Annotated in this window: 55 protein-coding genes (1 of these 55 cut by a window edge); 20 read left to right on the top strand and 35 right to left on the bottom strand. The window is 70.2% G+C overall.

Translation table 11 applies throughout. From position 1 onward, the window contains the following. The 3 genes in view from ACIPWY_RS37110 to ACIPWY_RS37100 are tightly spaced (at most 31 nt apart) and all read right to left on the bottom strand, a layout consistent with a single transcriptional unit that may run on beyond the window. Nucleotides 1-7: the start of a UbiX family flavin prenyltransferase gene (locus tag ACIPWY_RS37110; RefSeq protein ID WP_362908569.1), read on the bottom strand. The gene continues 674 nt to the left of window position 1, outside the view; only the first 7 of its 681 coding nucleotides appear in the window; the start codon lies at nt 5-7; its stop codon lies beyond the left edge, outside the window. 31 nt (nt 8-38) lie between these two features. Further along, a complete protein-coding gene (gene mqnP, locus ACIPWY_RS37105) occupies nt 39-941 on the bottom strand; it encodes a menaquinone biosynthesis prenyltransferase MqnP (RefSeq protein WP_362908568.1) in 903 nt (300 codons plus the stop codon). After that, entirely contained in the window at nt 938-2,389 is a 1,452-nt protein-coding gene (locus tag ACIPWY_RS37100; protein WP_401536758.1) for a menaquinone biosynthesis decarboxylase, read from the bottom strand. The genes mqnP and ACIPWY_RS37100 overlap by 4 nt, the downstream gene beginning before the upstream one ends. A gap of 89 nt (nt 2,390-2,478) precedes the next feature. Here ACIPWY_RS37100 and ACIPWY_RS37095 point away from each other — a divergent pair, with 89 nt between their 5' ends. The 3 genes from ACIPWY_RS37095 to ACIPWY_RS37085 all read left to right on the top strand — a co-directional run bounded on the left by ACIPWY_RS37095 (nt 2,479) and on the right by ACIPWY_RS37085 (nt 4,415). Then, nucleotides 2,479-2,889 carry a PLD nuclease N-terminal domain-containing protein gene (locus tag ACIPWY_RS37095; protein WP_401536756.1) on the top strand — a complete coding sequence of 137 codons (411 nt, stop codon included), beginning with the start codon at nt 2,479-2,481 and terminating at the stop codon, nt 2,887-2,889. Next, nucleotides 2,886-3,344: a nucleoside deaminase gene (locus ACIPWY_RS37090; RefSeq protein ID WP_362908565.1), complete on the top strand. Its 459-nt coding sequence runs from the start codon at nt 2,886-2,888 to the stop codon at nt 3,342-3,344. Before ACIPWY_RS37095 ends, ACIPWY_RS37090 begins: the two co-directional genes overlap by 4 nt. Nucleotides 3,345-3,431: 87 nt before the next feature. Continuing rightward, nucleotides 3,432-4,415 (top strand): isopenicillin N synthase family dioxygenase, encoded by a 984-nt coding sequence (locus ACIPWY_RS37085; protein WP_401536754.1) that lies wholly within the window; start codon nt 3,432-3,434, stop codon nt 4,413-4,415. Nucleotides 4,416-4,508: 93 nt separating this feature from the next. On the opposite strand, the gene ACIPWY_RS37080 is transcribed toward ACIPWY_RS37085, so the two are convergent. From ACIPWY_RS37080 to hemL, 10 genes are all read right to left on the bottom strand, one after another. Next, nucleotides 4,509-5,057, bottom strand: coding sequence for an SRPBCC domain-containing protein (locus tag ACIPWY_RS37080; protein ID WP_362908563.1), 549 nt, complete (start codon nt 5,055-5,057; stop codon nt 4,509-4,511). Between the two features lie 98 nt (nt 5,058-5,155). After that, a complete protein-coding gene (locus ACIPWY_RS37075) occupies nt 5,156-6,085 on the bottom strand; it encodes a CU044_5270 family protein (protein ID WP_362908562.1) in 930 nt (309 codons plus the stop codon). Further along, on the bottom strand, nt 6,082-6,663 hold the full coding sequence (locus ACIPWY_RS37070; protein ID WP_362908561.1) for an RNA polymerase sigma factor: 582 nt from the start codon (nt 6,661-6,663) through the stop codon (nt 6,082-6,084). Before ACIPWY_RS37070 ends, ACIPWY_RS37075 begins: the two co-directional genes overlap by 4 nt. 125 nt (nt 6,664-6,788) lie before the next feature. Beyond that, a complete protein-coding gene (ccsB, locus tag ACIPWY_RS37065; protein WP_362908560.1) occupies nt 6,789-7,880 on the bottom strand; it encodes a c-type cytochrome biogenesis protein CcsB in 1,092 nt (363 codons plus the stop codon). After that, entirely contained in the window at nt 7,877-9,577 is a 1,701-nt protein-coding gene (locus ACIPWY_RS37060; RefSeq protein WP_362908559.1) for a cytochrome c biogenesis protein ResB, read from the bottom strand. The genes ccsB and ACIPWY_RS37060 overlap by 4 nt, the downstream gene beginning before the upstream one ends. 3 nt (nt 9,578-9,580) lie before the next feature. Then, nucleotides 9,581-10,357, bottom strand: coding sequence for a cytochrome c biogenesis protein CcdA (locus ACIPWY_RS37055; RefSeq protein ID WP_362908558.1), 777 nt, complete (start codon nt 10,355-10,357; stop codon nt 9,581-9,583). A 6-nt stretch (nt 10,358-10,363) separates the two neighbouring features. Further along, entirely contained in the window at nt 10,364-10,984 is a 621-nt protein-coding gene (locus ACIPWY_RS37050) for a TlpA disulfide reductase family protein (RefSeq protein WP_362908557.1), read from the bottom strand. Between the two features lie 99 nt (nt 10,985-11,083). Further along, nucleotides 11,084-12,328 (bottom strand): hypothetical protein, encoded by a 1,245-nt coding sequence (locus ACIPWY_RS37045; RefSeq protein WP_401536750.1) that lies wholly within the window; start codon nt 12,326-12,328, stop codon nt 11,084-11,086. Nucleotides 12,329-12,541: 213 nt separating this feature from the next. Next, a complete protein-coding gene (locus ACIPWY_RS37040) occupies nt 12,542-13,237 on the bottom strand; it encodes a histidine phosphatase family protein (RefSeq protein ID WP_362908555.1) in 696 nt (231 codons plus the stop codon). Then, nucleotides 13,234-14,598, bottom strand: coding sequence for a glutamate-1-semialdehyde 2,1-aminomutase (gene hemL, locus ACIPWY_RS37035; protein WP_401536748.1), 1,365 nt, complete (start codon nt 14,596-14,598; stop codon nt 13,234-13,236). Before hemL ends, ACIPWY_RS37040 begins: the two co-directional genes overlap by 4 nt. 283 nt (nt 14,599-14,881) lie before the next feature. On the opposite strand from hemL, the gene ACIPWY_RS37030 reads away from it, so the two are divergent. After that, nucleotides 14,882-15,487 carry a hypothetical protein gene (locus ACIPWY_RS37030; RefSeq protein ID WP_362908553.1) on the top strand — a complete coding sequence of 202 codons (606 nt, stop codon included), beginning with the start codon at nt 14,882-14,884 and terminating at the stop codon, nt 15,485-15,487. 90 nt (nt 15,488-15,577) lie between these two features. Here ACIPWY_RS37030 and ACIPWY_RS37025 read toward each other — a convergent pair whose 3' ends face one another. Beyond that, a complete protein-coding gene (locus ACIPWY_RS37025; RefSeq protein ID WP_362908552.1) occupies nt 15,578-17,047 on the bottom strand; it encodes a HAMP domain-containing sensor histidine kinase in 1,470 nt (489 codons plus the stop codon). A 2-nt stretch (nt 17,048-17,049) separates the two neighbouring features. Then, nucleotides 17,050-17,748 carry a response regulator transcription factor gene (locus ACIPWY_RS37020; RefSeq protein WP_362908619.1) on the bottom strand — a complete coding sequence of 233 codons (699 nt, stop codon included), beginning with the start codon at nt 17,746-17,748 and terminating at the stop codon, nt 17,050-17,052. A gap of 210 nt (nt 17,749-17,958) precedes the next feature. Here ACIPWY_RS37020 and ACIPWY_RS37015 point away from each other — a divergent pair, with 210 nt between their 5' ends. Both ACIPWY_RS37015 and ACIPWY_RS37010 read left to right on the top strand, forming a co-directional pair. Next, nucleotides 17,959-19,221 (top strand): glycosyltransferase family 4 protein, encoded by a 1,263-nt coding sequence (locus tag ACIPWY_RS37015; protein ID WP_401536745.1) that lies wholly within the window; start codon nt 17,959-17,961, stop codon nt 19,219-19,221. Nucleotides 19,222-19,760: 539 nt separating this feature from the next. Then, the gene (locus tag ACIPWY_RS37010) at nt 19,761-21,230 is read left to right on the top strand and encodes a hypothetical protein (RefSeq protein ID WP_393705478.1); all 1,470 of its coding nucleotides are present in this window, start codon (nt 19,761-19,763) and stop codon (nt 21,228-21,230) included. A 22-nt stretch (nt 21,231-21,252) separates the two neighbouring features. Here the strand turns inward: ACIPWY_RS37010 and ACIPWY_RS37005 are convergent, their stop codons facing one another. Continuing rightward, on the bottom strand, nt 21,253-21,879 hold the full coding sequence (locus tag ACIPWY_RS37005) for an FMN reductase (protein WP_362908549.1): 627 nt from the start codon (nt 21,877-21,879) through the stop codon (nt 21,253-21,255). Next, the gene (locus ACIPWY_RS37000; protein ID WP_393705506.1) at nt 21,876-22,994 is read right to left on the bottom strand and encodes an LLM class flavin-dependent oxidoreductase; all 1,119 of its coding nucleotides are present in this window, start codon (nt 22,992-22,994) and stop codon (nt 21,876-21,878) included. Before ACIPWY_RS37000 ends, ACIPWY_RS37005 begins: the two co-directional genes overlap by 4 nt. A gap of 142 nt (nt 22,995-23,136) precedes the next feature. On the opposite strand from ACIPWY_RS37000, the gene ACIPWY_RS36995 reads away from it, so the two are divergent. The 6 genes from ACIPWY_RS36995 to ACIPWY_RS36970 all read left to right on the top strand — a co-directional run bounded on the left by ACIPWY_RS36995 (nt 23,137) and on the right by ACIPWY_RS36970 (nt 26,741). Beyond that, nucleotides 23,137-24,003 (top strand): DUF6597 domain-containing transcriptional factor, encoded by an 867-nt coding sequence (locus ACIPWY_RS36995; protein WP_401536742.1) that lies wholly within the window; start codon nt 23,137-23,139, stop codon nt 24,001-24,003. A gap of 169 nt (nt 24,004-24,172) precedes the next feature. Next, entirely contained in the window at nt 24,173-24,712 is a 540-nt protein-coding gene (locus tag ACIPWY_RS36990) for a GNAT family N-acetyltransferase (protein ID WP_401536781.1), read from the top strand. An 81-nt stretch (nt 24,713-24,793) separates the two neighbouring features. Then, complete coding sequence (locus ACIPWY_RS36985; RefSeq protein WP_401536740.1) at nt 24,794-25,066, top strand: hypothetical protein; 273 nt, start codon at nt 24,794-24,796, stop codon at nt 25,064-25,066. Nucleotides 25,067-25,390: 324 nt separating this feature from the next. Continuing rightward, nucleotides 25,391-25,729 carry a YnfA family protein gene (locus ACIPWY_RS36980; protein ID WP_393705475.1) on the top strand — a complete coding sequence of 113 codons (339 nt, stop codon included), beginning with the start codon at nt 25,391-25,393 and terminating at the stop codon, nt 25,727-25,729. Between the two features lie 62 nt (nt 25,730-25,791). After that, a complete protein-coding gene (locus ACIPWY_RS36975) occupies nt 25,792-26,568 on the top strand; it encodes an SDR family NAD(P)-dependent oxidoreductase (RefSeq protein ID WP_362908545.1) in 777 nt (258 codons plus the stop codon). After that, a complete protein-coding gene (locus ACIPWY_RS36970) occupies nt 26,568-26,741 on the top strand; it encodes a hypothetical protein (protein WP_362908544.1) in 174 nt (57 codons plus the stop codon). The genes ACIPWY_RS36975 and ACIPWY_RS36970 overlap by 1 nt, the downstream gene beginning before the upstream one ends. Nucleotides 26,742-26,826: 85 nt before the next feature. On the opposite strand, the gene ACIPWY_RS36965 is transcribed toward ACIPWY_RS36970, so the two are convergent. After that, on the bottom strand, nt 26,827-28,020 hold the full coding sequence (locus tag ACIPWY_RS36965; RefSeq protein WP_362908543.1) for an RtcB family protein: 1,194 nt from the start codon (nt 28,018-28,020) through the stop codon (nt 26,827-26,829). Between the two features lie 213 nt (nt 28,021-28,233). Here ACIPWY_RS36965 and ACIPWY_RS36960 point away from each other — a divergent pair, with 213 nt between their 5' ends. From ACIPWY_RS36960 to ACIPWY_RS36950, 3 genes are all read left to right on the top strand, one after another. Beyond that, on the top strand, nt 28,234-29,172 hold the full coding sequence (locus ACIPWY_RS36960) for a DUF3558 domain-containing protein (protein WP_401536737.1): 939 nt from the start codon (nt 28,234-28,236) through the stop codon (nt 29,170-29,172). 130 nt (nt 29,173-29,302) lie between these two features. Then, complete coding sequence (locus tag ACIPWY_RS36955) at nt 29,303-30,190, top strand: DUF3558 domain-containing protein (RefSeq protein WP_401536735.1); 888 nt, start codon at nt 29,303-29,305, stop codon at nt 30,188-30,190. A 210-nt stretch (nt 30,191-30,400) separates the two neighbouring features. Next, nucleotides 30,401-31,675, top strand: a complete 1,275-nt coding sequence (locus tag ACIPWY_RS36950; RefSeq protein ID WP_401536733.1) for a DUF2637 domain-containing protein — start codon at nt 30,401-30,403, stop codon at nt 31,673-31,675. Nucleotides 31,676-31,758: 83 nt separating this feature from the next. Here the strand turns inward: ACIPWY_RS36950 and lysS are convergent, their stop codons facing one another. Continuing rightward, nucleotides 31,759-33,510 carry a lysine--tRNA ligase gene (lysS, locus tag ACIPWY_RS36945; protein ID WP_362908539.1) on the bottom strand — a complete coding sequence of 584 codons (1,752 nt, stop codon included), beginning with the start codon at nt 33,508-33,510 and terminating at the stop codon, nt 31,759-31,761. 158 nt (nt 33,511-33,668) lie between these two features. Between lysS and argS the strand changes: the two genes are divergently transcribed. Beyond that, entirely contained in the window at nt 33,669-35,444 is a 1,776-nt protein-coding gene (argS, locus tag ACIPWY_RS36940; RefSeq protein ID WP_401536731.1) for an arginine--tRNA ligase, read from the top strand. A gap of 118 nt (nt 35,445-35,562) precedes the next feature. On the opposite strand, the gene ACIPWY_RS36935 is transcribed toward argS, so the two are convergent. Further along, nucleotides 35,563-36,897 (bottom strand): helix-turn-helix domain-containing protein, encoded by a 1,335-nt coding sequence (locus tag ACIPWY_RS36935; protein WP_401536729.1) that lies wholly within the window; start codon nt 36,895-36,897, stop codon nt 35,563-35,565. Between the two features lie 174 nt (nt 36,898-37,071). On the opposite strand from ACIPWY_RS36935, the gene ACIPWY_RS36930 reads away from it, so the two are divergent. Beyond that, nucleotides 37,072-37,821: a DUF4232 domain-containing protein gene (locus tag ACIPWY_RS36930; RefSeq protein WP_401536727.1), complete on the top strand. Its 750-nt coding sequence runs from the start codon at nt 37,072-37,074 to the stop codon at nt 37,819-37,821. A 75-nt stretch (nt 37,822-37,896) separates the two neighbouring features. Here the strand turns inward: ACIPWY_RS36930 and hemB are convergent, their stop codons facing one another. From hemB to ACIPWY_RS36900, 6 genes are all read right to left on the bottom strand, one after another. Next, a complete protein-coding gene (gene hemB / locus ACIPWY_RS36925; RefSeq protein WP_362908535.1) occupies nt 37,897-38,886 on the bottom strand; it encodes a porphobilinogen synthase in 990 nt (329 codons plus the stop codon). 69 nt (nt 38,887-38,955) lie between these two features. Beyond that, nucleotides 38,956-40,641 carry a uroporphyrinogen-III synthase gene (locus tag ACIPWY_RS36920; protein WP_362908534.1) on the bottom strand — a complete coding sequence of 562 codons (1,686 nt, stop codon included), beginning with the start codon at nt 40,639-40,641 and terminating at the stop codon, nt 38,956-38,958. Beyond that, the gene (gene hemC, locus ACIPWY_RS36915; protein WP_362908533.1) at nt 40,638-41,597 is read right to left on the bottom strand and encodes a hydroxymethylbilane synthase; all 960 of its coding nucleotides are present in this window, start codon (nt 41,595-41,597) and stop codon (nt 40,638-40,640) included. The genes ACIPWY_RS36920 and hemC overlap by 4 nt, the downstream gene beginning before the upstream one ends. Next, nucleotides 41,594-42,961: a glutamyl-tRNA reductase gene (locus ACIPWY_RS36910; RefSeq protein WP_401536724.1), complete on the bottom strand. Its 1,368-nt coding sequence runs from the start codon at nt 42,959-42,961 to the stop codon at nt 41,594-41,596. Before ACIPWY_RS36910 ends, hemC begins: the two co-directional genes overlap by 4 nt. Continuing rightward, nucleotides 42,958-43,728 carry a redox-sensing transcriptional repressor Rex gene (locus ACIPWY_RS36905; RefSeq protein ID WP_362908531.1) on the bottom strand — a complete coding sequence of 257 codons (771 nt, stop codon included), beginning with the start codon at nt 43,726-43,728 and terminating at the stop codon, nt 42,958-42,960. Before ACIPWY_RS36905 ends, ACIPWY_RS36910 begins: the two co-directional genes overlap by 4 nt. A gap of 338 nt (nt 43,729-44,066) precedes the next feature. After that, nucleotides 44,067-44,354, bottom strand: coding sequence for a glutaredoxin family protein (locus ACIPWY_RS36900; RefSeq protein ID WP_116511371.1), 288 nt, complete (start codon nt 44,352-44,354; stop codon nt 44,067-44,069). Between the two features lie 126 nt (nt 44,355-44,480). On the opposite strand from ACIPWY_RS36900, the gene ACIPWY_RS36895 reads away from it, so the two are divergent. The 3 genes from ACIPWY_RS36895 to ACIPWY_RS36885 all read left to right on the top strand — a co-directional run bounded on the left by ACIPWY_RS36895 (nt 44,481) and on the right by ACIPWY_RS36885 (nt 48,039). Further along, on the top strand, nt 44,481-45,458 hold the full coding sequence (locus ACIPWY_RS36895; protein ID WP_362908530.1) for an HAD-IB family hydrolase: 978 nt from the start codon (nt 44,481-44,483) through the stop codon (nt 45,456-45,458). 326 nt (nt 45,459-45,784) lie between these two features. Then, nucleotides 45,785-46,576 (top strand): ECF subfamily RNA polymerase sigma factor, BldN family, encoded by a 792-nt coding sequence (locus ACIPWY_RS36890; protein WP_362908529.1) that lies wholly within the window; start codon nt 45,785-45,787, stop codon nt 46,574-46,576. Between the two features lie 257 nt (nt 46,577-46,833). Further along, on the top strand, nt 46,834-48,039 hold the full coding sequence (locus ACIPWY_RS36885) for a DUF5667 domain-containing protein (protein WP_393705469.1): 1,206 nt from the start codon (nt 46,834-46,836) through the stop codon (nt 48,037-48,039). A gap of 92 nt (nt 48,040-48,131) precedes the next feature. On the opposite strand, the gene ACIPWY_RS36880 is transcribed toward ACIPWY_RS36885, so the two are convergent. The 9 genes from ACIPWY_RS36880 to ACIPWY_RS36840 all read right to left on the bottom strand — a co-directional run bounded on the left by ACIPWY_RS36880 (nt 48,132) and on the right by ACIPWY_RS36840 (nt 56,033). Next, a complete protein-coding gene (locus tag ACIPWY_RS36880; RefSeq protein ID WP_362908527.1) occupies nt 48,132-49,202 on the bottom strand; it encodes a lysophospholipid acyltransferase family protein in 1,071 nt (356 codons plus the stop codon). Nucleotides 49,203-49,216: 14 nt separating this feature from the next. After that, on the bottom strand, nt 49,217-50,278 hold the full coding sequence (locus ACIPWY_RS36875) for an NAD-dependent epimerase/dehydratase family protein (RefSeq protein ID WP_362908526.1): 1,062 nt from the start codon (nt 50,276-50,278) through the stop codon (nt 49,217-49,219). A 279-nt stretch (nt 50,279-50,557) separates the two neighbouring features. Further along, a complete protein-coding gene (locus ACIPWY_RS36870; protein WP_003948845.1) occupies nt 50,558-50,656 on the bottom strand; it encodes a 30S ribosomal protein bS22 in 99 nt (32 codons plus the stop codon). A gap of 119 nt (nt 50,657-50,775) precedes the next feature. Further along, nucleotides 50,776-50,988, bottom strand: a complete 213-nt coding sequence (locus ACIPWY_RS36865; RefSeq protein WP_159032723.1) for a helix-turn-helix domain-containing protein — start codon at nt 50,986-50,988, stop codon at nt 50,776-50,778. A gap of 129 nt (nt 50,989-51,117) precedes the next feature. Beyond that, on the bottom strand, nt 51,118-51,933 hold the full coding sequence (locus ACIPWY_RS36860) for a phosphatase (RefSeq protein ID WP_393706209.1): 816 nt from the start codon (nt 51,931-51,933) through the stop codon (nt 51,118-51,120). Between the two features lie 107 nt (nt 51,934-52,040). Further along, entirely contained in the window at nt 52,041-53,216 is a 1,176-nt protein-coding gene (locus ACIPWY_RS36855; protein ID WP_393706210.1) for an acetoin utilization protein AcuC, read from the bottom strand. Then, nucleotides 53,167-54,396, bottom strand: coding sequence for an MFS transporter (locus tag ACIPWY_RS36850; protein ID WP_393706211.1), 1,230 nt, complete (start codon nt 54,394-54,396; stop codon nt 53,167-53,169). The genes ACIPWY_RS36855 and ACIPWY_RS36850 overlap by 50 nt, the downstream gene beginning before the upstream one ends. Before the next feature lie 127 nt (nt 54,397-54,523). Then, the gene (locus ACIPWY_RS36845; RefSeq protein WP_393706212.1) at nt 54,524-55,252 is read right to left on the bottom strand and encodes a VC0807 family protein; all 729 of its coding nucleotides are present in this window, start codon (nt 55,250-55,252) and stop codon (nt 54,524-54,526) included. 136 nt (nt 55,253-55,388) lie between these two features. Then, the gene (locus ACIPWY_RS36840) at nt 55,389-56,033 is read right to left on the bottom strand and encodes an HAD family hydrolase (RefSeq protein ID WP_401536719.1); all 645 of its coding nucleotides are present in this window, start codon (nt 56,031-56,033) and stop codon (nt 55,389-55,391) included. Nucleotides 56,034-56,140: the final 107 nt, after the last annotated feature.

Here is a 56,140-nt window from a genome sequence, read left to right as displayed (position 1 = left end):
CGGTCATGCCGCCGAGCCTATCCGGCACCCGGCCGCGGTCAGACAGTCAGGCCGCGCACGAGGAGGTCGAGCAGCGCACACGCGAACAGGGCGATCCCGATGAAGCCGTTGACCTGGAAGAAGGCCCGGTTGAGCCGGGACAGGTCGCGCGGCCGCACGATCGTGTGCTCGTAGAGGAAGGCGCCCGCGACGATGACGAGGCCGAGCCAGAAGAAGGCGCCCGCGTCCGTGGCGAGCGCGTACCAGACGAACAGCGCCGTGGTGAGCGCGTGGCAGCCGCGCGCTCCCCAGATCGCCGCCGGGATCCCGAAGCGGGCCGGCACCGACATCACGCCGACCTCGCGGTCCGTCTCGACGTCCTGACAGGCGTAGATGAGGTCGAAGCCGCCGATCCAGATGCCGACCGCGAGCCCGAGGATCACCGCGTCCCACGACCACTCGCCGGTGATCGCCAGCCAGCCGCCGACCGGCCCCATCGCCTGGGCGAGACCCAGGATGGCCTGCGGGAAGTTCGTGAACCGCTTGCCGTAGGGATAGACGACCATCGGGATCACCGCGATGGGCGCGAGCGCCAGGCACAGCGGGTTGAGCAGGGCGGCCGCGCCGAGGAAGACGACGAGCGCGATGAGCGCGCCGGTCCAGGCGGACTTCACGGACATCGCGCCCGTGACGAGTTCGCGGTGCGCGGTCCTCGGGTTACGGGCGTCGATCTCACGGTCGATGATCCGGTTCACGGCCATCGCGAACGTGCGCAGGCCGACCATGGCGACCGTCACGAGCAGCAGCCGCCCCCAGTGGATGTTCCGGTCCATCTGGAACATCGCGGTGAGCGCCGCGATGTACGCGAACGGCAGCGCGAACACCGAGTGCTCGATCATGACGAGCCGCAGGAACGCCTTGGTGCGGCCCGGCTGCGGGATCGCGGCGGAAGCGCTGGTCACAGGCCGTACTCCTTCCAGCGGCGGTCGACCGTCGCCGCCGTCTGCGGGTCGGACAGCACCATCTCGGGCCAGCCGCCGTCTCGCGTGTAGCCCTCCTCGGGCCACTTCCTCGTCGCGTCGATGCCCGCCTTGCCGCCCCAGAACTGCTGGTACGACGCGTGGTCGAGGTGGTCGACGGGCCCCTCGGCGACCGTCAGGTCACGGGCGTAGTCCGTGTTCCCGAGCGCCCGCCACGCGACCTCGTGCAGATCGTGCACGTCGCAGTCCGAGTCGACGACCACGATCAGCTTGGTCAGCGACATCATGTGGGCGCCCCACACGGCGTGCATCACCTTCTGCGCGTGTTTGGGGTACTTCTTGTCGATCGAGACGATCGCGCAGTTGTGGAAGCCGCCCGACTCGGGCAGGTGGTAGTCCACGATGTCCGGCACGATGATCTTGAGCAGCGGCAGGAAGAAGCGCTCCGTGGCACGGCCGAGGGGGCCGTCCTCCGTCGGCGGGCGCCCCACCACGATCGACTGGAGCAGCGGGCGCTTGCGCATCGTCACGCAGTCGATCGTCAGCGCGGGGAAGGGTTCCTGCGGCGTGTAGAAACCGGTGTGATCGCCGAACGGGCCCTCGGGAAGCATCTCCCCGGGCTCCAGCCACCCCTCCAGGACGACCTCGGCGTTCGCCGGCACCTGGAGCGGCACCGTCTTGCAGTCGACCATCTCGATCCGCTTGCCCTGGATGAACCCGGCGAAGAGGTACTCGTCGATGTCCCCGGGCAGCGGCGCCGTCGACGCGTACGTCACAGCCGGCGGGCAGCCGAACGCGATCGCGACCGGCAGCTTCTCGCCCTTCCTGGCGGCCACCTGGTAGTGGTTGCGGCTGTCCTTGTGGATCTGCCAGTGCATGCCGATGGTGCGCCGGTCGTGGCGCTGGAGCCGGTAGAGCCCGAGGTTGCGGATGCCGCTCTCGGGGTCCTTGGTGTGGGTCAGGCCGAGGTTGAAGAAGGAACCGCCGTCCTCGGGCCAGGTGAACAGGGCCGGGAGCTGGTCCAGGTCCACGTCGTCGCCCCGCAGGACGACCTCCTGCACCGGCGCGTCCTTCACCTTCTTCGGCGGCACGTGCACCATCGAGCCGAGCTTGCCGAATGCCTCGCGCACGCCCACGAAGCCGTGCGGCAGCTCGGGGCGCAGCAGGCCGCCGATCTTGTCGCTGATCTCCTGGTAGGACTTCAGGCCGAGCGCCTTCAGCAGGCGCCGGTCGGTCCCGTACACATTCATCGCGAGCGGCATCGAGGAGCCGCGCACGTTCTCGAAGAGGAGAGCGGGGCCGCCGGACTTCTGCACCCGGTCGACGATCTCACCGACCTCCAGATAGGGGTCGACCTCGGCCTTGATGCGCTTGAGGTCGCCCTCGCGCTCCAGCGCCCGCAGGAGGGAGCGAAGATCGTCGTAAGCCATGCGTCCCAGTATCGAGCACCCGCTACCCTGACCCGGTCACCGGGGGGCCTGCGTCGCTCCCATGCCGCTCCTTGGGGGATCGCGACACCATGCTCCGCTACTTGCCGTTCCTGCTGGTCCTGGCGTTGTGGATCTACGCCTTCATCGACTGCCTGAACACTCCGGAGGAGGAGGTCAGGGGCCTGCCGAAGGTCGTGTGGGTCATCATCATCCTGCTCTTCGGCGAAGTGCTCGTCGGCCCGATCGCCTGGCTCGTCGCGGGCAGGAACCGGCACGCGCCCGCGAACGGCTCGACACCGTCCCAGTGGCACCGCAACCACCGCACCACGTTCGTCGCGCCCGACGACAACCCCGAGTTCCTGCACTCCCTGCGCGAGGAGGCTACGTCTTCCGAAGAAGTGAAGGACGAGTCGCTCCTCAAGGACTGGGAGGCCGATCTGCGCCGCCGCGAGGAGGACCTCAAGAAGCGCGAGCGCGAGCAGGGCGGGGAGCCGGCATGAGCGCCTTCGACCCCGAACTCGCCCGGACCTGGCTGGCCACGGCCGTCGAGGAGGCGCGGGCGGGGCTCGCCGAGGGCGGCATCCCGATCGGCGCGGCCCTCTACTCGGCGGACGGAAAGGTCCTCGGGCGCGGGCACAACCGCCGTGTGCAGGACGGGGATCCGTCCGTGCACGGCGAGACCGACGCCTTCCGCAACGCCGGCCGGCAGCGCTCGTACCAGGGCACGACGATGGTGACGACGCTCTCGCCGTGCTGGTACTGCTCCGGCCTGGTGCGGCAGTTCGGGATCTCGCGGGTCGTCGTCGGCGAGGCGCAGACGTTCCACGGAGGGCACGACTGGCTCGCCGAACACGGCGTGGAGATCGTGGTGCTCGACGACCCCGAGTGCGTCGCCATGATGGAGGAGTTCATCGCGGCCCGCCCCGAGCTGTGGAACGAGGACATCGGCGAATAGCGCGGACATCGCGAACAGCACGAACAGCACTGATCCGGCCGGTCGGGCGTCGTTGCCCAGGTACCGCGCCGCGGCCACAGTGAGGTCATGACGGAACCCGCTGTGCGACAGCCCCGTATCCCCACCATCGATCTGCGGCCCTGGCTCTCCGGCGGCCCCGCCGCGCGCGCCGAGATCGCCCGTACCGTCGACGAGGCGCTACGGACCGCCGGATTCCTGCTGGTCACCGGGCACGGCGTGGACCCGGGCCTGCGCACCCGGATCCGGGAGGCGGCGCGCGCCTTCTTCCGGCTGCCGCCCGCGGTGAAGGAGCCGTACGCAGTGAAGGTGGGCGGGCGGGGCTGGCTGGGCCCCGGCGCCGAGGCGAACGGCTACGCGGAGGGCACCGAGACCCCGCCCGACCTCAAGGAGTCCCTGTCGTACGCCTCCGAACTGCCCACCGGGGACGCGGAGATCGACGCGGAGTGGTTCCTGCCCAACACCTGGCCCGCCGAGGCGCCCGAACTGCGCGCGCCCGTCGAGACGTACCTCGGACAGATGCGGGAACTGTCCGACCTGCTGCTCGAACTCCTCGCGGTCGCGCTCGACGAGGAGCCGGACTTCTTCACCCGGCACACCACGCACCCCACTTGGGGCTTCAACATCAACTGGTACCCGGGCACGGAGGTCGTGGGCGAGCCCGAGGCCGGCCAGTTCCGCATCGGCCCGCACACCGACTTCGGGACGGTCACGGTCCTGGACCGGCAGGCCGGCAAGGGCGGACTCCAGGTCTACACCGAAGAAGGCGGCTGGGAGGACGCGCCGTTCGACCCGGACGCGTTCACCATCAACATCGGTGACCTGATGGCGCGTTGGACCGGAGACCGCTGGCGCTCCGGCCGCCACCGCGTACTGCCGCCCCCGGCCGACCTGCCCGCCGAGGAGCTGATGTCGCTCGTCTACTTCTACGAGTGCGACCCGCGCACGAGCATCGAGTCCGTGCCCGCGCCGAAGGGCCGGGTCGCGTACGAGCCGGTCGACTCGCACACGTATCTGCGGGCGAAGCTGGACGCGATCACGGTGGAGCCTTGATCGCTGAAGGGCTCCTGCGATTCCTGCGGTTCTTGCGGGTTCCTGTGGTTCCTGCGGTTCCTGCGGTTCCTGCGGGTTTCTGCGGGTTCCTGCTCACTGCGGAGCCTTGAGGTAGCCGTCCCGGAGCTGCTGCCAGCGGGCCGGGGTCCAGGCCGCCCAGCCCTCGTCGTCCGTCGGGCGCCCGTCGAGCGCGGCGGCCAGGTGCTCGAAGTGGTCGTGCCAGGCGGCCAGGTGGTCCAGGCGCGCCGCGTCGTCGCCGTCGAACTCGCCGGTGAACCGCAGGGTCGTCGCGTCGGGGGCCGTCGGCTCCAGGTGGAAACGCATGCGGCCGGGCGGGCCTTCGAGCGTGTACTCGGCGACGCGCTCGCCGTCCCACGCGGTGACGTGGCCCTGGTGGGCGCGCCCGTCGTTGAGCCACCGCAGCGTGACCGCGCCGCCGAGCCGTGGTTCGAGCACATCGGCGGCGGCCAGCCACCCCGGCAGCCCCACCGGGGTGGCCACCGCCGCCCACACCTCTTCCACCGGGTGGGGAAGAGGGATCGTGAAGTGCAGGGTGTGGGTGTGACCCTCGGTCCGGCTCGTGCCGGGCGCGACGGGCGTGGCGGATGCCACGGGCTCGGTGGGGTGGCTGGATTCGGTCATACCTCCAGGCTGGCGCGCCCGCACGTTTCGCGCACCTGTACGGACGGGGACCCGCTGCCCCTGTGCCCCGCGGCCAGGCATGATCCAGCCGAAAGGCCCTAGGGCCGCCGCCCCGGCTTGTCCACGACGGCCCGGTTCACGACCGCCGTGTTACTCGTGACCTGGCCCTTCTTCACCCCGCCCGACCAGGCTTCGGTGGCGACCGTGCGCTCGCCCAGGAACTCGTGCGTCTTCACATCGAAGATCCACTCGTCGCGGCTCGGGTTGTCCGGGTCCTTGCGGGCCACGGCGATCCCGGGCCGGCCCGAGGCGTCCTTCACTCCCTTCACCACGGTCACGCCGGGGATCCTGGCGGCGGCCCGGTAGAGCGCGGCGCCGACCTCCGGCGGCATGAGCGCGTCCCTGATCAGATCGCCGACCAGCACGAACATGGCCTGGTCGGTCTGCTGGCCGCTCTGCCCCGGGGCCGTCCTGCGCAGCCAGCGCAGCATCGCGTCGGGGTCGGTGGGCAAGGTGGACAGGTGCCGGTAGCTGGTGGACGTGTCGTATCCGGGCTTGCCCGGGTCCGGCTCGACCTCGGTCGGCCACTGGCCGCGCCCCTTCTCGCGTACGAGTCCCTTGCGGGATCCGTCCACTGACTGCCAGGTCTCCTGCCGGTGCAGCGGCGGGATCTTCGTCTTCATGCCCTCGCCACTCTGTGAGTACGACACGAGGCTGTCGACGTAGACGAACTGGTCGTCGCGGATGCGGCCGGGCGTATCGGAGTGCTCGGCGGCCAGCGCGACGTCCTCCAGAAGCGCCACGGCCTCCTTCGTGGGCGGCGGGGCGTCCGCGCCGTCCGACGGCAGGGCGACGAAGGTGACGGCAGCCGCGGTCGCCACGGCGACGGCGGCGAACGTGGGGCGCAGCCACTTCCGGCGCGGCGGTGCCTGGGCGGGTGCTTCGGTCTCCCGGATCTCGGTCATCAGATGCTCCTTGAGGAGTCGGTGCCGGCCCGGCGGAAGGTCCTTCTCAGGAAGCGTGTTCATCGGTTCCCCTCCTGTATGGGCCCGGCCACGGGAGCGTGGCCGCCTTTCATCTGTCCGTCGGGGTGCGGGAGTTCCATGGCGCGGGCGAGTTTCCTGCGGGCTCTGAAGAGCCGGGAACGGACCGTGCCGACGGGGACGCCGAGCGCCCTGGCGGCGGACGGGTAGTCGAGGCCCGACCAGACGCACAGGGCGAGTACCTCGCGTTCGGGGCGCCGCAGCGTGGCCAGCGCGGTGTGGACGAGGGCTATGCGGGCCTGGTCGTCGATGCGGCCCGCGACATCGTCGGCGAAGTCGGCCTCGGCCTCCGCGCGCGGCAGGCGGGAGACGGCGGCGGCGTGTCTGCGGGTGGCGCGGCGCAGGTTGCGCGTGACGTTCGTGGCGACGCCGAGCAGCCAGGGCCGCAGCGAGCCGCCCTCGGGCTCGACCCTGTCGCGCAGCCGCCACGCTTCGAGGAAGGTCAGCGAGACGACTTCCTCGGCGGTCGACCAGTCGCCGGTCAGGCTGTAAGCGTGGTTGTAGACGGACCGGGCGTAGGCGTCGAAGAGTTCGCCGAACGCGTCGGCGTCACCGTCCCTCACCCGGGTTCTGCGTGCTTGATGTGCCCCCTGATTCTTCTTCACGACCCCCCATCTGTCCGTACGACGACGGCCGGTTCCCGTGACTCACGTCACATGGGAACCGGCCGTTGTCGGCTGTCGCGGTGTCAGACGCCGGCGTAGGAGTGCTTGCCGGTGACGAAGATATTGACGCCGTAGTAGTTGAACAGCCAGCAGGCGAAGGCGATGAGGGCCAGGTAGGCGGCCTTGCGGCCCTTCCATCCGGCGGTCGCGCGGGCGTGCAGGTAGCAGGCGTACGCGACCCAGGTGATGAACGACCAGGTCTCCTTGGGGTCCCAGCCCCAGTAGCGGCCCCACGCGTCGCCGGCCCAGATCGCGCCCGCGATGATCGTGAACGTCCACAGCGGGAAGACGGCCGCGTTCACGCGGTAGGAGAACTTGTCGAGCGAGGCCGCGGCGGGCAGGCGCTCCATGACGGAGGTCGCGAACTTTCCGGGCTTGCCGCCGTTCGCCAGCTTGTTCTCGTACGAGTCGCGGAACAGGTAGAGCAGCGTGCTGACCGCGCCCACGTAGAACACCGCACCGCAGAAGATCGCCGTGGAGACGTGGATGTACAGCCAGTACGAGTGGAGGGCGGGAACCAACTGGTCGCTGGCGGTGTACAAGACAGTGACAGCGAGGCCGAGATCGAGGAGGACCGTGGTGACCAGCGGGAGGCCGAGCCAGCCGATGTTCTTCTTCGCCACCAGCAGGCCGAGGTACACGGCGACGGCGACGGTGGAGAAGGTGATGTTGAACTCGTACATGTTGCCCCACGGCGCGCGCTGCACGGAGAGCGCGCGGGTGAGAACACCACTCGCCTCGACGAGGAACGCGAGCACGGTGAGGGACACCGCGATACGGCCGTAGAGGTCGCCCTGCTCGTCGCCGCCGGAGGCGCCGGGGCCGTCCGGCACATCACGGGTGCCGGAGACGGCGCGGGTCACGACGCTGGGCCGCTCCAGGACGGCGGTGCCGCCGTTCTTCTCCTTGACCTGCACCTTCACGGAGCCGGCCGCGGCCTGCGCGGGGGCCTTCTGCGTCAGCGCGGCGGCGGTGCGGCCGACCTTGCTGCGGCTGCCGAAGACCCACTCGGCCATGTGCGCGAAGAAGGCCAGGAGGTACACGGCCATCGACGAGTAGATCAGCACATTGCTGATGTGCGCGAGATTCTCGTTGGTTGCGGCGGCGAGATTCACTTCTCAGCCCCTTCGGCAGGAACAGCAGGTTGGGGATCGGCGGCGCTGGGCGCCTGTTCGTGGAGGTGTGCGGCCAGGTCGCCGAGTTCTTCGGCCACCTTCGTGGACTCGCTGCGCCCGAGGCCGCCCATCTCGACGACGGTCACTCCGTCGGCTCCGGGGGTCGCCCGCACCCACACGCGGCGGCGCTGGATGAACAGGGAGCCGGCGAGGCCCGCGATGGCGGCGAGCGCTCCGGCGAGGGCCCAGCCGTCGCCGGGCTGGTGGGTGATCTGGAAGCTCGCCCACTGCTTGATGTCCTTGTCGAACGTGATCGACCCGGCACCGTTCGGAAGCTTCATGGTCTCGCCGGGCCGCAGCCGCGTCTTGAGCAGCTCACCCTTCGAATCCGTGAACTTCTTCATCTTGGAGGTGTCCAGTTGGTACACGTTCTGCGGGATACCCGAGTCCACACCCAGGCTTCCGTGGTACGCGGACAGCGCGAGGACGGGGTAGTCGAGCGCGGGGAACTGGGAGAACATGTCGCCCTTCCCGGACCCCGCGAAGGTCGGCACGAAGAAGGCGTTGAAGCCGAGCTGTTCCCGCTTGCCGTTCTTGTCGCGGTAGCCGTCCATGATCTTGATGGCACCGGTGGAGGTGACGTTCGAGTCGATGGGCAGCAGCGCCACGGCCTGCCGGGAGACGACCTTGCCGCGGCCGTCCCGGACGGTGACGGTGGGCGCGTATCCGTGGCCGTTGAGGTAGACCTTGGTGCCGTCGATGTCGAGGGGGTCGTTGACCTGGATCGCGGTCTTCTGTTCCTTGCCGTTCGCGCCGACGCTGTAGGTGACGTTGGCGCGGTAGATGCGCGGGCTGCCCTTGTTCGGCCCGTTGCGCTCGTACGTCCCGTCGAACTTGTCCAGCTGGAAGCTGAACGGCGTGAGGTCGGTGTCGGAGTTGAAGAGGTTGCCCGACTTGAAGTCGTCGTACATCGGCAGGGCGTTGGAGAAGCCTCCGTCGCCCTCGACCATCAGCTTGCCGCCCTCGGACTTGAAGAGCTGGCCCCAGGCGAAGGCGATCAGCATCACGATCAGCGCGATGTGGAAGATCAGGTTGCCGGCCTCGCGCAGGTAGCCCTTCTCGGAGGCGACGGCGTCACCGGCGATGTGGGCGCGGAAGCGGCGCTTGCGCAGGATTTCGAGGGCTGCCGCGCGGACCTGCTCGGGCTCGGTGTCGGTGCGCCAGGTCGCGGAGGCGGGCAGGTGCGTGAAGCGCTTCGGGGCGCCGGGCGCGCGGCTGCGCAGCTGGCCGACGAACTGCCAGGAGCGCGGCACGATGCAGCCGATGAGGGAGATGAACAGCAGGATGTAGATCGCGGAGAACCACACCGAGCTGTAGACGTGGAACAGACCCAGCTTGTCGTAGACCGGCGCGAGCGTGGTGTGCGCGTCCTTGAACGTCTGCACCTTCATCTCGTCGATCCCGGACTGCGGGATCAGCGAGCCGGGGATCGCCCCGAGCGAGAGAAGGAAGAGCAGGATCAGCGCGACGCGCATCGAGGTGAGCTGCCGCCAGAACCAGCGGGCCCAGCCGATGACGCCCAGGCGGGGCAGGTTCGGGCTGCGGTCCTCCTGTGGTGCGGTGGACAGGTGCGAGCCGGCCGCGCCGAGCTCGTCGCCGCTCACCTCGCCGGTCTTGTCGGATTCAGTCGTGCTCATGGATCAGATTCCCACCGTGAAGCCGTTGGACCAGGTCTGCATCTGCTGGACGAGGGTGTCCCAGGCTCCTGTGAGCAGCAGCACTCCGGTAAAGATCATCATGACGCCGCCGATCCGCATCACCCAGGCGTAGTGCTTCTTGACCCAGCCGAAGGCACCGAGCGCCTTGCGGAAGGCGATGGCGGCGAGCACGAAGGGGATGCCGAGCCCAGCGCAGTACGCAACGGTCAGTATGGCCCCGCGGCCCGCGCTCGCCTCGTTGAACGAGAGGGCGGTCACGGAGGCGAGCGTCGGCCCGATGCAGGGGGTCCAGCCGATGCCGAAGAGGGCGCCGAGCACCGGGGCACCGATCAGCCCGGTCACCGGCCGCTTGTGGAAGCGGAATTCACGCTGGGTGAGCCAGGGCATCATCCCCATGAAGAAGATCCCCATGAGGACCATCAGGACACCGAGGATCTTGGTGAGGGTGCTCTGGTACTCCTGGAGCGTCGCGCCGAAGTAGCCGAAGAGGGCCCCGCCGGAGACGAAGACGGCGGTGAAGCCGAGGACGAAGAGGCCGGCTCCCGCTGCCATCCGGCCCCGCCGGGCGTCGGCCAGGTCGGTGCCGCTGACCCCCGTCACGTACGACAGATAGCCGGGGACGAGAGGCAGGACGCAGGGCGAGAAGAACGAGAGGAGGCCGCCGAGGACGGCGATCGGCAGAGCGAGCAGGAGCGCACCGCTCTCGACGGTGTGGCCCACTCCGCCTTCAGCGGCGAGAGCGGTGAGCGTGGCGTGCACCTTCGCTCACTTCTCCGCGATCACAGGGTCGACCATCTTGCGCAGATTGCCCTCGCTGAGGGCGCGCAGCGAGCGGGCGGCGATCTTGCCGTCGCGGTCGATGACGAGCGTGGACGGGATCGACTGCGGGTTGAGCGTGCCCTTCTCGAAGCGCAGCATCAGCTTGCCCGAGGGGTCGTAGAAGCTCGGGTACGGGATGTCGTGGTCCTTCTCGAACTGGAGGGCCGGTTCGGTCTGCGCATCACGCGTGTTGATGCCGATGAACTGGACGTCCTTGCCCTCGGTCTCCTTGGCGACCTTCGAGAAGTAGTTGGCCTCGGCGCGGCACGGCGGGCACCAGGAGCCCCACACGTTCAGGACGATGACCTTGCCCTTGTAGTCGGCGAGGTCGAGGGGCTTGCCCTCCAGATCCTTGCCGTCCAGCTTGGGCGCGTCATGACGGTCGCCCTTGTCGACGGTGGAGATGCCGCCGGAGTTCGTCACGAAGTTGGTGTTGTTGCCGCCGCCCGACGTTCCGCCCGAGCTGCACGCGGAGAGGGTCAGCGCAGCGACCGCGGCTCCCGCGGCGAGGAGGGCGGTACGGCGCTTGGATGCAGCGAGGGGGGAAACGCGGCAGTCGGCACTCATGTGAAAAGTTTCGCATGTCTGTTTAGGGGATCTTCCGCACCCCCCTTGCGTACGGAAAACCCCATTTCAGGAGGGGTCGTTCAGAGGTCGGCGCGGCGCTCAGGCGGCGGCTTTCAGATAGCTCTGCCAGCCACCGTCGGGGCGCACCCCGACGTCGAGCGAGCGCAGCTTGTCGAGGACCTTCGGGTCCTGGACGTCCAGCCAGTCGACGAACTGCCGGAAGGAGACGAGGCGTACGTCCTTCTTGCCGGCGATGTGCTTGAGGGCTTCCTCGACGGAGTCCATGTAGATCCCGCCGTTCCACTGCTCGAAGTGGTTGCCTATGAAAAACGGCGCCCGGTTGGTCTCGTATGCCCGCGTGAAGCCTGCTATGTACGCCTCTGCGGACTGCTTGCGCCAGCGCGGGTAGTTGTAGGCCGGCGCGTTGGTCGAGTTCACCGACTGGTTGGCCAGCATGTTGTAGTCCATCGAGAGCACCTCGAAGCTGTGCCCGGGGAACGGCACGGCCTGGAGCGGCAGATCCCACACGCCGCCCCGCTTGGAGGGCCAGCGCTGCCTTCCGCCCGGCGACGAGGCGTCGTAGCGCCAGCCGAGCTCGCGCGCCGTGGGCAGCAGATTGTCCTGGCCGAGCAGACACGGCGTGCGGCCGCCGACGAGTTCCTTCTCGTAGTCGAAGGGCAGCGAGGGCAGGTCGTGCCAGCCCGTGTTCGTACGCCACTCCTTGACGAACGACTTGGCCTGATCGATCTCGCTGCGCCACTGCGCCGGGGTCCAGTTGGCGACGGTGCCGGTGCCCGCGCAGAAGTGCCCGTTGAAGTGCGTGCCGATCTCATGGCCTTCCAGCCAGGCCTGGCGGACGTACTTCAGCGTCTCCTTGATGTGGGCGTCGGTGAGATAGCCGATGTCCGAGGCGCCGACCCCGTTGTTCGGCGGGTGGTAGAGCCGCTTCTTCGACTCCGGCAGCAGATAGAGGCCGGAGAGGAAGAACGTCATGTGCGCGCCGTGGTTCTCGGCCAGTTCGAGGAAGCGCGGGAAGAGGCCGTTGCCGACCTCACCCGCACCGTCCCAGGAGAAGATCACGAACTGCGGTGGCGTCTGGCCGGGTTCGAGGGGGACGGGCTTGCCCGGCTGGTTCGGCTGCTTGCCGGTGTACGACGTCGAGCCGTCACCGATCGGCCGGGCCGCGGGCTTGTCGGGCTTACCGGCCCCGCCGCCCTCGGGCTCCCCGCCCGGCACGGACGTCCCGCCGCCCTGCCCGTTACTGGTACCGCACCCGGCGAGCGCGGCGGCTGCCGCCGCCCCCGCTCCGAGCCCGATCAGTCCCCTTCGTGTGATGTCCGGCATTCCCTGGTCCCCATTCGTCGCGCCCCGTTCCCGTACGAGACGGGCACCCCGTTAGAGGGCGCGACGAACACTGCGGTTCCGGCAGGGAGAGCAAATTTGGGCAATGCCGACGGCTGTGTGCCGCATGCCACATCGACCGTCGACCAGCGCCTTTACGGACGCGGCCCAGGGTCTTTGCGTTCGGCCGGCCCGGCACGCTCCGGACGAGAGGCCCTACGCGCCGAACGCCTTGTCCTTCCCCTTCACGGGCTTGGCGCCCGCGAGGAGATGGGCCGGCACCAGGTCGCGCGCGGGCTCCGTGTAGCCCACGGACACGATCTTGTCGCCGCGATAGGTGAACGTCGTGAGCGAGGCGAGGGTGCACTGCCGCTTGCGCGGGTCGTGCCACAGCCGCCGCTTCTCCACGAAGCTGCGCACGATCCAGATCGGCAGCTGATGGCTGACGCACACCGCCTCGTGCCCGCGCGCCGCGTCCTTCGCCGCGTCGAGGGCGCCCATCATCCGCACGACCTGCTCGACGTACGGCTCGCCCCACGACGGCTTGAACGGGTTGACGAGGTGCTTCCAGTTCTCCGGGTTGCGCAGCGCGCCGTCGCCGACGCCGAACGTCTTGCCCTGGAAGACGTTGCCCGCCTCGATGAGCCGGTCGTCGGTCGCCAGGTCGAGCCCGTGCGCCTTCGCGATCGGCGTCGCCGTCTCCTGCGCCCGGTCGAGCGGGGAGGCCACGACATGGGTCACGTCACGCGAGGACAGGTGCTCCGCGACCCGGTCGGCCATCTGCCGGCCGAGCTCGGAGAGGTGATAGTCGGGCAGCCGCCCGTACAGGATCCCCTCCGGGTTGTGCACCTCTCCGTGCCGCATCACATGGACGACGGTGATGTCCTGGTCGGACTTGCCGGCAGTGGTCATGCTTGCGTCGCCTCCGCAGCCGCGCGTGCGGCACCGGGGAGCGCGGCGGCGATGCGCTCGACCGCCCGCTCGTCATGGGCAGTGGAGACGAACCAGGACTCGAAGGCCGACGGCGGCAGATAGACGCCCTGCGCCAGCATCGAGTGGAAGAACGCGGTGAAGCGGAAGGACTCCTGGCGCTTCGCGTCCTCGTAGTTGCGCACCTCGTCCTCCGTGAAGAACACGGAGAACATGTTGGAGGCGCTCTGCACGCGGTGCGCGACGCCCTCCTTGGTGAGCGCGGCGCTCACCAGGGTGCGCAGCTGCTCGGAGACGGCGTCGATCGTCGCGTACGCGGCGTCGTCGAGCAGCCGCAGCTGCGCGACACCGGCCGCCGTCGCGATCGGGTTCCCGGAGAGCGTGCCCGCCTGGTAGACGGGGCCGGCCGGGGCGAGGTGCCCCATGACGGCCGCACGGCCACCGAACGCGGCGGCCGGGAAGCCACCGCCCATGACCTTGCCGAACGTCATCAGGTCGGGCGCCACCCCGTCGACGCCGTACCAGCCGGCCTTCGACGTGCGGAAGCCGGTCATGACCTCGTCGGAGATGTACAGCGCGCCGTTCTCGCGGCACAGGTCCGCGAGGCCCTGGTTGAAGCCGGCGAGCGGCGGCACGACGCCCATGTTGCCCGGCGACGCCTCGGTGATGACACAGGCGACCTGGCCCTCGTTCGCGGCGAACGCGGCCCGCACGGCGTCGAGGTCGTTGTACGGGACGACGATGGTGTCGCCCGCCTGGGCACCGGTCACGCCCGGGGTGTCCGGCAGCCCGAAGGTCGCCACACCCGAACCCGCGGCGGCGAGCAGCGCGTCCACGTGCCCGTGGTAGCAGCCGGCGAACTTGATCACCTTGGCGCGCCCGGTGAATCCGCGGGCGAGCCGGATCGCGGACATGGTCGCCTCGGTGCCGCTGGACACCAGCCGCACCTGCTCGACCGGCGCGATCCGCGCGACGATCTCCTCGGCCAGGGCGACCTCGCCCTCACCCGGCGTACCGAAGGACGTGCCGCGTGCGACGGCGTCCTGGACGGCCGCGATGACCTCGGGACGGGAATGGCCGAGGATCATCGGCCCCCAGGAGCAGACGAGGTCGACGTACTCACGACCGTCGGCATCCGTGAGGTACGGACCGGTACCGGACACCATGAACCGGGGCGTACCGCCCACGGCACGGAACGCGCGTACGGGCGAGTTCACGCCGCCCGGCGTCACGAGGGCCGCGCGGTCGAAGAGACCCTGCGAGACCGGTGCTTCATAGGGGTACGGTGCGGTCGCGCCCGACGGCGGCGCCGCGGACCCGGGGATGTTGTTCGCCTCTGCCATGCCTCTCAGCGTACGGGCAGCCTCTCCGGAGCCCGGCTCATCCCCTGCTTCTCTGGCCACGGCGGGAACCGACTACCTAAACTCCCAGGGGATGGGCCGCTCGCGGACAGTTCACGCTGCACGCCGGCACGGGGTTCGCTCCCCGGCCCGCGCAGGTGTTTCACCGCACGTTTCGGCGAGTGACCGTGGGGGAGGTCACTGACACGATGATCGGGTTGCGCGGTGGTGGCCGCGCGGCCTAGAAAAGGGGCCAGGCGCCCTGGAAAAGCAGTCGGGTGGAGATATGCATCGCGGTGGCGGACTGGGCGAGGGGACCGACGATCTGGGCCCCCGGCGTGCCCGGCGGGGAAAGCACCGGCGCGACGCGGAGGCGGCAGCAGCAGCGGCATCAGCGGAAGAAGCGGACGCCGGGCAGGCACTGAGCGGGACCGGGAGCAGGAATGGTGGCCGGGTGGGGGTGACGTACAAATACTTCGGCGCGCCCGACGGCGCCACGGCGGCCCGCGTCCCCATCTCGATGCGCCCCGAGGAGCTCGGCGGTGACGAGCTCGGCATGGGCGGCATGTTCACCAAGATCAAGCCGGAGACGATGGCCGCGATGGTCCTCACCGGCATCGAGGGCATACCCCTGCACAAGGTCCCCCCGCTGGAACTGGTCGTCCTGCACCCCGACTACGCGGTCGTGAAGCTGCCGATGACGGTCGTCGACCCGCTGCGCGGCGTCGGCGAGGAGGCCGTGGGCGCCGCGGCGTTCATCTGGTCGACGGTCCCGGACCGCGGCGGCCCGCGCGACGCGTTCTACGTGTACCAACTGCTGCACGAATGGCAGGACTTCAGCCACCGGCTGCACGACGCGGGACACCAGGCCTACTGCCTCGTCTGGCCCTGACCGCCCGCGCCACGCCCCAGCCGACCCCAGCCCCGCTCCTCCAGCACGCCCCGCCGACCCAGCCCCGCTCCTCCAGCACGCCCGCCCGCCTCAGTCCGGCTCCTCCGGCACCCCCCGCACCGTGAACCCGATCACCGCTCCCCCGCCCGGCCGCCCCTTCGCGAACGGCTCGCCCCCGTGGGCCGCCGCCACCTCCTGGACGATGGACAGGCCGAGGCCGGAGCCCGGCAGGCTGCGGGCGGCCGGCGCGCGGTAGAAGCGGTCGAAGACCCGGTCCAGGTCCGAGTCCGCGATGCCGGGACCCCGGTCGAGCACCTCGACGCGCACGCCGTCCGGAAGGCCTCCCGTGACCACGATCTCGATCGGCTCCGTCCCGTCGCGGTCGAACTTGGCGGCGTTCTCCACCAGGTTGGACACCGCGCGCTGGAGCGAGGCGGGACGGCCCTGGATCACCGTGTCGCCCCGCGAACGCACCGTGACCGTGCGGCCCGTGCGGCGGCGCGCGAGGACCGCGGTGTCCTCGGCCGTCTCGGCCAGCGCCAGCTCGACGACCGGCTCGTCGTCCTCCTTGCCCGCCGCCAGCTCCACCAACTCGTTGACCAGATCGGTCAGTTCACGCGACTCCAGCGCCAGGTCGGCGATCAGCTCCTCGCGGGCGGCGGGCGGCAGGTCCTCGATACGGCGCAGCAGCGAGATGTTCGTACGCAGTGAGGTGAGCGGCGTGCGCAGTTCGTGACCGGCGTCCTGCACCAGGCGGCGCTGGTCCTCCATGGAGCGCGCCAGGCGCCCCAGCATCCGGTCGAAGGACCGGCCGAGGCTGCCCACTTCATCGCCGCCGGTGACCGGCACCCGCACATCGAGGTGCCCCGTCCCCGCCACGTCCTCCGCCGCCTCCGCCAGCCGCACCAGACGCCCCGTGATCCGGCGCGCCAGCCACCAGCCGACGAGACCCGCCGCCACGATCACGGAACCCGCCAGCAGGCCCGTACGCTGCTGGAGTTCGCGCAGCAGATCCTCCGTGTCGCTGAACTCCTGCGCGACCTGGACGGCGCCCCGCCCGCCGCCGAGCGACACGGCCGTCAGCCGGTACTCGTCCCCGCCGAGCTCCACATCGCGCCGCGACCCGCCCTTCTCCGACCCGTCGGCCTCCTCCGTCACGCCGGCGTGCGCCTCGTCGGCGGTGCGCCGGTCGGCCGCGTTCACCGGGAGCTGCGGGCTGCCGCGGTCGACGATCCGGCCGCCGGGCCCGAGCACCTGCACGTCCGTGCGGGCAGGCCGGATCAGGTCGTCACGGGGCCCGTCGTGGTCCGGGTCCCCGGACGCGAAGTCGTACGGGGTGAGCTTGGCCTCCTTCACCTGCTGACGCAGATCGGTGACGACCTCGTCGAACACGGCCTGCTGGTCGACGCGGACGAGCCGCGCCGCGGCGTCGTAGGAGAGGAGGCCGACCAGGACGGTGACGGCCGCCGCGACCGCGGCGAACGACACGGCGAACGTGGTCCGCAGGGACCGGGCGCGCGGCCGTCCGTGCAGGAACGCGCGCAGGCGGCGGCGCGGCATCCTCAGTCCTCCCGCAGCACGTAGCCGACGCCGCGCACGGTGTGGATCAGGGAGGCGGCGCCCCGCTCGTCGACCTTGCGGCGCAGATAGCCGACGTAGACCGCGAGGTTCTTCGACCCCGGGCCGAAGTCGTAGCCCCAGATGCGGTCGTAGATCGTGGCGTGGTCGAGGACGATGCCGGCGTTGCGGACGAGCAGTTCCAGGAGGTCGAACTCGGTGCGGGTGAGCTCCAGTTCGCGCTCCCCGCGCCAGGCCCGCCGGGCCTGCGGGTCCATCCTGAGGTCGGCCGCCGCGACCTGGCCGTCGAGCTCGGGCGACACGTCGCGCCCGTCGTCGGACGACGCGCCACTGGTGCGGCGCAGCAGGGCACGGAGCCGCGCGAAGACCTCGTCCACGTCGAAGGGCTTCACGACGTAGTCGTCCGCGCCCGCGTCCAGGCCCGCGATCCGGTCGGGCGTCTCGACGAGCGCCGTCAGCATCAGGATCGGCGTGCGGTCGCCCTCGGCGCGCAGCACGCGGCACACCTGAAGACCGTCGATGCCCGGCATCATCACGTCCAGGACGAGAATGTCGGGCGCGCTGCGGTGGGCCTGCGCGATCGCCTCGACCCCGTCGGCGACGGCCGTGACCTCGTAACCCTCCAGAGTCAGGGCCCGCTCGAGGGCATGGCGGATGGCGCGGTCGTCCTCGGCGAGCAGCACGGTCGGGGACGCGGCGGGGGGCGTGGCGGACGCAGCGGTTGGGGACACGCGTTCCAGTGTGCCCCCCGGGCCCTGCGGCGTACCCCCTGACCAGGGGCCCGCCGGACGCCTTCTTACCCGCCTCTCACCCCGGCGGGAACGGCGGCTTACCTCGCTGGACCAGGCTGCCGCCGTATGTCGCGGGCACAGGGCCCGCCGGGAGGGCTGTCCATGAAGATCGTGTTCCTGCTGCACAACGCGTACGCGATCGGCGGGACCGTGCGGACCACACTCAACCTCGCCGCGGCGCTCGCCGGGCGCGGCGGCCACGAGGTGGAGATCGTCTCGATGTCCCGGCACCGTGAGGTGCCGCGCTTCACGGTCGACCCCGCCGTCTCACTGGTCCCGCTCGTCGACACGCGCATCGGCAGCGCCGACCCGCAGTACGCGGCGTACGAGGAGCCCGCGCGGGACTTTCCCGCCGCCGAGAAGCGCCACAAGCAGTACACCCGTCTGCACGATCTGCGTGTGCGCGAGTACCTGGAGCGCTGCGACGCTGACGTCGTGATCGGTACGCGCCCCGGCATCAACGTCTATCTGGCGATGTACGGCCCGCGCTCCGCACTGCGCATCGGGCAGGAGCACCTGCGCCACGACGCCCACAGCAAGAAGCTGAGGGCGGTGCTCGCCCGCCACTACCGCTCCCTCGACGCCGTCGTCACCATGACCGCGGCGGACGCCGAGGTGTACCGGGCCCGCATGAGCCTGCCGGGCGTACGGGTCCTGTCGGTCCCGAACATCGTGCCGGAGGCGCCCTGCCCGCCGTCCGAGGGAACCTCCAAGGTCATCGCGAGCGCCGGACGTCTCGCGCCCGGCAAGCGCTTCGACCTGCTCCTGGAGGCGTTCGCCGGCGTCGCCGTGCGGCAGCCCGAGTGGCAGCTGCGGATCTACGGCGGCGGGCCCGAGGAGGCGAAACTGCGCGATCTCATCGCCGGGCTCGGCCTCACCGGGCGCGCCCATCTGATGGGGGCGCGCTCGCCCATCGAGCCGGAGTTCGCGAAGGCCTCGATCGTGGTGTCCGCATCGGACGCGGAGTCCTTCGGGATGACGCTCGTCGAGGCGATGCGCTGCGGGGTTCCGGTGGTCAGCACGGACGCGCCGCTCGGCCCCGCCGAGATCATCACGGACGGCGTCGACGGCCGGCTCGTACCGGTCGGGGACGCGCGGGCCCTCGCCGAGGCGGTCAACGGCCTCATCCAGGACCCGCCGCACCGGCACTCCATGGCCCGCGCCGCGTTCGCGTCGGCCCGCCGCTACGACCCCGATCCGATCGTCGCCCGTTACGAGCTCCTGTTCGCCGAACTCCGTGAGACGCGGCGCCTCAGGTCCTGGCAGCGGCTGCGCCACCGGGCGGCCGGCTGGGCGCGCCGCAAGGCCCGTTCGGCCCGCTGCCCGGCAAGGTCGTCCGTGTCCGGTACACCACGGCCCACGTGACTGACGAGGGGGAAGTCAACTTGACGACCAACGACGCACGACTCGGTACCCCCACCCCAGAACCGGCCCGCCCGCACAGCCCCAAGGCCCCCGGAGCCAAGCGGGACCGGGCCACCGAGGGCCGGGGCAGGCGGGCCGATCAAAACCGGCGGCGACCCGCCCCCCGGCCCGACCTCCGTCCGAAACCCGGCGCCTCCGCACCCGGCCCGGACGCCCGGTCGAGTACGGATTCGCGTAGGGAGCCGGATACGGATACGCGCGCGGAACCGGATACGGATACGGGTACGGGTACGGGTACGGGTACGGGTACGCGTACGGACAGGCATACGAGTACGCATACGGCAGCCACCACTGCCCGGCCACAGACGCGTACGGCGGCCACCACCGACCGGCCACAGACGCGTACGGCTGCCGCCACCGACCGGCCAGCCGCCACCACGCCCCCCGGGGCCACAGCCACCTCCCGGCCGCCGGCCTCCCCCTCCGCCACCACCACGTCCGACGCTCCCGTAAGACGCCCCCGGCCCATCCCCTGGCTCGTGCTCGTCGCGCTCGCCTACGCCCTCGTTCAGTTCGTACTCGTCGTGCCGCCGCTCGCGCACGCGATGGGGTGGGACGAGACCGTGTACGTGTCGCAGTACGACCCGCGCGTCCCCGCCGCCTTCTTCAGCGCGCCCCGCTCCCGCGGCATCAGCTTCCTGACCGCGCCGTTCATCGCGGTCACCCCCTCCGTGCTCGCCCTGCGCATCGCGCTCACGCTGCTCTCGTCGGCCGCCCTGTACGCCGCGTTCCGCGTATGGCGTCCCGTCGTCGGTGCCCGCACCACCGCTCTCGCCGCGCTGCTGTTCGCCGGGCTGTGGATCACCCAGATCTCCGGGCCGCAGGCCATGCCCAACCTCTGGGTCGCGTTCGGCTCGGTCGCCGCGACCGGCTGGTTCCTGCGCGCGGCGATCCGGCGCGAACGGCGCGCGAACTGGTGGCTCGCGGGCTGCGTCGCGGTGACCGCGCTGTTCCGCGCCCCGGACGCCGTCTGGCTCGCCCTGCCCCTGATCGCCACGGCCCTGTTCCGCAACCGCCGCACCCTGCCCTACCTCGCCGGCGGACTCGCGGCAGGCCTCGCCCAGTGGGTCGCGGAGGCGTACATCCGCTTCGGCTCCGTACAGGACCGGCTGCACGTGTCGAGCGCCACCGAGGGCGACATGGGCCTGCACCTCAACTTCGACAACGCCTGGGCCAGCCTCAACGGCCCCCTGCTGTGCCGCCCGTGCACGGCGACCGTGCACTCCCCCGGCCTCACCCTGTGGTGGCTGGCCCTCCCCGTCCTCGCCGCGGCCGCGCTCGCCTACGCCGTGCGCGAGCGCCGTCCCCTGCCGACCGCGCTCCCTCTCACCGTCGCCGCCGCGCTCGCCGTGCCGTATCTGCTCATGATCGACTACTCGGCCCCGCGCTTCCTGCTCCCCACGTACGCGCTCCTCGCACTGCCGGTCGCGGGCCTGATCACGCGTATCGGCTCACACTCCATCGCCTATGTCGGCTCAGACCGCATCACCCATACCGGCTCACGCCGCATCGCCCGTATCGGCTCACACCGCGCGCTCATCGCCGTAGGGCTGCTCACCGCCGTAGGGCTGCTCATCGCGGGGCAGCTCCTCTCGCAGACCACGGTCCTGTCCGAGGTCACCGCGTCCACCGCCGTCACGAACGGGCGCTACCGCGCCGCCGCCGACGATCTGCGCGCCCTGGGCCTGCGCCCGCCCTGCCTGGTCTCGGGCCCGCGCGCCCTCCCCATCGCCTACGACGCGGGCTGCGCCTCCGCCCAGGTGGAGGGCAACAACATCTCGACGACCCCCGCGGGCCTCGTCGACCGCGCCGCGAAGGTACCGACCGCCGTCCTCACGACAAAGGGACAGCGCCCACCGCACTATGCGCGCGACTGGACGCCGTATCCCCTGCACCACACGCCCGGCTGGACGGCCTGGCGCGCGCCGACCGGCCCGCAGGGCTCGTAACCGCTGCCTACGTGACCTCCGCCTACTCCACCCGCAGCGCGGCAAGCTGCCGCTCGAAGGGGATGACGTCGTCGCCCCACTCCACCGGCGCGGGGCGGGCCGCCGCGAGGCCGGTCATGAGCCGTGCGAGCTCGCCGCCCGCCCGTTCGACGCGCTGCTCAAGACCCTCCGCGCCCCAGTCCTGCGACGCCGCGTAGACGGCGGTCGGCACGACCACGGCCCGCAGATACGCGAACAGCGGACGCATCGCGTGCTCCAGGACGAGCGAGTGCCGCGGCGTGCCGCCGGTCGCCCCGACGAGCACCGGTTTCCCGGTGAGCGCGTCCTTGTCGAGCACGTCGAAGAACGACTTGAACAGACCGCTGTACGAGGCCGAGAACACCGGCGACACGGCGATCAGGCCGTCCGCCCCGGCCACCGCGTCGAGCGCCTCACTGAGGGCGGGCCCGGGGAACCCGGTGACCAGGTTGTGGGCGATCTCGACGGCCAGGTCCCGCAGTTCGACGACGGTCACGTCCACGTCGGCATCCACGTCCACGGCGGCGTCGACGCCCGCGACCTGCGAGGTCACCGCCCGCGTGAGCCGGTCCGCGAGGATCCTGCTCGACGACGGGGCGCTCAGCCCCGCCGACACGACGACGAGCTTCATACGGCCGGCACCTCCTTCTCGTTCTGGTCCTGCTGGGCCTTCAGCTCCGCCTCCGCGACGCGCGACGCGTGCGTCGGAGCGTCCGGCACGTTCGCCGGGCGGCCGTTAGCGAACTCCTTGCGCAGCACCGGCACGACTTCCTCGCCGAGGATGTCCAGCTGCTCCAGAACGGTCTTCAGGGGCAGACCGGCGTGGTCCATCAGGAACAGCTGGCGCTGGTAGTCACCGACGTGCTCCCGGAAGCCGAGCGTCCGCTCGATCACCTGCTGCGGGGATCCCACGGTCAGCGGGGTCTGCGAGGTGAAGTCCTCCAGGGAGGGACCGTGTCCGTAGACGGGCGCGTTGTCGAAGTACGGGCGGAACTCACGCACCGCGTCCTGCGAGTTCCTGCGCATGAACACCTGGCCGCCGAGCCCGACGATGGCCTGCTCGGGGGCGCCGTGCCCGTAGTGGGCGAAGCGCCGGCGGTAGAGGTTCACCATCTGCTTGGTGTGTTCCATCGGCCAGAAGATGTTGTTGTGGAAGAACCCGTCGCCGTAGAACGCGGCCTGCTCGGCTATCTCCGGCGAGCGGATCGAACCGTGCCACACGAAGGGCGCGACCCCGTCGAGCGGGCGCGGCGTCGAGGTGAAGGACTGCAGCGGCGTACGGAACTTGCCCTCCCACGTCACGACGTCCTCGTCCCACAGGCGACGCAGCAGGGCGTAGTTCTCGACGGCGAGGTTGATGCCCTCGCGGATGTCCTTGCCGAACCAGGGGTAGACCGGGCCGGTGTTGCCGCGGCCCATCATCAGGTCGACCCGGCCGTCCGCGACGTGCTGGAGCATCGCGAAGTCCTCGGCGATCTTCACCGGGTCGTTCGTGGTGATCAGCGTCGTCGACGTGGAGAGGATCAGGTTCTCGGTGCGGGCCGCGAGATAGCCGAGCATCGTGGTCGGCGAGGAGGGCACGAAGGGCGGGTTGTGGTGCTCGCCGGTGGCGAAGACGTCGAGCCCGACCTCCTCCGCCTTCAGCGCGATGGCGAGCATGGCCTTGATGCGCTCGTGCTCACTCGGCGTACGGCCCGTCGTCGGATCGGCTGTGACGTCCCCGACGCTGAAGATCCCGAACTGCATGATGGCGCTCACCCTTCGAGGTTGTTGATGATTCAACTATACCCTCCAACGGTGACGGCCCCGCCCCTATTCCCCCGGGGTCGACCGTGAGGTCGACCGGAACCCGGCCCCGTCTTGAAGAAAGGCGACATACGATCCGGCCATGGCCGCACTCCGCCGTGACACCCGCGGCATCGTCGACCCGGACGAGCTCCTGACCCGTGTACGGTTCCGCCGCCACGAGCCCGCCGAGCCGCTGCGCCGCTACGTCGAGAACTACTGGTTCATCGACTGGGACCTCGCCGAGCCCTACGCCTCGCACGTCGTCCCGCACCCCTCGGTCAACCTGACCTTCGAGCTATACGACGACGGGGACAGCGGAGGCGGCGGGGGCCACGGGGGTGGGGGCGACGAAGGGCCGACGGGCACGCCCGTCGGCGTGGTCACCGGCGTCGCGCTCGGCCCGTTCACCAGGAAACTGACGGGGCGCGGCCGGGTATGCGGGGTGAAGTTCCGCAGCGGAGGCTTCCGGCCCTACGCCCCGGACACACCGGTCCTCCAGTGGACGGGCCGGGAGCTGCCCGTGGGCGACGTGTTCACCGGCGCCCCGGCCGACGCCGCCCTGGCGGTCACCGGTCCCAGCGACGAGCACGCGCGCGTGGCCGCACTCGACGCCTTCCTGCTCGCCCGCGGCGCTGCCGACGACCCGCAGGCCGACCTCGCCATGGACCTCGTCGACCGCATCCGCACCGACACCACCGTGCACCGCGTCGGCGGGTTCGCGGCCGCACAAGGCCTCTCCGTACGGTCCCTGCAACGCCTCTTCTCCGCCTACGTCGGCGTCGGACCGAAGTGGATCATCCTGCGCCACCGCATCCACCAGGCCCTCGAACGCGCGGGATCGGACGCCGCCGTCAGCTGGGCCGCGCTCGCCGCCGACCTCGGGTACGCCGACCAGGCCCACCTCGTCAGAGACTTCACCGCGACCGTGGGCGTACCACCGACCGCCTACGCACCGAGGAACCGATGAGTCGATGAGTCGATGGCTGAATGACTCGACGACGCACAGCACCAGCACCAGCACCAGCACCAGCACCAGCACCAGCACCAGCACCAGCACCAGCAACAGCACCAGCAACAGCAACAGCACCAGCACCGAACACAGGACGGTCGGGGAAAAGATGACGGACATAGGCCTCGTGCCCTGGACGGAGGACGACTTCGGCCTCCTCCTCAAGAACAACGCGCCCGAGATGACGGCCCACCTCGGCGGCCAGGAGACCCTCGACCAGCTCATGGACCGCCACCGGCGCTACCTCGCCCTGTCCGTGCTCGACGGACACGGCCGGATGTTCCGCATCACCACAGGGCCCGGCACCCCCGCGGCCGGCTCCATCGGCTACTGGGCGACACCGTGGCAGGGCGAACGGGTCTGGGAGACCGGCTGGGGCGTCCTGCCCGGCCATCAGGGCCGCGGCATCGCCGCCGCGGCCGCCCGGCTCGTCGCCGCGCACGCGGCCGCCGACCGGGCCGGCATCCGCCACCTGCACGCCTTCCCGCCCGTCGACCACCCCGCGTCGAACGGCGTCTGCCGCAGCGCCGGTTTCACCCTGCGCGGCCCCTGCGACGTCGAGTACCCGAAGGGCCGCGCGATCCGCTGCCACGACTGGCACCTCGACCTGGGGACCGTCAGCGGCGCGCGTCCGTCCAAGGACCCGGCTGAGACCTGTCAGAAGTAGTAGACGTCCCCGGTGTCCAGGGCCAGCACCTGATGGGTGCTGTTCTGCGGGTTGCGGTCCGCTGTGCCACTGCTCCACATCGTGTCGATCCGCACCGCCACCTCCGACGGCGCCCCCGCCAGCCGCACCGGCAGCCAGATCCGCCTGCCCCTGCTGTCCGCCGGCAGCGGACCCGTACGGCACAGCACCGTCCGCACGTCCGCCCGCACACACATCGGCGGCAGCCTCCGCACGTCCGTGACCGGCGCCGACCAGCGCAACCGCACCGTGGCGTCCGCCACCGACGACGGACCGTGGTTCTGCGGGACGAGCCGGGTCTCCACCCGGCCCCCGGACATGGTGATCTGCCCGTGATACGCCAGATCGACCTCCGGAACGGGCCGCGGCCGAGGCCCGTCGGCGACCGCGGGACCGGCCCCCAGCACCACGACCGCGCTCAGCCCGACGGCCCCGAGCCCACGCCTCACACCAAGCCCACGCCCACGCCCTACTGCACGCCTCACCAGCATGTTCTCTCCGCCATCTCGTCCTCGGTCACGAACCACGACCACCGACCGCTGATCGCCGATCACCGCCACGCGGGTCTCCTGATGTATCCCACGCATCCCGCCCCGCAGGCGCCGTCCAACAGGTGACCGTGGGGCAGCCGCGTGCGGCCGGCATGGCAGCCTGTCCCGCATGCTCGTCGCCCGCTCCGCGTTCCTCTTCGTCGTCGCCGCCCTCTTCGAGATCGGCGGTGCCTGGCTCGTCTGGCAAGGCGTGCGCGAACACAGGGGATGGGCGTGGATCGGCGCGGGCGTCATCGCCCTCGGCATCTACGGCTTCGTGGCCACGCTCCAGCCCGACGGCGAGTTCGGCCGCATCCTCGCCGCGTACGGAGGCGTCTTCGTCGCGGGCTCGATCGCCTGGGGCATGGTCGCGGACGGCTACCGGCCCGACCGCTGGGACGTCACCGGCGCCCTCATCTGCCTGGCCGGCATGGCCGTGATCATGTACGCGCCCCGCGGCGGCCGGTGACACCCCCGCGCGCAGCCTGCCTATCCTGACGGGAGTCGAATCGCCCGCACGAGGAGCAAGCCATGACCGCCGCCGCGCCCGCAGTCGCCTCCCGCATCGCCGTCATCACCGGCGCGAGCAGCGGAATCGGCGCAGCCACCGCACGACAGCTGGCGGCGGCCGGATACCGGGTCGTGCTCACCGCCCGCCGCAAGGACCGCATCGAGGCGCTGGCCGCCGAGATCAACGACGCGGGCCACCAGGCGGCGGCCTACGCGCTCGACATCACGGACCGCGCCGCGGTCGACGAGTTCGCCACGGCCTTCAAGACCATCGGCGTCCTCGTGAACAACGCGGGCGGCGCGCTCGGCGCCGACCCCGTGGCGACGGGTGACCCCGCCCAGTGGCGCCAGATGTACGAGACGAACGTCATCGGCACGCTGAACGTCACCCAGGCCCTGCTCCCCGCGCTCACCGCGAGCGGCGACGGCACCGTCGTCGTCCTCTCCTCCACCGCCGGCCTCAGCACGTACGAGGGCGGCGCAGGCTACGTGGCCGCGAAGCACGCCGAGCACGTCCTCACCGAGACCCTGCGCCTGGAGATCGTCGGCACCCCGGTCCGCGTCATCGAGGTCGCGCCCGGCATGGTCAAGACGGAGGAGTTCGCCCTGACCCGCTTCGGCGGCGACACCGAGAAGGCCGAGAAGGTCTACGCGGGCGTCGCCGAACCGCTCTCCGCGGACGACGTGGCCGACACGATCACCTGGGCGGTCACCCGCCCCAGCCACGTGAACATCGACCTGCTCGTCGTCCGCCCCCGCGCGCAGGCCTCCAACACCAAGGTTCACAGGGAACTGTGATGCCTCCGCAACCCCCCGACCCGCTGGAGATCCTGGAGCGCGAGGCGGACGAGCGCCGCCGCGCGGAGGAAAAGCGCGGCGAACGCCACATGTGGTGGTACCTGGCCTACTTCCTCTTCGGCATCCACCTGGTGGCTCTGGTCATGATCTACGCCGTCACCCACGCGAAGTAGGCCCCGCCCTCCTGAAGCTCTGACCCCAGGACGGTCGCAGACGTCCACCGGGTTGCCCCGGTGGACGTTTTTCGCGGTGCCGGCGTCAGCCCTTGACGCAGATGACCTGCTTCAGCTTCGCGACGACCTCGACCAGGTCGCGCTGCTGGTCGATGACCTTCTCGATCGGCTTGTAGGCGCCCGGGATCTCGTCCACGACGCCGGAGTCCTTACGGCACTCCACGCCCCGCGTCTGCTCCTCCAGGTCCTTCGTCGAGAACTGCTTCTTCGCGGCGTTCCGGCTCATCCGGCGGCCGGCGCCGTGCGACGCCGAGTTGAACGACGCCACGTTCCCGAGGCCCTTCACGATGTACGAGCCCGTGCCCATGGAGCCCGGGATGATCCCGTACTCGCCGGAACCCGCGCGGATCGCGCCCTTGCGGGTGACGAGAAGGTCCATGCCGTCGTACCGCTCCTCCGACACGTAGTTGTGGTGGCAGGAGATCACCGGCTCGAACGTCGGCTTCGCCTTCTTGAACTCGCGGCGAATCACGTCCAGGGAAAGCGCCATCATGACCTCGCGGTTGTACTTCGCGTATTCCTGCGCCCAGAACAGGTCGTTCCGGTACGCCGCCATCTGCGGGGTCTGCGCAATGAAGACGGCGAGGTCGCGGTCGACCAGACCCTGGTTGTGCGCGAGCTTCTGCGCGACGCCGATGTGGTGGTCGGCCAGCTCCTTTCCGATGTTCCGCGAACCCGAATGGAGCATGACCCAGACCGAGTTGTCCGAATCGAGGCAAAACTCCCAGAAATGATTACCGGAGCCTAGCGTTCCCATCTGCTTGGCGGCCCGCTCCTCCCGGAATTTCACCGCGTCCGCGACCCCCTCGAACCGCCCCCAGAAGTCCTCCCACCCCGCCACACCGAACCCGTGCAGCCGGCCCGGGTCGACCGGGTCGTCGTGCATGCCACGGCCCACCGGGATCGCCTGCTCGATCTTCGAGCGGAGCCGGGACAGGTCCCCGGGCAGGTCGTTCGCCGTCAGAGACGTCTTCACCGCCGACATCCCGCAGCCGATGTCCACACCGACCGCCGCCGGGCAGACCGCGCCGTGCATCGCGATGACCGAGCCGACCGTCGCGCCCTTGCCGAAGTGCACATCGGGCATCACTGCCAGACCCTTGATCCACGGCAACGTCGAGACATTGCGCAGCTGCTGCATCGCCACGTCCTCGACCGAAGCCGGATCCGTCCACATCCGGATCGGCACCTTCGCCCCCGGAACCTCTACATACGACATAGTGTCCTCGTTTCCCCCGTACGTTCCCGTACGTTCTCTTACTCGATCAAAAGTCGGAAATCGCAAATACCGGCGCCAAGGTCAACGAATGGGATATCGGACCGGCGTTCACAGCAGTGCGTGCGATACACATTGTGTCCATCAGCCGTCCTGCGACGGCAACCGAATATGCACGTCCGACGACGTGTCACCTTGCCGAGAGGGGCCATCACCGTGCAGCGGAAGGCGTACGTACCCGGCGTCGCCGCGCTCCTCGCAGCGCTGCTCACCGGTTGCACCGGAGGTTCGGGTGCCACCGGCGAAGCGACCGACTCGAAGCCCGGCGACGTCGGCACGAGCGCCGTGGCCGCCCGGCCGGGCAAGTACCGCACCCTGCCCGAACCGTGCCGTCAGCCCGACCGCGGCACCCTCGACAAGATGCTGCCCGGCATCAAGGCACTCCCCGAGGGCGACCAGCGCGACAAGGCGTACGAGGGCGCGGCCACGGTCACGTACGACACGGACCGGCGCGTGGGCTGCCGTTGGAAGGACGACGGGACGGACGCGACGCATCGCCTGCTGGTCGACTTCGAGCGGGTCGTGTCCTACGACAACGCGGTGAGCGACGACACGGAGGCCGGTCAGGTCTTCACGTCGAAGCGGGTCGCGGCGCATCTGCCGGAGCCGGCCCCGACGGAGACGACGTCACCGACCCCGTCCCACCCCTCCTCCGACGACTCCGACAAGGGTGACGACAAGGGCACCGGCGACAACGCCGGGGAAAGCACGGCGGAGAGCACAGACACCAGCACCGACAACGGCACGGGAAAGGCCACGGCGGAGGAAGGGGAGAAGTCCGGCAAGGGGGACGACGACGCGGCCTCCGGTGACGCCTCGTCGAGCCCGTCGGACGACTCCGCACCGGGCGTCAACCTGCAGCCCCGCATCCTCGACGGCCTCGGCGACGAGGCGTTCCTCGACGACCAGCTGACGCCTTCCGCCTCGGCCGGCGGCCACCGCACGGTGACTGTGGTGTTCCGCACGTCCAACGTCATCGTGACCGTCGAGTACGAGCAGCAGCCGGGCCCCGCCGCGAAGGTGCCGGACAGCAAGGAAATGCAGGACAGGGCCCGGGAACTGGCCCGCAAGCTGGCCGGGACGCTGGGCGGGTAACCGGTGGTACGGCGGGCGCGCGGGTCCGCGGAAGCGGAGCCGCACTGCCCGGCTTGGGCGTACGGTGGCCCATCGGACCCGGGCCGCACCTCTCGGGTACGTACCAGGCAAACCCGGAGAATAAGGAACCATGCACCGACCGACCAAGCGACTCACCCGCATATTTGTCTGCGCAGCCGCCGTGCCGGTGATCCTCGTGGCATCCGGCTGCTCCTCCGACTCGGACTCCGGTGACGGGGCGGGCAAGGGCTCTTCGAAGGCGTCGGCGTCCGCGAGCGACGCGGCCGCCAAGGTGAAGGCGGCGGCGTACGACTCCCTGCCGCAGCCGTGTGCCGCGATCTCGAAGAAGACGCTCGACGATCTCGTGCCGGAGGCGAAGTCCGGCAAGGCGGGCGCCTCCGACGACGAGGCCGTGCGGGGCACCTGCTCCTGGTCGAGCCTCGACAACAAGGGCGTGAAGGGTTCGCAGTTCCGCTGGCTGAACGCGTCGCTGATGCGTTTCGACTCGGACGCGGCGCGCGGCAGCGGCAACAAGCTGGCGCACGCGTACTTCACCAAGCAGGTGACCGACGCGCAGTCCGTGGACGGCGCGAAGTCCCCGAAGTCGCAGCCGGTCAGCGGTACGGGCGACGAGGCGACGGCGGTGACGTACGAGCTGAAGAAGAAGGAAGGCACCTTCAAGCAGCAGACGGTCGTCGCGCGCGTCGAGAACGTCGTCATCACGATCGACTACAACGGTGCGGGCCTCGCGGGCGAGAAGACGCCGGGCGCCGACGAGCTGGTGAAGGACGCCGAGAAGGCCGCGAAGGAAGCCGTCGCGGCGGTCCTCTCGGCGAACGGGGCGGGCGGCTCGGACCAGGCGGGTTCCGCCTCGGCCAAGCCGTCGGACAAGGCTTCGGACAAGGCCTCCTCGAAGCCGTCGGACAAGCCTTCGGGCAAGACGTCCGACAAGCCGTCCGAGAAGTCGTCCGCGACGACCTCGGCAAAGCCTTCGGACAAGGCCTCCTCCAAGTCCTGATGACGTCCTGACGACCTAGGCATCCGCCCGCCAAGTGGCCTTCCATGGCCGCCGGTCGGCATCCGGTGGGTCCCAACTCGCCTGCCGGCCACGCCTTTTGCGGAGCCCGGTCCCTTATGGGGCCGGGCTCCGGCCGTACCGGGCCACGGGCCCCCTTGCCGATGTGCGAGGCTGTTGCGCGCAACAAGGCGTACAGGGAGGGGAGCACGTGTGGCCGCGCCACAGCTGACACGGACGCACCGCATACTCATCGGCGTGGTCGTCGCCGGAGCGGTGGTCATCGCCGGCATCGGTTTCGCGGGTTCGTACGCGGCCGTCCGCTCGCTCGCGCTCCAGAAGGGGTTCGGGAACTTCAGCTACGTGTTCCCGATCGGCATCGACGCGGGTATCTGCGTACTCCTCGCCCTGGACCTGCTGCTGACCTGGATCCGCATACCGTTCCCGCTGCTGCGCCAGACCGCGTGGCTGCTGACGGCCGCGACGATCGCGTTCAACGGCGCGGCGGCCTGGCCCGACCCGCTCGGCGTCGGCATGCACGCCGTCATCCCGATCCTCTTCGTCGTCTCGGTCGAGGCGGCGCGGCACGCGGTGGGCCGGATCGCGGACATCACCGCCGACAAGCACATGGAGGGCGTGCGCCTCACACGCTGGCTGCTCTCCCCGCTGCCCACCTTCCTGCTGTGGCGCCGCATGAAGCTGTGGGAGCTGCGCAGTTACGAGGCCGTCATCAAGCTGGAGCAGGAGCGTCTGGTCTACCAGGCGCGGCTGCGGTCCCGCTTCGGCCGCGCCTGGCGCCGCAAGGCTCCCGTCGAGTCCCTGATGCCGCTGCGCCTGGCGCGCTACGGCGTCCCGCTCGCGGAGACCGCCCCCGCCGGTCTGGCCGCCGCAGGCATCGAGCCCGCGCTGCTGCCCCCGGCCCCGGCACCGGTCGCGGCCGCGCCCGAACTGGTCCAGGCGGCCCCGGCCACGCCCGTCGCCCAGGAGACGCCCGGCGAGCCCCCCGCCGCCGAGGAGGCGAGCCCGTGGTTCCAGGCGCCGCCGCAGCCCGCGTCGTACGACGGCGGCTACGACCCGACGTACGACCCCGAGCAGGAGTACGAGCAGTGGTACGAGGGCCAGCAGGACCTGCCCCAGCCCCAGGCCTTCATCCCCGCCCAGGCCCAGGCGCAGGCCTTCATCCCCGCCCAGACCCAGGCACAGCCCCAGCCCCAGGACCCGGAGTTCCCTGTGCCCGCCGGTCCCGGCCGCACTCGGCCGCTCGGTGACGGCATCCCCGTGGCCGAGGAGGAGGCGCCCAACGAGGACGGCTTCTACCAGGTGTTCAAGAAGTCGATAGAGGGTGAGGGCATGCCGACACCCGGCGCGTTCGCCGCGAACATCGAGGCGACGTACGGCCTGAAGCTGGAAACACGCGATCTGCACCGCTACATGGACGAGTTCACCGCCCGCCTGAACAACGAGTTCATCGAGAACCACATCGCCTGACCCCACCCCGCACATGAGGAAGGGCCGCACCGGAGCATCCGGTGCGGCCCTTCCTTCACTTGTACGGAGCTTGCGCGGAGCGCTTACGCCCCGAGCAGCTTGCGCACCCGGTCCGCGCCCACGGCGAGCAGCAGCGTGGGCAGTCGCGGCCCCGTGTCACGGCCGACGAGCAGGTCGTACAGGAGCGCGAAGAACGACCGCTGGGCCGTCTTGATCTCCGGCGGCAGCTCCTTCGGCGTCGCGTCCGGCGAGAAGCCCGCCTGAACCTTCGGCACGCCGTAGACGAGGTGCGTCAGGCCGTCGAGGGACCAGTGCGAGTCCAGGCCGTCGAGGAGGAGCCGCAGCGACTCGCGGCCCTCGTCGTCGAGCGCGGCCAGCGCCTGCGTGTCCGGCTCGTCGCGCACCAGGGTGCGGGACTCGGCGGGCACGTACTTGCTGATCCACGTCTCCGCCTTGGCCAGCCTCGGCCGCACCTCGTCGAGCGCGGTGACCGGGTTCTCCGGGTCGAGCTCGCTGAGGATGCGCAGGGTCTGGTCCTCGGCGCCGGCGGTGATGTCGGCGACGGAGGCCAGGGTGCGGTACGGCAACGGCCGCGGGGTGCGCGGCAGTTCACCGGCCGCGGTGCCCACGGCGCGCGTGTACGCGGCGGCGTCCGCCGGCAGGGCGGAGCCGTCGGCGACCTTGGCGGCGAGCTTGTCCCACTCGTCGTAGAGCCGCTGGATCTCCTGGTCGAAGGCGATCTTGAACGACTGGTTGGGCCGGCGGCGGGCGTACAGCCAGCGCAGCAGCTGCGGCTCCATGATCTGGAGCGCGTCGGCCGGGGTCGGGACCCCGCCCTTGCTGGACGACATCTTCGCCATGCCGCTGATCCCGACGAACGCGTACATCGGGCCGATCGGCTGCTTGCCGCCGAAGATCCCGACGATCTGCCCGCCGACCTGGAACGACGAGCCCGGGGACGAGTGGTCGACACCGGACGGCTCGAAGATCACGCCCTCGAACGCCCAGCGCATCGGCCAGTCGACCTTCCAGACCAGCTTGCCGCGGTTGAACTCGCTCAGCCGGACCGTCTCGGTGTGGCCGTCGAGGGTGCAGGTGTAGGACAGCTCCGTCGTCTCGTCGTCGTACGACGTGACGGTGGTGAGGTCCTTGCCGCACGCGCCGCAGAACGGCTTGTACGGGTAGTAGCCGCCCGCGCCGCCGCTGCCGTCGTCCTCGTTCGCCGCGCCGGAGCCCTCCGCGGCCTCCAGCTCGGCCTCGTCGACCGGCTTCTGCTGCTTCTGCTGCGGCTTCTTGCCCGGGTTCTTCTTCGTGCGGTACTGCTCGAGGATCGCGTCGATGTCACCGCGGTGCTTCATCGCGTGCAGGATCTGCTCGCGATAGACGCCCGACGTGTACTGCTCGGTCTGGCTGATGCCGTCGAACTCGACACCCATCTCGCCGAGCGCCCCGGTCATCGCGGCCTTGAAGTGCTCCGCCCAGTTCGGGAACGCCGACCCTGCGGGCGCCGGGACCGAGGTGAGCGGCTTGCCGATGTGCTCGGCCCAGGTCTCGTCGACGCCGGGGACACCGGCCGGGACCTTGCGGTACCGGTCGAAGTCGTCCCAGGAGATCAGGTGCCGGACCTCGTACCCGCGGCGGCGGACCTCGTCGGCGACCAGGTGCGGGGTCATGACCTCGCGCAGGTTCCCCAGGTGGATGGGGCCGGACGGGGAGAGCCCGGACGCGACGACGACCGGTTTGCCCGGGGCACGACGCTCCGACTCGGCAATGACCTCGTCCGCGTAACGGGAGACCCAGTCGGTGGTCTCTGTGCTCTGAGCCACGATCGGCACGTCCTTCTTCCTCATACGTGGTGTGCGTCAGGGACGCCTGACCGTTCCATTCTCCCAGCTGCGGCCCCATCCGCGAAAACCGCTTTTCACCGCGTGGGATACTGAGCTTCTCTGTATATGGAGAAACCCAGGCACCCGAGCAGAACGGCACCTCACCCATGGCCTCGGTCACGTCCCTCACCGCTTCCGTCCACCAGCGTCTCGCGGACGCCCTCTCGGCTGCCCTGCCGGAGCCCGGCGCCGCCGACCCGCTGCTGCGACGAAGTGACCGGGCCGACTTCCAGGCCAACGGCATCCTGGCCCTCGCGAAGAAGGCGAAGGCGAACCCCCGCGAGCTCGCGGCGACGGTCCTGGACGCCCTCCCTGCCAACGACGTGATCAAGGACGTCGAGGTCTCGGGGCCGGGCTTCCTGAACATCACGATCGCCGACAAGGCCATCATCGAGACCCTGGCCGCCCGCGCCGCCGACGACCGCCTCGGCGTGCCGTTCCGGCAGGACGCGGGCACGACGGTCATCGACTACGCCCAGCCGAACGTGGCGAAGGAGATGCACGTCGGCCACCTGCGGTCCGCCGTGATCGGCGCCGCGATGGTCGAGATCCTGGAGTTCACCGGCGAGAAGGTCGTCCGGCGCCACCACATCGGCGACTGGGGCACCCAGTTCGGCATGCTCATCCAGTACCTCCTGGAGCACCCGCACGAGCTGGACCACGAGGCCGGCAAGGGCAGCGAGAAGGACGGCGAGGCGGCGATGTCGTCGCTGAACCGGCTCTACAAGGCCTCGCGCGCGCTCTTCGACTCCGACGAGGAGTTCAAGGCCCGCTCGCGGGACCGCGTCGTGGCCCTCCAGGCCGGGGACGCGGAGACCCTCGCCCTGTGGCAGCGGTTCGTCGACGAGTCGAAGATCTACTTCTACTCGGTCTTCAACAAGCTCGACATGCAGATCGACGACCCGGACGTGGTCGGCGAGTCCGGCTACAACGACATGCTCGAAGAGACCTGCCGGATCCTTGAGGAGTCGGGCGTCGCGGTCCGCTCCGAGGGTGCGCTGTGCGTCTTCTTCGACGACGTCCTGGGCCCCGACGGCAACAAGGTCCCCCTCATCGTCAAGAAGTCGAACGGCGGCTACGGCTACGCCGCGACCGACCTCTCCGCGATCCGGGACCGCGTCCAGAACCTCAAGGCGTCGACGCTCCTGTACGTCGTGGACGCCCGCCAGTCGCTGCACTTCAAGATGGTCTTCGAGACGGCCCGCCGCGCCGGCTGGCTGAACGATGAAGTGAAGGCGCACCAGCTGGCGTTCGGCACGGTCCTCGGCAAGGACGGCAAGCCGTTCAAGACCCGTGAGGGCGAGACGGTGCGCCTGGTGGACCTCCTCGACGAGGCGATCGACCGCGCCACGTCCGTCGTGCGCGAGAAGGCCGAGAAGGTGGGCCTGACCGAGGAGGAGATCGTCGAGAACGGCGAGTACGTCGGCATCGGCGCGGTGAAGTACGCCGACCTGTCGACCTCCGCCGTGCGGGACTACAAGTTCGACCTGGACCAGATGGTGTCGCTGAACGGCGACACGAGCGTGTACCTCCAGTACGCGTACGCCCGTATCCGCTCGATCTTCGGCAAGGCGGGCGACCGCAGGCCCGTCGCGCACCCGGAGCTCGAACTGGCCCCGGCGGAGCGGGCGCTCGGCCTGCACCTGGACCAGTTCGGCGAGACGCTGGCCGAGGTGGCGTCGTCGTACGAGCCGCACAAGCTGGCCGCGTACCTGTACCAGCTGGCGTCCCTGTACACGACGTTCTACGACCAGTGCCCGGTCGTGAAGCCGGCGCCCGCGCCGGAGGTCGCCGAGAACCGGCTGTTCCTGTGCGACCTGACGGCCCGCACGCTGCACCAGGGCATGGCGCTCCTGGGCATCAGGACGCCCGAGCGCCTCTGACCCGGCCTCGGTCTTCCGATACCCGGTAGCCCGATACGACGACTCAGCAGCCCGATACGACGGCTGTGCCCCCGCCGGAAGTCCCCGGCGGGGGCACAGTCGTTCAGTGGGCCGGCGGCTACCCGTCGACGCGCTCGCCCCAGCTGCCCGCCCCGATCGGGTAGTCGTAGCCGGGGCGGCCGACATCGGCGCTGGTGCGAAACGCGCGCCCCTGGTCGTCGACCTTCAGGACGCCGTGGCGGGAGCCGCTCGACCACTTCAGCTCCAGGACCCAGCTGACATCGTGGGCCTTGGCGTTCGCCTTGACGTAGAAGACCTCGGGGTCGCTCTCGCTGACCTTGTACGGGAAGTCGCGCTGCCCGTTCTTCGGCGCCGAGACCGGGCGGGGCGCGTCGAGGTCCACGCCGAACGACTTCGTGTCGACGTTGCCCCCGCAGCCCACGCCCATCGAGTAGTCGTTCCACGCGAGCGGCGCACCGGACTTCATGACGCGGACGTCCATGTCCTCCAGGACCACGGTGTCGCTGCCGGTCCCCTGAACGGTGAGCTTGATGAGCTGCTCCCCCGACGCGACCGCGCCGAGCGCGCCGACCCAGGTCGGGGCGTCCTGTTCGAGGGGCGGCGGGGGCACCTGGGCCGGCGGCCGGTCGATCAGGAAGTGCTGGCTGCACGGGCTCTCGTAGACGTACGGCGTGGTGGCGACGGTCAGCGGGGTGCCGGTGCCCCCCTCGTCTGCCGCCGGGGCGGACGGGGCGCCGGGCGCGCCGTCGTCCGGGGCGTCGCTGCGGGACGGGCCCGCGGAAGGCTTGCGCTGGTGGCTCGCCGACGGGGACGCCTTGCCGGACGGGTCCGCGGAGCGCGCTCCCGGCGTGACGGACGAGGCGGCCCCGGAGCGATCCTTCCGACCGCCGCCCTCGCCGCTCCCGTCATTGGCGAAGTGCACGGCGAACGCGCCGGCTCCCCCGGCCACGACGACGGCCAGAGCGGCGGCGAGCACGACCGCACGCCGGGAGCGGCGCCTCTTCGGGGAGGTCGAGGCGGGTGCGGGCTCCGGGGCCGCCGGGTTGAGTACGCGCTCCGGGGCCGGGCTGGGCAGGGGCTCCGCATCGGGCACGGGCACGGGCGCCACGGGTTCCACCGCTACGGCCGCCGGCTCCGCCGCTTCGGCCGCCGGCTCCCCCGCTGTCGCCGCCGGCTTCGTCCTGCGCGCCGCGTCCGCGAGGACCCACAGCCGGTGCAGCTCGACGAGCTCCTCGGGAGCGGCCTTGCACAGCCGCGCCAACCGCTCGACCGGCGCGTAGTCGACCGGCACCGCGTCCCCGTTGCAGTACCGGTGCAGCGTCGACGTACTCATGTGCAGCCGCTTCGCGAGCACGCCGTAACTCAGCCCGGACCGCTCCTTCAGCCCTCGCAAGCGCGCCGCGAACTCGGCCGTCCCGTCAGCCTCAGCCACCGTTCTCCAACCCCCCTCATCCCAGACCGGCATTCCAGGGCACCACCATTTCCCCAGGTCAGAGCCGGTACGAACGTTCCAGCGTCCCAAGTGGTCCTGTGGTGCTGGCGATTGGGACGGATCACCGCACAAGCTCTGGTCATCCAAGCACGCCGCTACCGAAGGGGCTCACCAATGTCCATCGCCGCACCCACCCGCTCCCGTGTCCGCCTCCTCACGGCCGCCGCCACGGTCGCCCTCGCAGCGCTCTCCCTGACCGCATGCAACGACGGGGGCGGGGTCCGCGACGAGGGGTCGTCGCAGCAGCCGTCGAACTCGACGCCGGCCGACGGCGACAACGGCAAGGACACGGTCGCCGGAACCACGACGGGCTCCGGCACGGGAACGGGCACCGACTCCGGATCAGGCTCCGGCTCCGGCACCGGAAATGGCGCCACCAGCAAGCCGAAGCCTCAGCCCGCCTCCACCGGCAAGGACAAGCCCGCCACCTCCACCGCCCGCGTCACCTGCAACGGCTCCACGGTCAAGGTCGCCGCCCAGTCCGTCACGCGCCCCATCAACCACATGCTCCTGACGGTGACCAACACCGGCTCGAAGCGCTGCGACCTGTACGGCTACCCGGCGGTCCGCTTCGGCGAGGCCCAGTCGGTCCCGCCGGTGATCGACGACTCGCAGCCGCAGGCGGTGGTCTCCCTGTCCCCGGGCCAGTCCGCCTACGCGGGCGTCGCGCTCTCCGGCGGCGACGACGGCGGCGGCGCCAACGGGCGTACGGAGAAGACGCTCGAGGTGTTCTTCCAGGGCCGCAACACGAACGACGGCGGCCCCGGCGCCAAGGCCGCGCTGCCCGCGAAGGGCGTCTACATCGACGACTCCCTCAAGGTCACGTACTGGCAGCAGTCGATGAGCGACGCGCTGAACTGGTGAGTGAGAGGACGCAAAAAAGCTGCCCCACCGGACAAGTGCCGGCGGGGCAGCGGGAGTTCAGGGGGTCGGGCGCGGTCACAGGCCGCGTGCGACCTCCGTCGCCCAGTACGTGAGGATCATGTTCGCGCCGGCCCGCTTGATGCCGAGCAGCGTCTCCATGATGGCCCGGTCACGCTCGATCCAGCCGCGCTGCGCGGCGGCCTCGATCATCGCGTACTCGCCGCTGATCTGGTACGCGGCCACCGGCACGTCCACGGACTCGGCGACCTTGGCGAGGATGTCGAGGTAGGGGCCGGCCGGCTTGACCATCACCATGTCGGCGCCCTCTTCGAGGTCGAGCGCCAGCTCCCGCAGGGACTCCCGCACGTTCGCCGGGTCCTGCTGGTACGTCTTGCGGTCGCCGGTCAGCGACGAGCCGACGGCCTCACGGAAGGGCCCGTAGAACGCCGACGAATACTTCGCGGTGTAGGCGAGGATCGAGACGTCCTCCTTGCCGATGGTGTCGAGCGCGTCGCGGATGACCCCGACCTGCCCGTCCATCATGCCGCTGGGGCCCACGACATGGGCGCCCGCGTCGGCCTGGACCTGCGCCATCTCGGCGTACCGCTCCAGCGTCGCGTCGTTGTCGACGCGCCCCTCGGAATCCAGGACACCGCAGTGCCCGTGGTCCGTGAACTCGTCGAGGCACAGGTCCGACATGACGATGAGGTCGTCACCGACCTCGGCGCGCACGTCGCGCAGCGCCACCTGAAGGATGCCGTCGGGGTCCGTACCGACCGTCCCGAGGGCGTCCTTCTTCGCGTCCTCCGGCACACCGAAGAGCATGATCCCGGAGACCCCTGCCTCCAGCGCCTCGACGGCCGCCTTCTTCAGGGTGTCCCGGGTGTGCTGCACGACACCGGGCATGGACCCGATCTCGACCGGCTCGCTGATGCCCTCCCGCACGAACGCGGGAAGGATCAGATCGGCCGGGTGCAGCCGCGTCTCGGCGACCATGCGCCGCATGGCGGGGGTGGTGCGCAGCCGCCGCGGCCGCGCCCCCGGGAAGGATCCGTACTCAGTCACACCGACACTCCACGTCTCAACTACTGCTGCGGGCGGGCGCCCTTGGCCGGCGCCCACCCCATCACAGTCCTACGGCGCCGCGCGCCTGCGACGGGCCCCGGGCCGCCGCTCACTCGGCCGGGACACAGGATCCCCCGCCTCGAGCGCGGCCGTACGCCGCCTGGCACCGAAGTCGGCCAGCGCCTGCGCCAGCCGGTGCACCGACGGCTCCGGAGACATCACGTCCACGCGCAGCCCGTGCTCCTCGGCGGTCTTGGCCGTCGCGGGGCCGATGCACGCGATCACGGTCACGTTGTGCGGCTTTCCGGCGATACCCACCAGGTTCCGCACGGTCGACGACGAGGTGAACAGCACGGCGTCGAACCCGCCGCCCTTGATCGCCTCACGCGTGTCGGCCGGCGGCGGCGAAGCCCGCACGGTCCGGTAGGCGGTCACGTCGTCGACCTCCCACCCGAGTTCGATGAGCCCGGCGACGAGCGTCTCGGTGGCGATGTCGGCGCGCGGCAGGAAGACACGGTCGATCGGGTCGAAGACCGGGTCGTACGGCGGCCAGTCCTCGAGGAGACCGGCGGCGGACTGCTCACCGCTCGGCACGAGGTCGGGCTTCACGCCGAACGCGATGAGCGCGTTCGCGGTCTGCTCGCCCACCGCGGCGACCTTGATCCCGGCGAAGGCACGGGCGTCGAGCCCGTACTCCTCGAACTTCTCGCGCACGGCCTTGACCGCGTTCACCGAGGTGAAGGCGATCCACTCGTAGCGCCCGGTGACGAGGCCCTTGACCGCGCGCTCCATCTGCTGGGGCGTGCGCGGCGGCTCGACGGCGATCGTCGGCACCTCGTGCGGCACGGCACCGTACGAGCTGAGCTGGTCGGAGAGCGACGCCGCCTGCTCCTTGGTACGCGGCACGAGGACCTTCCAGCCGAACAGCGGCTTGGACTCGAACCACGAGAGCTGGTCGCGCTGAGCGGCCGCGGAGCGCTCGCCGACCACGGCTATGACGGGGCGACCGCCCTCCGGGGAGGGCAGCACCTTCGCCTGCTTGAAGGTCTGGGCGATCGTGCCGAGCGTCGCGGACCAGGTCCGCTGGCGCGTCGTCGTACCGGCGACCGTGACGGTCAGCGGGGTGTCCGGCTTGCGGCCCGCCGCGACCAGCTCACCGGCGGCCGCGGCCACCGCGTCGAGCGTCGTCGAGACGACGACCGTGCCGTCGGACGCGCCGACCTCGGTCCAGCAGCGCTCGGAGGCCGTGCGGGCGTCGACGAACCGCACGTCCGCGCCCTGCGCGTCCCGCAGCGGAACACCGGCGTACGCGGGCACACCGACGGCCGCCGCGATGCCGGGCACGACCTCGAAGGAGAGCCCGTCGGCCGCGCAGGCCAGCATCTCCCCGGTCGCGTAGGTGTCGAGTCCGGGGTCGCCGCTGACGGCACGCACGACCCGCTTGCCGCTCCGCGCGGCCTCCATGACAAGATTGGCGCAGTCCCTCAACGCGGGGACAGAGACGGCGGTTGACGCATCGTCAGCTACCGTCTGCGCCGGTGTGCCCGGGCCCTCCGCGCCGAGGACGGTCACGCCCGCCTTGGCGTGGGTGCGGACGACGTCGAGCACTTCGGGCTCGGCGATCAGCACATCCGCTCGGGCGAGCGCCTCCACGGCGCGCAGCGTCAGTAGTCCTGGATCTCCGGGACCGGCACCGAGGAAGGTGACGTGCCCGGTTGCCCAGGTGGGAGAAGGGTCAGAGGTGGTGGGGCTCAAAGTGCTCGCTCCCCCATCAGACCGGCCGCGCCTTTGGCGAGCATCTCGGCAGCGAGTTCACGACCGAGCGCGAGCGCCTGGTCTTCCGTCTCGGGCACGGGACCGGTGGTGGACAGCTGCACCAGAGCGGAGCCGTCGGTCGTACCGACGACGCCGCGCAGGCGCATTTCGTTGGCAATCTGCCCGTCGGCCAGCAGGTCGGCCAGTGCACCCACAGGTGCGCTGCAACCGGCCTCCAGGGCGGCGAGCAGGGATCGCTCGGCGGTCACGGCGACTCGTGTGAACGAGTCGTCGAGCTCTCCGAGCACGGCGGCGAGGTCCGCGTCGGACGCGGCGCACTCGATCGCCAGGGCCCCCTGGCCGGGGGCGGGCAGAACAGTGTCGACCGCGAGGAAGTCCGTCACTTCCCCGATGCGGCCGATCCGGTTCAGTCCGGCGGCGGCGAGCACGACGGCGTCGAGCTCCCCGTTGTGCACGTAACCGACGCGGGTGTCGATGTTCCCGCGGATCGGCACGGTCTCTATGTGCATGCCGTGGCTGCGCGCGAACGCGTTCAGCTGCGACATGCGGCGCGGCGAACCGGTACCGACGCGCGCCCCCTTCGGGAGCTGCGCGAAGGTCAGTCCGTCGCGGGCGACGAGTACGTCGCGCGGGTCCTCGCGCAGCGGCACGGCCGCCAGCGTGAGGCCCGGGTGGGGCGTGGTCGGCAGGTCCTTGAGGGAGTGCACGGCGAAGTCGACGTCACCGCGCAGCAGCGCCTCGCGCAGCGCCACGACGAACACGCCGGTGCCGCCGATCTGCGCCAGGTGCTCGCGGGTCGTGTCGCCGTACGTGGTGATCTCGACCAGCTCGACGGGCCGTCCCGTCACCTGCCGTACTGCCTCAGCCACGCGCCCGGACTGGGCCATGGCGAGCTTGCTGCGCCTGGTCCCGAGCCTGAGTGCCCTGTCCGTCATGATGCCCGGCCTCGATTCTTGGCTACCGGCTCGTTCAGCTCGTTCAGATCGGCCCGCGAGACGGCGGCGACCGCCTCCGGGTCGAGGTCGAAAAGGGTCCGCAGCGCGTCCGCGTATCCGGCACCGCCGGGCTCGGCGGCCAGCTGCTTGACCCGCACGGTCGGCGCGTGCAGGAGCTTGTCCACGACGCGCCGCACGGTCTGGGTGATCTCCGCGCGCTGCTTCTCGTCGAGCTCCGGCAGGCGCCCGTCGAGCCGCGCGATCTCGCCGGCGACCACGTCGGCGGCCATCGTGCGCAGGGCGACGACGGTCGGCGTGATGGTCGCGGCGCGCTGAGCGGCGCCGAACGCGGCGACCTCGTCGGAGACGATGCCCCGCACCTGGTCCACATCGGCCGCCATCGGAGCGTCGGCCGAGGCCTGCGCGAGCGACTCGATGTCGACGAAACGCACCCCGCCGATGCGGTGTGCGGCGCCGTCGATGTCACGCGGCATCGCGAGGTCGAGCAGCGAGAGGCCGCCCTTACGTCCCTCGGTGGCGCGCAGGATCTCGGCCTCGGTCAGGACGAGCCCGGTCGCTCCGGTGCAGGAGACGACGACATCGGCACGTGTCAGTTCGTCGCCGACGGCGTCCATGGGAACCGCTCGCGCGGCCACCCCGGTACCGCCGGGCTCGCTCAGGATCTGCGCGAGCCGCTCGGCGCGCTCCAGCGTGCGGTTGGCGATGACGACCTCGGCGACCCCGGCGCGCGCGAGCGTCGCCGCGGCCAGCGAGGACATCGATCCGGCGCCGATCACCAGGGCGCGCTTGTCCTTGGCCCATACGTCGACGGCCTGCCCGGCGGCCAGCTGTTCGAGGCCGAACGTGACCAGGGACTGGCCGGCGCGGTCGATCCCCGTCTCCGAGTGGGCCCGCTTGCCGACCCGCAGGGCCTGCTGGAACAGGTCGTTGAGGAGGCGGCCCGCGGTGTGCAGCTCCTGGGAGCGCGCGAGGCCGTCCTTGATCTGGCCGAGGATCTGGCCCTCGCCCACGACCATCGAGTCCAGCCCGCACGCCACCGAGAAGAGGTGGTGGACGGCCCGGTCCTCGTAGTGCACGTAAAGATAAGGAGTGAGCTCCTCGAGACCGACGCCGCTGTGCTGGGCGAGCAGCGTCGAGAGCTCGGCGACACCCGCGTGGAACTTGTCCACGTCGGCGTACAGCTCGATGCGGTTGCACGTCGAGAGCACCGAGGCCTCGACGGCGGGCTCCGCGGCGAGCGTGTCCTGGAGCAGCTTCGCCTGGGCGTCCGCGGAGAGCGCGGCGCGCTCGAGGACGCTCACGGGGGCGCTGCGGTGGCTCAGGCCTACGACGAGGAGACTCATGCCGGCATCACGGCGGGGACATCCCCGTCGGGTCCCTTGCGGGCCGGCTTCGCCGCGGCGGCCGGGGTCTCGGCGTCGGCCTCGTCCGCCGAGTCGTCCTGGCCCTCGCCGGCCTTGCGCTGCTCGTGGAAGGCGAGGATCTGGAGCTCGATGGAGAGGTCGACCTTGCGCACGTCGACGCCGTCCGGGACGGTCAGGACGGTCGGCGCGAAGTTGAGGATCGAGGTGACACCCGCGGCGACGAGCCGGTCGCAGACCTGCTGGGCCGCGCCCGCGGGGGTCGCGATGACGCCGATGGAGACGCCGTTGTCGTCGACGATCTTCTCGAGGTCGTCGGCGTGCTGCACGGCCATGCCCGCGACGGACTTGCCGGTCATCGCCGGGTCGGCGTCGATCAGGGCGGCGACACGGAAGCCGCGGGAGGCGAACCCGCCGTAATTGGCCAGGGCGGCGCCGAGGTTACCGATACCGACCATCACGATCGGCCAGTCCTGGGTGAGGCCGAGCTCGCGGGAGATCTGGTAGACGAGGTACTCGACGTCGTAGCCCACACCGCGGGTGCCGTAGGAACCGAGGTACGAGAAGTCCTTGCGCAGCTTCGCGGAGTTGACCCCCGCGGCGGCCGCGAGCTCCTCGGAGGAGACCGTGGGAACCGAGCGTTCCGACAGGCCGGTGAGGGCCCGGAGGTACAGCGGAAGGCGGGCGACGGTGGCCTCGGGAATTCCTCGGCTGCGGGTCGCCGGTCGGTGAGTTCGGCCAGTTGCCACGGTGCTCCTGCGGGTAGAGCGGGGCTGCGGGCGGTCGTACGTCCCAGGACCGCCCCGTCGAATGCAGGCTATGTCTTTGTGAACGCGTGCACAAAGATGGTGTCCGATTTGCCCGGGCAACGTGACCGGGGTCACGCGCCCCTGGCGCGCGCATATGGAACCGGCGCGCAAGCCGCTTCGTTGCCTGCTTGAAGGGGGCAAAACCGCACACTCTCCTCTACGATCCGCGCCCCCGAGACCAAACCGCCCCCGATCCTAAGCGACTTTCCGGACCACTTGGACTGCTCAGTCAGTGACGGTCGCTACTCCCCCGCGGACACCGGTGGACCACCGGCAGATCAGCCTGTCAGCGCACGCCGAAGTCGATCTTCGTTCACCTTCCAGAAGTCATGCTGTGCTCCGTCCACGAGCACCACGGGGATCTGCTCCCAGTACAAGCGGTACAACTCCTCGTCCTGGGTGATGTCCTTCTTCTCCCAGGGCGCGCCGAGCTCGCCGCACACCTTCTCGATCACCTCCTGCGCGTCGTCACACAGATGGCAGCCGGGCTTCCCGACCAGGGTGACCAGACGCTCCTCGGGGCTCTTCTTCTCGCTCCGGCGAAAAATGGGGCTCATACCGGCCATTCTCGCTCCGCCGGCGCCTCCCGGCGCACCTCTCCCGCCGGTTGTTTAACGGCTGGGTCGCAGAGAGTTCACAGCGCCGAATCCTCGCGACACGGAACCACCGAACAAACTGGCTATGCTCACGACATGGCCGCTCTCGGATGGCTCACACCCCGTAGGCGCTCCGCCACCGCGCGGAGCGTATTGGCTGGCGAGGCCTCGGCCGAAGCCGCCCGCAAGTCGGAGCTGGGGGCACCCCCTGGCCCTCCAGGCCTTGAGGGAGAGCTGGAGCAGCTCGGCGAGGCGACACAGCCCGCCGAAGGCACCCCTGAGACGGAGTTCCCAGTCGTCGGCGACGACAAGGCCGCCGCCTTCTTCGACCTGGACAACACCGTCATGCAGGGCGCCGCGATCTTCCACTTCGGCCGCGGCCTCTACAAGCGGAAGTTCTTCCAGCGTCGCGAGCTGGTCAAGTTCGGCTGGCAGCAGGCCTGGTTCAGGATCGCCGGGGTCGAGGACCCCGAGCACATGCAGGACGCCCGCGACAGCGCGCTGTCCATCGTCAAGGGCCACCGCGTCGCCGAGCTGATGTCCATCGGCGAGGAGATCTACGACGAGTACATGGCCGAGCGCATCTGGCCCGGCACCCGCGCCCTCGCCCAGGCGCACCTGGACGCGGGACAGAAGGTGTGGCTCGTCACCGCCGCCCCCGTGGAGACCGCGACGATCATCGCCCGCCGCCTCGGCCTGACCGGCGCCCTCGGCACGGTCGCCGAGTCCGTCGGCGGCGTCTACACGGGCAAGCTCGTCGGCGAACCCCTGCACGGCCCCGCGAAGGCCGAGGCCGTCCGCGCCCTCGCCGCGGCCGAGGGCCTCGATCTGAGCCGCTGCGCCGCATACAGCGACTCGCACAACGACATCCCGATGCTGTCGCTCGTAGGACATCCGTACGCGATCAATCCGGACACCAAACTGCGCAAGCACGCACGCGAACGTGACTGGCGGCTGCGCGACTACCGCACGGGCCGCAAGGCCGCGAAGGTCGGCATCCCGGCCGCGGCGGGAGTCGGCGCACTGGCCGGGGGCACGGCCGCCGCGGTGGCCCTGCACCGCCGTCGCCGCTGACTCGCGGCGCTCCCGGGCGCGAGCGCCAATCGCACCCCCTTACCCCCGCACGGCTCCCGCCAGTCCCGTTGGTTCAACTCGGCCACAACACGCCCCGCGCTCAGACGGAACATGACCTAATCCGATCAACAAGCGGTCACTCTCCGGTACTTGAACCGACTCCGTTCAGTTACGGAAGCGACGTAATCGGTGATTTGAGCAACTGGGTGTAGCGCTCCCTGCACGAAGCGTTATTCTCCTCAGACGCAAACCGGTACCCACACGTCAACACGACGAGTGAACGGTCCCGCACTGCACGTGATGGAAGCTCTGCCTCTGGGAGTCCCGTGTACCCACACGTCGGGGTTGACGCCTCGGGCCTGGCTACGCTGCGCGCAACGGTCTCCGACCGCTTGCGCGGCTTCGTCCCCACCGCGTACGCCGTCCCCGCCCTCGCCGTCGCGGCACCCGCCGCGAACGGCCTTACCGGTCCTTGCTATGCCCTTGCCGACGGGAGCACCACGGTCGGAAGACGCGCCCGCTCCGGTTCCGCCGGCACGTCCACCGCACGCCGCCCCGCCGCGGACAGCGACAGCGCCCGCATGATGGATCTCGTCGAGCGCGCCCAGGCGGGCGAGGCCGACGCGTTCGGCCGTCTCTACGACCAGTACAGCGACACCGTCTACCGCTACATCTACTACCGCGTCGGCGGGAAGGCGACGGCCGAGGATCTCACCAGCGAGACGTTCCTGCGCGCCCTGCGCCGCATCGGCACGTTCACCTGGCAGGGCCGAGACTTCGGCGCCTGGCTGGTCACGATCGCGCGGAACCTGGTCGCCGACCACTTCAAGTCGAGCCGTTTCCGCCTGGAAGTGACCACCGGCGAAATGCTCGACGCGAACGAGGTCGAGCGCAGCCCCGAGGACTCCGTCCTCGAGTCCCTGTCGAACGCGGCCCTGCTCGACGCGGTGCACCGGCTCAACCCCCAGCAGCAGGAGTGCGTGACCCTGCGCTTCCTCCAAGGCCTCTCGGTCGCCGAGACGGCCAAGGTGATGGGCAAGAACGAGGGCGCGATCAAGACCCTCCAGTACCGCGCCGTACGCACCCTGGCGCGCCTGCTCCCGGACGACGCCCGTTAGCGGCCGGTGGGGCCCACCCCACCCGCGGCGTCGCCGTGTAGCCGTCAACTCACCTTCTGTGAGGGGCAGATGGGATCGCGGTCCGATCATCCGCCGTCCGTAACCCAAGTGCCGCGTCGCTCGTTATGCGGGATGCAGGCTCCCTGTGGTCACCCCCCGACTGCTTCCACTCACTCGATCGTGTGGAAGCGCTCAGGGTGTGCAACCCTCAGGACCCCCTGGGGAGTCGACCGTCATGACGAGAGGAGGTGCCGCCAGTGATCGCGAACGTATCGGCACACCGGCGGGCGAACGCCTTCGCCCAGGCCCTGGAGGAGCAGTCCGACCGGGAAGCTGCGGCCGTACAGCAAGAAGAGCCCCCCGCCGAACAAGGCGAGCAGGGCAAGCTGTTGGCGCTGGCGACCGGGCTGGACGAGCTGCCCAAGCCTGAGCTTGACCCCGAGGTCAAGGTGGTTCAACGAGCCCAGCTCGTGGCCGCCATGGAGGCCATGCTGCTCGAAGGCACGGCTGCGGGGGGTGCGGGTCCAGGCCCTTCCGTGCCCGAGCAGCGCGCGCGCAAGGGCGCTCACCGGGCGAGCCCACTGCGGAAGTTGCGACCCCGCTCACGCCTGTCCAAGGGCATCGCGGCCGGCGGCCTCACCGTCGGTGTCGCCGCGGGAGCCTTCGGCGGCGTCGCCGCTGCCAGCTCCGACGCCCTCCCCGGTGACCACCTCTACGGACTGAAACGCGGGATGGAGGACCTGAAACTGGGCATGGCCGACGGAGACTCCGACCGCGGCCGGATCTATCTCGACCAGGCCTCCACCCGGCTGAGCGAAGCGCGCCGGCTCATGGAGCGCGGCCGCAGCGGACAGCTCGACCACGAGTCCCTCGGCGAAGTCAGACGCACGCTCTCCGGCGTCCAGTACGACGCCTCCGAGGGCCACCGCCTGCTCCTCGAGGCCTACCGCAGGGACGGCTCTCTCGGCCCCATCCAGGCCCTGTCGTCGTTCACCCAGTCCCACCGCGAGAACTGGGACGCACTGCGCGACCGCCTCCCCGTACAACTCGGCGACGTGGGCGAGCAGGTCAGCTCGGTCTTCGACGCCATAGACCAAGAGGTCGACCCGCTGCGGTCCCTGCTCCCGCAGGCCCCCGAAAAGGACGGCCGCACCGGCGGACAGCCCGGCATCCACGACAGGACGCCCGGTTCCTCCGGCGACGACCGCTCCACCCCGACGGCCGGCGGAGCGTCGGGCAGCCGCCAGGACAGCTCGGGCAAACCCCGCCCGTCCTCCTCCGGCACCCACGACGACGGCCTCCTCGGCGACACCACCGGCGGCCTCCTCGACCCGCCCGAGGACGACACCAGCCCCACGCCGCCCGAAGGCAAACACACCACCCCGAAGCCCGACGTCACACTCCCGCCCCTCCTCCCAGGCCTGCTGCCCGGCCTGGGAATCGACAGCGAGGACGCGGACTAGTCACTTCGCCACGTGTTACGCAGAGAGGGCGGCCACCGAATCCGGTGGCCGCCCTCTCTGCGTGAGCCCCGGGCGGGAACTGTTCACAAGACTCAGAAGAACACCGACCGCCGCTGCACCAGCAGCTTGTACAGCGTGTGCTGGATCTGTTCCCTCACCTGATCCGTCAGGTTGAACATCAGCATCGGATCCTCGGCCGCCTCCGGCGGAAAGCCGTCCGTCGGGATCGGCTCGCCGAACTGGATCGTCCACTTCGTCGGCAACGGCACCGCACCCAGCGGACCGAGCCACGGGAACGTCGGCGTGATCGGGAAGTACGGGATGCCGAGGAGGCGCGCCAGGGTCTTCGCGTTGCCGACCATCGGGTAGATCTCCTCCGCCCCGACGATCGAGCACGGCACGATCGGCGTCCCGGCGCGCAACGCCGTCGAGACGAACCCACCGCGCCCGAACCGCTGGAGCTTGTACCGCTCACTGAACGGCTTGCCGATGCCCTTGAACCCCTCCGGCATCACCCCGACCAGCTCACCCCGCTCCAGGAGCCGCTGCGCGTCCTCCGCGCAGGCCAGCGTGTGACCGGCCTTGCGCGCCAGCTCGTTGACCACCGGCAGCATGAACACGAGATCCGCGGCCAGGAGCCGCAGATGCCGGTTCTGCGGATGGTTGTCGTGCACGGCGACCTGCAGCATCACGCCGTCCAGCGGCAGCGTCCCCGAGTGGTTGGCGACGATCAGCGCACCGCCGTCCGCGGGGATGTTCTCGATGCCCTTCACCTCGACCCGGAAGTACTTCTCGTACAGGGGCCGCATCAGGGACATCAGGACCTGATCGGTGAGTTCCTTGTCGTAGCCGAACTCATCGACGTCGTAATCGCCCGTCAGGCGCCGCCGCAGGAACGCGAGGCCGCCCGCGATGCGCCGGTCCAGGCCGCCCCCGGCCTGCGTCCGCTCCCGCGGCTCCGGCCCCCGCGCGGCGGCGGGCGGTGACGGCTCGTCGTACTGCTGCCCCGGCAGCGGCGCGACCTCGCGTACGGCCGCGGGCTCGCCCTTGCGCCGGACGCCCACGCCACGGCGGCGCGGAACCACCTTGCCGTTGCTGTTGCCGACGCCTGCGCCTGCGCGCGAGCGGTCGTCGTCGAACGGAATGACCTTGGCATCCGCCATCGTTGATGCGCTCCTCAGCTGGCGCTCTGCGTCGGGGGGTGACCGCCGCCCAGGAAGGGCAGCGAGGCGATCCGGTCCACGGCACCCGCGACGGCCTCGGGCGGCAGAAGACCGGGCCCGCGGCCACGGACGAACTCCGCGAAGGTCTCCGCCGTCGTGTACTCGGGCCGATAGCCCAGTGTCTCGCGCATCTGGGCCGTCGACACGACCCGCCCGTGCGTGAGCAGCCTGACCTGCTCGGGCGAGAAGTCCGTCGCGCCCAGCGTACGCAGCGCCGATCCCACCCAGGTCACGGCCGGCAGGAACACCGGCACCGTCGGCCGCCCCAGCCGGCGCGAGCACTGCGACAGCAGCAGCACCCCGTCACCGGCGACATTGAACGTGCCGCTGTTGAGCGTCCCCCGCGCCGGATCACGGGACGCGATCCGCAGCACCTCGATGACATCGTCCTCGTGCACGAACTGGAGCCGTGGGTCGTAGCCGAGGACGGTCGGCAGGACCGGCAGCGAGAAGTACTCGGCGAGGGGCGAATCGGCGGCGGGACCGAGGATGTTCGCGAACCGCAGGACGCACACCGCGACATCGGGCCGGCGCCGGGCGAACCCGCGCACATACCCCTCGACCTCCACCGTGTCCTTGGCGAAGCCGCCGCTCGGCAGCGACTTGGGCGGCGTCGTCTCGGTGAACACGGCCGGGTCGCGCGGTGCGGACCCGTACACGTTCGTACTGGACTTCACCACGAGCCGCTTGACCGCCGGCGCCTTCTGGCAGGCGCCGAGCAGCTGCATCGTGCCGATGACGTTCGTCTCCTTGACGGAGCCACGGCCGCCGCTGGCCAGCGGCGTGCCCGTGACATCCAGATGGACGACCGTGTCGACGGTGTGCTCGGCGAGTACCCGGGCGATCGCGGGCTGCCTTATGTCCGCCTGAAGGAAATCGGCTCCCCCCAGATGATGCGCGGGCGCCACCGCGTCCACGCCGATCACCCGGTCCACGTCGGGATCACGCTGGATGCGTCGTACGAAACGGCCCCCGAGCTGCCGGGCCACCCCGGTCACGAGCACGACCTTGCCCAAGATCAGCGCCTACCTTCCGTCGCAGCCTGCCGCGCCCCAGTTCCTTCCGCACCGCCTGGCTCTCGCCGCCACGTTAGCGGGTCGATGTTGCGCTGTGATGACCGCGCGATGCAGGAAGTGACGGCAGCCACAGACGTACGTACAGACCGAGGTCGCCGGGACGTGGCCCTACGCTCCCACACAACCCCGCGAAAGCGGCCCCATAAGGGCCGTGGAACGACTGTGGCCCCTCCACCGGACGGTGGAGGGGCCACAGAGCGCGCTTGATGCAGCGGTCGCTTACTTCTTGTTGCGACGCTGCACGCGGGTGCGCTTCAGCAGCTTGCGGTGCTTCTTCTTGGCCATCCGCTTACGCCGCTTCTTGATAACAGAGCCCACGACTACCCTCGCTCACTTCTCTTCACTCGGTGCGGGGCGTCTGGGCCCACACGACCTACGTCGGCCTAGCCTACCCGGCCTAGCGCTGAGCCTGTAATCGAGGATCCCGGAGGACACCGTCAGGCTGTCTCCACCCCCACGTAGGACTCGCGGAGGTACTCGTGAACCGCTTGTTCCGGGACTCGGAAAGACCTTCCGACCCGGATCGCGGGCAGATGACCACTGTGCACCAACCGGTACACGGTCATCTTCGAGACTCGCATCACCGAGGCGACTTCCGCCACGGTCAGGAACTGCACCTCGTTCAGAGGCCTACTCTCACCAGCAGCCATGACACACCTGAACCTTCCGCACTCGACGGCCACCGGCTTCCCCTTCCGGTGACTCAACGTCGTTGCGTGCTCACTCCCCAGACTAGGGGCGTGTGGTGCGAGTGGGGAAGAGGAGCAGCGGATAGCCCGCTACTGTGACAGACACGCTCGATTGAGTACATAGCGAGTAAGCGGTCGGTAGTAATCGGACCGCACGGCGTCATCAAGCGGAACGACTACGGACACCTGCCCCTCAGCCTCCCCCACGAACAGCGCGGGATCGTCCGTATCCGCCAGCCCGATCGCGTCGAACCCCAACTGACCTGCACCGCAGACCCATCCATGGTCACCCACGACCAGCCCCGGCAGCGGCCCGCCGGCCTGCGCGGCGGCCGCGAGAACCGTGCGAATCGGGAGGGGTGAGTGGGTGTGTACGCCGGTCTCACTCCCCGGCTCACGCGCGCCGGGTTCCCGCACCAGCGCGACTCCATGGACGTAGTCGAGGTCGTACGTACGTAGACCGAACCGGGTCGTTATGTCGACACTCTTACCCTGCGCGGGGGTGAGGACGGGACATCCCGCCGCCGACAGGGCGTCCGCCAACGCGGCGTAGAAACCGAGGAGTCGATGCGGGTGACCCGTCCCGAAAAGCACCGGGACACGACCCCGCACGGCCTCACCGAGCCGCTTCGCGAACGCGTCGAGCGCCACCAGCGTCCGCTCCGGATCGATGACGTCGCACCCCGAGGTGTCCCCCGGATCCCCCGACACCCCGCACTTGTCGGCCATCAGCGCGACCAGATCCCGCTGCCCCCAGCTCCACTCGGGGTCGAGGCCCAGAAGTATCCGCGGATCCCTGGCCGCGAAGAGCCGATAACTGCGCAGACTCACCTCACGGGAGGTCGCCACGGGCCCGGCCAGATGGGCAGCCAGCAGATGCGCACGCAGCGCTCCGGTGCTCAACACCCGTGTGATGCTGGCGCATTGGGGTCCCGGACGCCCCTAAAACCCTGAAAACACCCCACACTTGGCGTAACGCCCCCTACCCTCACCGGGCGCCCGCCACCACACCGCTACGGCAACAGCCCCCGCAGCGGGAACACAGAACGCCTCGTCGCCAGAACCGCCTGGTCGAGCCGGTCGGCCGGGTCGTACCCCGACTCCCAGTCCTGGTACGAGACCGGCCACCGCCCGTCCGTCATCCGCGTGGGAGCCAACTGCCGGGTCCTCGCGAAGACTTCCTGCCGCCAGCTCTCCGGAACGACCGTCCCGGGCGCCACCTCATGCCCCGCGGCGATCCCCACCAGATGCGACCACGACCGCGGCACCACGTCCACCACCGCGTACCCGCCACCGCCGAGCGCGACCCAACGCCCCTCCGCATGCTCGTGCGCCAGCTCATGACAGGCGACCTGCACGGCCCGCTGCGCATCGAGCGAAACCGCCAGATGCGCCAGCGGGTCCTCGAAGTGCGTATCGGCGCCGTGCTGCGTCACCAGTACCTGCGGCCGGAACTCCGCCAGCAGCTCCGGCACTACGGCATGGAAAGCCCGCAGCCACCCCGCGTCCCCGGTCCCCGCCGGCAACGCCACATTGACCGCCGACCCCTCCGCGGCACCGCCGGCCCCCGTCTCCTCGGGCCATCCGGTCTGCGGAAACAGCGTCCGTGGATGCTCGTGCAGCGAAATGGTGAGCACCCGCGGGTCCTCCCAGAAAGCCGCCTGCACCCCGTCTCCGTGGTGCACGTCCACATCGACGTACGCGACCCGCTCGGCGCCGAGCTCCAGCAGACGAGCGATCGCCAGCGCCGCGTCGTTGTAGATACAGAACCCGGAAGCGCCCCCGGGCATCGCATGGTGCAGCCCGCCCGCGAAGTTCACCGCGTGCAGTGCCTCACCGCGCCACACGGCCTCCGCCGCGCCCACGGACTGCCCGGCGATCAGCGCCGACACTTCGTGCATACCGGCGAAGGCCGGATCGTCGACCGTCCCCAGCCCGTAGGTCCCGTCCGCCGAAGCCGGATCGGCGGACGCGGCCTTGACCGCCTCCACATAGTCCTCGCGGTGCACGAGCCGCAGCGTCGACTCACCCGCCGGTTTGGCGGCGACGACCTCCACCTCGCGATCGAGCCCAAGAGCCCCGACGAGACTTCTCGTCAGGGCCAGCCGAACCGGATCCATCGGGTGATCCGGGCCGAAGTCATAGCCCGTTACTGCCTCGTCCCACATCAGCTGTGCGCGGCCGCTCATGTCCGTCACCGTATCGGTCCGCTCCAGGGGCGAAGGACCGGGCGTACACGAGTGTCACGAGCACCAACACCATGGGAACGAGCATCGCCCCCCGGTAGTTCCACGCATCGCCCAGAGCGCCCACAAGGGGCGAACCGATCAGAAATCCTACATAGTTGAAGACATTCAGCCGCGCGATCGCCGAATCCGAAGCATTGGGGCCGTAATTCTCAAAGGCGTGCCTGCCCGCCGCGGCGAACGTCTGCGGCACGATCACGCACAACCCGAGCCCCAGCAGCGTGAACCCGAGCATCCCCACCCAGGGCCCCGGCGCCACCGCCACGACCGCGAACCCGAGCGCCGCCACCACGGCCCCGACCCGCACCACCAGGACCGCCCCGAACCGACGCACTCCAAGATCCCCAAGCGCCCGCCCCACCAGCGTCATGACCATGTAGACGTTGTACGGAACCGTCGACAGCTGCTCCGAACTGCCCAGCACGTCCTGGAGGTACTTCGCACTCCAGTTGGAGACCGTCGAGTCCCCGATGTACGCGATCGCCATCACCAGGCACAGCGGCAACAGCAGTTTGAACACCACCGGCCCACCCGCGGCGCCCTTCGCACCCTCACCCGCGCCGCTCTCCCCGTCGACGTACCAGCGACTCCCCACGAACGCCGCCGGCAACAACAGCACGACCACCGGCAGATACGACACGAACAGCGACAGATCCCAGTGCGCCCCCACCCACGCGAGCGACGCCCCCACGATCCCGCCGAGGCTGTACGCCGCGTGGAACCCGAGCATGATGCTGCGCCCGTACGCCCGCTGCAGGCTCACCCCGAGCATGTTCATGGACGCGTCCAGCGCACCCACCGAGAGCCCGAACGCCCCCAGCGCCACGGCTACTTGCCACAGCGTGTCCCCCGCTCCGACCCCCAGCAGCGCGAGCAGCACGATCGGCTGCGACCACCGCAGGACCCGGCTGGGCCGCACCCGCTTGACCAGCTTCTCGGTACACACGCTCCCGACCCCGGCCAGGATCGGCACCGCCGCGAGAAAGACGGGCAACAGCCCATCCGATATGCCGTACTGATCCTGGATCGCCGGTATTCGAGTCACCAGGAGCGCGAACGCGGCACCCTGCACAAAGAAACTGAAAGCCAGCGAACCTCTGCCACGCCGCAGCACTTCTGTCATGGCCGCACAGCGTATGCCCCGGATCTACCGGTGGGTAGATAGATCTCGCTGCATCTCGAACGAAAGTTCCCGGCCGCCGTCATCGGGCGACCGGGAAAGCGTGTACTCCCGAGGTACTGAGGAGATGTCAGGCGACCCGCTCCACCTGAGCCCGACGACTCCCCAGCTCCCCCTCCACCATCCGCTCCATCGGCCCCACAGCCAGACGCCCGCTGACCCGGATGGCCAGGACCACGGCACCCGCCATGATCACATTCCCGAGCCAGACCATGGTGTCGACCGGCAGCGTGTACGCCCCCACGATCCGCACCACGCACTCGGTGACCAGCGCCAGACCCCACACCGCCGTGAACAGCCGCTCCGCCCGCACGAAGCGCCCTTGCCCTGCCGACAGCCGCTCCCACGCCGCAGTCCGACCGGCATCCCCCTTGGTCACGAAGGGCTTGAGCGCGGACGTGAGGAGCGGCTTGCCGACCACGACCGACACCAGCATCGAGATGCCCACGACACTGCTGATCCCACTGTCCTTGGCCAGCATCAACCGAGGGTCACCCGTCACCGTGCTCAGCAACAGCCCCACCAGGTTCACGAAGAGGATGACCGCGGCCAGCACATTGAGCCGCCCCTCCCGCAGCACCCCCCACACGGTCCGCAGCGCCGGCAGCACACTGCTCCACCCCAGGGCGGCCAGCGTGCTCATGCCGAACCCCTTGCTCAGCACGTAGTACGAGGCCATCGGCAGGACCACGTCCACGACCAGTGGCTTGAGACTTCCCAGGAGGGCCGCGCGATCCCTCTGCGGGGCGGCAGCCGCCTCAGCGGACTTGACCGGTGTCTGTGCAACGAGCTGGCTCATGATCGGGTTCCCTCCGTCGTCACTGTGTACGTCCCGTTCTCGATGTACTCAGCTTCGTGGAGGGCCCCCACCGCCCAACAGAAACGATCGTCCGGGCCTCGCGATGACAAATGTCAGGGCGGTCCCTACGGGGATGTCATGTCAGCAGGTCAGGCAACTTCCGCATGCCACCGAACAGTTCGGTGGCCGAGCTCAACCGGCGCGCGGGCGTCATGGCCGTGAACCCGTAGACATCCATCCCGGCGGCCACGGCGGCCTGGACACCGAGCGGGCTGTCCTCCACGACCGCGCACTTCTCCGGTGCCACACCCATGCGCTGGGCCGCGTAGAGGAAGAGATCCGGCGCCGGCTTCCCTCGCCCGACATCCTGCGAACTGAAGATCCGCCCGTCATCGAACCACTCGTCGAGCCCGGTCTTCCGATGCCCGACGCGAATCCGTTCGTGGCTCCCCGAGGAGGCCACACAGTACGGAACTCCGTCGGCGGCCAGCCTCTCCAGCACCTCGACGGCCCCGGGCACGGGCTCCAGCTCCCGCTCGAAAGCGGCGAAGACCCGCCCGTGAAAAACATCGTCGAAGTCCTCGGGCAGCTGCCGCCCCGTCCGCTCCTCGACAAGATCGTGCACTCGGTGCATGGCAGCGCCCATATAGTCCCTGAGGGATTCCTCGTACGAGGTGGGGTGTCCGAGTTCGGTGAGATAGCCGGCGAGAAGCTTGTTGGAGATCGGCTCGCTGTCGACGAGAACGCCGTCATTATCGAAGATGACCAGGTCGTATCGCATAGCTCGACCCTAAACGCAGAAAACCCCCGTAACAGGATTCTCATCCGTTACGGGGGTTTTCTTCAAAAATAGTTCGGCGGCGTCCTACTCTCCCACAGGGTCCCCCC

The organism is Streptomyces sp. NPDC090032, from assembly GCF_044748025.1.
In the GTDB taxonomy this organism is placed as follows: Bacteria; Actinomycetota; Actinomycetes; order Streptomycetales; family Streptomycetaceae; genus Streptomyces.
This window is presented reverse-complemented; position numbering and strand designations above follow the sequence as displayed.

What these genes read in the sequence shown, in the direction of transcription:
- ACIPWY_RS37100 (WP_401536758.1), bottom strand. Translation starts at nt 2,389, where the DNA reads ATGGCTTACGACGATCTTCGCTCCCTCCTGCGGGCGCTGGAGCGCGAG.
- ACIPWY_RS37095 (WP_401536756.1), top strand. Translation starts at nt 2,479, where the DNA reads ATGCTCCGCTACTTGCCGTTCCTGCTGGTCCTGGCGTTGTGGATCTAC.
- ACIPWY_RS37090 (WP_362908565.1), top strand. Translation starts at nt 2,886, where the DNA reads ATGAGCGCCTTCGACCCCGAACTCGCCCGGACCTGGCTGGCCACGGCC.
- ACIPWY_RS37085 (WP_401536754.1), top strand. Translation starts at nt 3,432, where the DNA reads ATGACGGAACCCGCTGTGCGACAGCCCCGTATCCCCACCATCGATCTG.
- ACIPWY_RS37080 (WP_362908563.1), bottom strand. Translation starts at nt 5,057, where the DNA reads ATGACCGAATCCAGCCACCCCACCGAGCCCGTGGCATCCGCCACGCCC.
- ACIPWY_RS37075 (WP_362908562.1), bottom strand. Translation starts at nt 6,085, where the DNA reads ATGAACACGCTTCCTGAGAAGGACCTTCCGCCGGGCCGGCACCGACTC.
- ACIPWY_RS37060 (WP_362908559.1), bottom strand. Translation starts at nt 9,577, where the DNA reads ATGAGCACGACTGAATCCGACAAGACCGGCGAGGTGAGCGGCGACGAG.
- ACIPWY_RS37050 (WP_362908557.1), bottom strand. Translation starts at nt 10,984, where the DNA reads ATGAGTGCCGACTGCCGCGTTTCCCCCCTCGCTGCATCCAAGCGCCGT.
- ACIPWY_RS37045 (WP_401536750.1), bottom strand. Translation starts at nt 12,328, where the DNA reads ATGCCGGACATCACACGAAGGGGACTGATCGGGCTCGGAGCGGGGGCG.
- ACIPWY_RS37040 (WP_362908555.1), bottom strand. Translation starts at nt 13,237, where the DNA reads ATGACCACTGCCGGCAAGTCCGACCAGGACATCACCGTCGTCCATGTG.
- hemL (WP_401536748.1), bottom strand. Translation starts at nt 14,598, where the DNA reads ATGGCAGAGGCGAACAACATCCCCGGGTCCGCGGCGCCGCCGTCGGGC.
- ACIPWY_RS37030 (WP_362908553.1), top strand. Translation starts at nt 14,882, where the DNA reads ATGCATCGCGGTGGCGGACTGGGCGAGGGGACCGACGATCTGGGCCCC.
- ACIPWY_RS37025 (WP_362908552.1), bottom strand. Translation starts at nt 17,047, where the DNA reads ATGCCGCGCCGCCGCCTGCGCGCGTTCCTGCACGGACGGCCGCGCGCC.
- ACIPWY_RS37015 (WP_401536745.1), top strand. Translation starts at nt 17,959, where the DNA reads ATGAAGATCGTGTTCCTGCTGCACAACGCGTACGCGATCGGCGGGACC.
- ACIPWY_RS37005 (WP_362908549.1), bottom strand. Translation starts at nt 21,879, where the DNA reads ATGAAGCTCGTCGTCGTGTCGGCGGGGCTGAGCGCCCCGTCGTCGAGC.
- ACIPWY_RS37000 (WP_393705506.1), bottom strand. Translation starts at nt 22,994, where the DNA reads ATGCAGTTCGGGATCTTCAGCGTCGGGGACGTCACAGCCGATCCGACG.
- ACIPWY_RS36995 (WP_401536742.1), top strand. Translation starts at nt 23,137, where the DNA reads ATGGCCGCACTCCGCCGTGACACCCGCGGCATCGTCGACCCGGACGAG.
- ACIPWY_RS36980 (WP_393705475.1), top strand. Translation starts at nt 25,391, where the DNA reads ATGCTCGTCGCCCGCTCCGCGTTCCTCTTCGTCGTCGCCGCCCTCTTC.
- ACIPWY_RS36975 (WP_362908545.1), top strand. Translation starts at nt 25,792, where the DNA reads ATGACCGCCGCCGCGCCCGCAGTCGCCTCCCGCATCGCCGTCATCACC.
- ACIPWY_RS36970 (WP_362908544.1), top strand. Translation starts at nt 26,568, where the DNA reads ATGCCTCCGCAACCCCCCGACCCGCTGGAGATCCTGGAGCGCGAGGCG.
- ACIPWY_RS36965 (WP_362908543.1), bottom strand. Translation starts at nt 28,020, where the DNA reads ATGTCGTATGTAGAGGTTCCGGGGGCGAAGGTGCCGATCCGGATGTGG.
- ACIPWY_RS36955 (WP_401536735.1), top strand. Translation starts at nt 29,303, where the DNA reads ATGCACCGACCGACCAAGCGACTCACCCGCATATTTGTCTGCGCAGCC.
- argS (WP_401536731.1), top strand. Translation starts at nt 33,669, where the DNA reads ATGGCCTCGGTCACGTCCCTCACCGCTTCCGTCCACCAGCGTCTCGCG.
- ACIPWY_RS36930 (WP_401536727.1), top strand. Translation starts at nt 37,072, where the DNA reads ATGTCCATCGCCGCACCCACCCGCTCCCGTGTCCGCCTCCTCACGGCC.
- hemC (WP_362908533.1), bottom strand. Translation starts at nt 41,597, where the DNA reads ATGACGGACAGGGCACTCAGGCTCGGGACCAGGCGCAGCAAGCTCGCC.
- ACIPWY_RS36910 (WP_401536724.1), bottom strand. Translation starts at nt 42,961, where the DNA reads ATGAGTCTCCTCGTCGTAGGCCTGAGCCACCGCAGCGCCCCCGTGAGC.
- ACIPWY_RS36900 (WP_116511371.1), bottom strand. Translation starts at nt 44,354, where the DNA reads ATGGCCGGTATGAGCCCCATTTTTCGCCGGAGCGAGAAGAAGAGCCCC.
- ACIPWY_RS36895 (WP_362908530.1), top strand. Translation starts at nt 44,481, where the DNA reads ATGGCCGCTCTCGGATGGCTCACACCCCGTAGGCGCTCCGCCACCGCG.
- ACIPWY_RS36880 (WP_362908527.1), bottom strand. Translation starts at nt 49,202, where the DNA reads ATGGCGGATGCCAAGGTCATTCCGTTCGACGACGACCGCTCGCGCGCA.
- ACIPWY_RS36865 (WP_159032723.1), bottom strand. Translation starts at nt 50,988, where the DNA reads ATGGCTGCTGGTGAGAGTAGGCCTCTGAACGAGGTGCAGTTCCTGACC.
- ACIPWY_RS36855 (WP_393706210.1), bottom strand. Translation starts at nt 53,216, where the DNA reads ATGAGCGGCCGCGCACAGCTGATGTGGGACGAGGCAGTAACGGGCTAT.
- ACIPWY_RS36850 (WP_393706211.1), bottom strand. Translation starts at nt 54,396, where the DNA reads ATGACAGAAGTGCTGCGGCGTGGCAGAGGTTCGCTGGCTTTCAGTTTC.
- ACIPWY_RS36845 (WP_393706212.1), bottom strand. Translation starts at nt 55,252, where the DNA reads ATGAGCCAGCTCGTTGCACAGACACCGGTCAAGTCCGCTGAGGCGGCT.
- ACIPWY_RS36840 (WP_401536719.1), bottom strand. Translation starts at nt 56,033, where the DNA reads ATGCGATACGACCTGGTCATCTTCGATAATGACGGCGTTCTCGTCGAC.